Genomic DNA, 54,633 nt, shown 5'->3' with positions numbered 1-54,633 from the left:
TCTTGGTGGTTGCGTGCGGTGTTGGCGGCTGCGCGCGGTTTGCCGGTGCTCGCAATCGGCTGGCCCTCGCGGTCTTGGTGGTTGCGTGCGGTGTTGGCGGCTGCGCGCGGTTTGCCGGTTGCTGGCGATCGGCTGGCCCTCGCGGTCTTGGCAGTTGCGTGCGGTCTTGGCGGCTGCGCGCGGATTGCCGGTGCTCGCAATCGTGCTGGCCACAGCGGTCTGGCCGGCTGCTCGCGATCTTGCTCGCCGCCCCACCCTCCGGGCCAGCCGCGCATATCCGACATTTCCGGTGACTGGTGTGAGCTGGTCGGGCCGCTGGACCGCCGGGCTCAGCCAGTGACCCGCCGCGCTTCCATTCTGTGGGACTCGCGGCCGCATACTGAGACCGGCGACCACGTCCTGGACGCGGCATCCGCTATGTGGGACTCGCGTCCATTGTGGAGCACCTTTTTGCCCGGTAACTGGACTTTTGCGCGGTGGGTTTTCGGGGCCAGATGTGAACCTTGGAGAGTTATGGCTCGTATGTGGGCGCAACTCTCCAAGGTTCGCAGAAAGTCCATGATGTGGGCCGCGATGTCCACAGAGCGGGAAACGCGCTCCCTTCACAGGGATCGCCGCGCGACCGTGGCGATCTCCGCGGTCGCTAGCCCGCGCCGCCTAGGTAGCGGGCGACGGTCGCGACCAGCTCGGCTGCGGCGTAGGGCTTGTCGAGGAAGCCGTCGCAGCCGGCGTCGAGGGCGGCGGTCCGGTCCTGCGGCAGCACGCTCGCGGTCACCGCGACCACGGCGGGGCGGGGGCGGCCGTGGTCGGCGGCCAGTTCGCGGGCGAGGTCGAGGCCGTTGCCGTCGGGCAGGTTCATGTCGAGCAGGACCAGGTCGATGTCGCCGGCGCTGAGGTAGTCGCGGGCGACGGCGAGGGTCGGCGCGTCGAGCACCTGCGCCTCGCGGACCTCGGGGCTGTCGGCTCGCGTGAGGACGGCCTTGACCAGCGTGCGGTTGAGCGGCTCGTCCTCGACCAGCAGGATCCGGCTCATGGCGCGTCCTTCCGGGAAGCCCCCGACGTGGCCGGCTGGGAGTCCGGGCGCGCGGAGTCGGAACCGGGCCCGGTCCGGGAGGCGAGACCGGACCGCGCCGATCGGGTGGTGGCGGCGGTCGCGTCGCTGGAGCCGGCTCGGAGGCCGTCCGCACGCTGCTGTTCGGGCGAATCGGGGGCGGCGGGGAAATGCACGGTGAAGGTGCTTCCCTGGCCGGGCGCCGAGACCAGCGTGATCACGCCGCCGTGTGCCTCGACCAGGCGCTTGGTCAGGGCCAGCCCGAGACCGGTGCCGGCGCGCTGGCGCTCGCGGTCACCCACCTGCTGAAACTCTTCGAACACCCGCTCCTGATCGGCCACCGAGATCCCCACACCGGTATCGCGCACCGTGACGTATATATCGGAAATGTCCGAGTGGGGTGCGATGGCGGGAAGGAGATCGTGCGTCTGGGGCGTGGGCGCGGTGTGCCGAGGGAGAACATCCGGCTCGGGCGTAGCTAGCGCGGTGTGCGGAGGGGAGGTGTGCGGCTCCGGCGTGGTGGGCGCGGTGTGCGGAGGGGAGGTGTGCGGCTCCGGCGTGGTGGACGCGCTGTGCGGAGGGGAGGTGTGCGGCTCCGGCGTGGTGGGCGCGGGGCGTGGAGGGGAGGTGTGCGGCTGGGGGGTGGTGGGCGTGGCGAGTGGAGGGGAGGCCTCCGCCTGGGGCGTCGTGGGCGCGGTGTGTGAAAGGGAAGCGTGCGGCTCGGGCGAGGTGGACGCAGCGGGTGCAAGGGCGCCGTGGGGCTGGGACGCGGCGTGCGGCGACGGGGTGGCATGGGGGTCGGGCGTGGCATGGGGGTCGGGCGTGGCGTGCGGCGAGGCGGTGGCGTGTGGCGAGGCGGTGGCGTGCGGCGAGGCGGTGGCGTGTGGCGAGGCGGTGGCGTGCGGCGACGCCGTGGCGTGCGGCTCGGGGGCGGCGTGCGGTGCGGCCGGGGAGTGCGACGGCGTGGTGAGGGGAGCGGGAGCGGCCGCGGTCCCGAAGGCGGCGCCGGGAGCGGAGTCATCAGGGGCGGTCGGCGCGGCGCCCGCGGTCACCGTGATCGTGCCGCCCTCGGGGGTGAACTTGATGGCGTTGGAGAGCAGGTTCTCGACGATCTGGCGGAAGCGCACCCGGTCGGCGTGGGCCGTCACCGGAGGCAGGTCGGTGACCACGGTCAGCCGGTTCGTGCTGAACAGCGGCGACAAACCCGTCAGCAGCTCCTGCACCGCCGTGTCCACCCGCAGCGGCGCCGGGCGCAGGTCCAGCCGGCCCGCCTCGATCTTCGCCAGGTCCAGGATGTCGTTGATCAGGCCGAGCAGGTGGCGGCCGCTGGTGTGGATGTGTTCGACCCACTCGGCCGGGACGCGGCGGCGGTCGCCGTCCGGTTCCTCCATTCGCATCAGGTCGCTGAAGCCGATGATCGCGTTCAGCGGCGTGCGTAGTTCGTGGCTCATATTCGCCAAAAATGCGGTTTTGGCCTGACTAGCCTGGGTCAGCGCCGCCACCGACGCGCTCAACTCTCGCGCCACCGCCTGCCGCTCGGCCAGGATCGCGGCCTGGCCGCCGAGCGCCGCCAGCAGCCGGAGATCGTCGTCGCTGAACAGCGTGCGGTGCCGGTTGAACAACAGCACCGCGCCCTCGGTGTCCGGCGGCACCGGCATGCTCAGCACGGTGACGAAATCCTCGCCTAGATCGTCGCCGTAATGCGAAACCAGGCTGGGATCGCCTTCGCGCAGGCGGGCCGGCCGCCCGGCACGGATCAGCGCCGTCAGATCGTCCGCGGTGAGCTCCGACGGGGTCGGCGCCGGCGGCCCGGCGTACGCGGTCCGGGCCAGCACCCCGTCCGCGTGCGGCATCAGCACCGCCACCGCGTCCGCCCCGGTCTGCGCGCGCATGATCTCCGCGTACGTCTGCCAGACCTGCTCCGGCGAGTCGGCCCGGGCCCGCAGCAGTCGTTCGGTGATCTCCTGGGCGGCGGTGGCCGCGAACATCCGGCGCAGCGGCCGCGGCGGCAGGAACGCGACCAGGTAGCCGAGCCCGCTGGCCAGCGCCAGCACCCGGCTGATCGTCTGCAGCACCGGGTTGGCGCCGGGCATCGCGCCGAGGCCGATGAAAACGATCACCAGGCCGAAGGTGAGGGTGGCGCCGGCCGCGGTCATGAGCCGGGCCCGGTTCGCACCCGCCCGCCGCCGGGCCTTGTCGAAGAGCAGGCCCGCGGCGATGATCTCGCTGCTGAAGTACGCGATGACCATGGCGCTGAGCTGGGTGGGGGCGAGCGGGCGCGGCGCGATCACGATGGGCAGCGCGATCGCCACGTAGGCCACCAGCATGGTGCGGTCCAGCCAGCGCGGGACCTCGCGGAGGCGGCCGGCCAGGCGCACGGTCAGGTATGGCTGGGCGAGCAGCACGGCCGTGGCGGTGATCCCGATCCAGATCGGCAGGCCGCCGCTGAGCCGCCGCACCACGTCCACGCCGAAGACCAGCGTGCAGGGCAGGAAGACCAGCAGCACGTCGCGCTGCAGGGGGTCGCGCCGGTGCAGATAGCCACGGAGAGCGCGAACGAAGAGCACCGCGAAGGTCAGCTCCGCCGCGAGCAGGACGTGGACACTCCACTCGTTGCGCATATCGGTGCCAATCGTACCAATTTGGTCTATGACAGCGGGCCGATACGCTATTGAGATGCAGCGTTGGCGGGGATACGAGGCGGTGCCCGGTGGGTGGGGCCGGTCGGTGGTGACGATCGGCGTTTTCGACGGGGTGCACCGAGGGCATCAAGCGATCATCGGGCACACCGTGAAACGCGCGCGTGACCTGGGCCTTCAGTCGGTGGTGATCACGTTCGACCCGCATCCGTCGGAGGTGGTCCGGCCCGGTTCGCACCCGGCCGTGCTGACCGAACCGGTGCGCAAGGCCGAGTTGATCGAGCAGCTCGGGGTGGACGCGCTGTGCGTCATCCCGTTCACGCCCGAGTTCTCGCACAAGAGCCCGGACAACTTCGTGCACGACGTGCTGGTCGGCGCCCTGCACGCGGCGGCCGTGGTGGTGGGCGACAACTTCCGCTTCGGGCACAAGGCGGCCGGCGACGTGGCCCTGCTCGAGCGTCTGGGACGCCAGTTCGGGTTCACGGTCGAGGAGGCGCCGCTGGTCTCCGACGACGGAGACGACGGAGTGGTCTTCTCCTCGACGTACATCCGCAGTTGTGTGGACGCCGGTGACGTGCGCGCCGCCGCCTCGGCACTCGGCCGGCCGCATCGGCTGGCCGGCGTGGTGGTCCGCGGCGACCAGCGCGGGCGCGAGCTGGGCTTCCCCACGGCCAACCTGATGGTCCACCGCTACGCCGCGGTGCCGGCCGACGGCGTGTACGCGTGCTGGCTGATCCGGGGCGGGGAGAACGCCGGTCGATGGCCCGCGAGCGTGTCGATCGGCACAAATCCCACTTTTTCCGGACGAGAGCGCCGGGTCGAGGCGTACGTGCTGGACTTCGCTGGTGATCTTTATGGCGAACGGATCGCTCTGGACTTCGTGGGGCATTTGCGCGAGATGCGGACATATGACGGCATAGAGGCCCTTGTCGCCCAGATCCGGGAAGACGTGGAACAGACCCGCGTGATGCTGCAGTAACCGCCTGGTAGGGTTGACATGCAGTTGGACTAACCACTGGTGTTAATCAAACCCAGACCGGTTCCGCGTGCCTGCCCGACGCCGCGGGTGCGGAAACCGTTGCAATCGGCAACACAGAATTACGGAGAACATGGCGCTCGATCAAGAGACCAAGCACAAGATCATCGACGAGTACAAGGCGAAGGACAGCGACACCGGGTCGCCCGAGGTCCAGGTCGCGATGCTCACCAAGCGGATCGCCGACCTGACCGAGCACCTGAAGGTGCACAAGCACGACCACCACAGCCGGCGTGGTCTGCTTCTGCTGGTCGGCCGTCGCCGCCGCTTGCTCAACTACGTGCAGAAGAAGGACATCCAGCGTTACCGGTCGCTCATCGAGCGGCTCGGCCTGCGCCGATGACCTGACGGGGGAGTGGCCTGACAGCCGCTCCCCCGCCGCTCATCAAGGGCGGCACAGTTACCCCACGGACCCGCGCGGCTCTCGCAGAAAGCACCGGTCCTCGGTAGTGGTTCCCGAGCAATCCTCTCGGGCACTTCGATCGAAGACCGGCAAACCTGAGCAGACCGCCGGGTCCTCGACGAAGGAGTTCCACACTCACATGACAGAGCAGAACGCTCTCGGCACCGAATCGCGCACCGCCGTCATCGACAACGGTTCATTCGGCACCCGCGAGATCACTTTCTCCACCGGACGGCTGGCCAAGCAGGCCGCCGGCTCCGCGATCGTCCAGCTCGGCGAGACCGTCGTCCTGTCCGCGACCACGGCCAGCAAGCAGCCGAAGGAGCACTTCGACTTCTTCCCGCTGACCGTCGACGTCGAGGAGCGGATGTACGCCGCGGGCCGCATCCCCGGCTCGTTCTTCCGCCGCGAGGGCCGTCCCAGCGAGGACGCCATCCTCACCTGCCGACTGATCGACCGGCCGCTGCGCCCGTCGTTCACCAAGGGCCTGCGCAACGAGGTCCAGGTCGTCGAGACCGTCCTCGCGCTCGACCCGGCCCACCCGTACGACGTGGTCGCGATGAACGCCGCGTCGATGTCCACCCAGCTCTCCGGTCTGCCGTTCAGCGGCCCGATCGGCTCGACCCGGGTCGCCCGCGTCGACGACCAGTGGGTCGCGTTCCCGACCATCGAGGAGCTCGAGCGCGCCACCTTCGACATGGTGGTCGCCGGTCGCGTCCTGGAGGACGGCGACGTCGCGATCATGATGGTCGAGGCGGAGGCCACCCCGAACGCGGTCAAGCTGATCGCCGCCGGCGCCACCGCGCCGACCGAGGAGATCGTCGCCGGTGGCCTGGAGGCTGCCAAGCCGGCCATCCGCGAGCTCTGCCGCGCGCAGGGCGAGCTGGCCGAGGTCGCCTCGAAGCCGGGCGTCGAGTTCCCGGTCTTCCTCGACTACCAGGACGACGTCTACTCCGCCGTCAGCGAGGCCGTCCGCGACGAGACCGCCGAGGCTCTGAAGATCGCCGGCAAGCAGGAGCGCGAGGAGTCCCTCGACCTGATCAAGGCGAAGGCCCACGAGCTGCTCGACGAGCGCTTCGAGGGTCGCGAGAAGGAGATCAGCGCCGCCTTCCGGTCGGTCACCAAGACCGAGGTGCGCCAGCGGGTGCTGCGCGAGCAGGTCCGCATCGACGGCCGCGGCCCGCGCGACATCCGCCCGCTGACCGCGCAGGTCGGCGTGCTCCCGCGGGTGCACGGCTCGGCGCTGTTCGAGCGTGGCGAGACCCAGATCCTGGGCGTGAGCACGCTGAACATGCTGCGCATGGAGCAGGCGCTGGACACCCTCTCCCCGGAGAAGTCCAAGCGCTACATGCACAACTACAACTTCCCGCCGTACTCGACCGGTGAGACCGGCCGGGTCGGTTCGCCGAAGCGCCGCGAGATCGGTCACGGTGCTCTCGCCGAGCGCGCGCTGGTCCCGGTGCTTCCGTCGCGCGAGGAATTCCCGTACGCCATCCGTCAGGTGTCCGAGGCTCTCGGGTCCAACGGGTCCACGTCGATGGGCTCGGTCTGCGCCTCGACGCTGTCGCTGCTCTCCGCCGGTGTGCCGCTGAAGGCTCCGGTGGCCGGCATCGCGATGGGCCTGATCTCGGACGAGGTCGACGGCAAGACGCAGTACGTCGCGCTGACCGACATCCTGGGTGCCGAGGACGCGTTCGGCGACATGGACTTCAAGGTCGCCGGCACCAGCGAGTTCGTCACCGCCCTGCAGCTGGACACCAAGCTCGACGGCATCCCGTCGGACGTGCTGGCCGGCGCGCTGCAGCAGGCTCGTGAGGCCCGTACGACCATACTCGGCGTGATGGAGGCGGCGATCGCTGCTCCGGCCGCGATGAGCGAGTACGCCCCGCGGGTCACCACCGTGAAGATCCCGGTCGACAAGATCGGCATGGTGATCGGCCCCAAGGGCCAGACGATCAACGCGATCCAAGACGAGACCGGCGCCGACATCTCGATCGAGGACGACGGCACGATCTACGTCGGCGCGACCAACGGCCCGTCGGCCGAGGCCGCGGTCGAGCGGATCAACTCGATCGCCAACCCGACGCTGCCGAAGGTCGGCGACAAGTTCCTCGGCACGGTGGTGAAGACGGCCGCGTTCGGCGCGTTCATCTCGCTGCTGCCCGGCCGCGACGGCCTGCTGCACATCTCCAAGGTGGGCGACGGCAAGCGGGTCGACAAGGTCGAGGACTACCTGAACGTCGGCGACAAGGTCGAGGTGTCGATCGCGGACATCGACCAGCGCGGCAAGATCTACCTGGACAAGGTCCGCCCCGAGGGCGAGGAGGCCCCAGCCGCGGCCGAGTCCGCCGAGGGTGGCTCCCGCCCGCCGCGCGAGGACCGTGGTGGCGACCGTGGCGGCGAGCCCCGTCGTCGCCGCTCCCGCCCGAGCGGAGACCGTGGCGGCGACCGCGGTGGAGACCGCGGTGGGGACCGCGGCGCGCCGCGCGACTGACAGCACGAAGTAACCGCGGGCCGGCCGTCGGGCCGGCCCGCGTCGTCCCATCCACCCATCTCACCCCCCGTTGGCCGGATGAAAGCCCGAACCCAAGCCCTGCAGGACGGCGTGCGACGCACAGTCCTGCCCAGTGGCCTGCGCATCATCACCGAGGAGATCCCGACCACCCGCAGCGTCTCGCTGGGTGTGTGGGTCGGCATCGGCTCGCGTGACGAGACCCCGGCCATGTCCGGTGCCTCCCACTTCCTCGAGCACCTGCTGTTCAAGGGCACCCACAAACGCACCGCGATGCAGATCTCCGCGGAGATCGAGGCGGTCGGCGGGGAGACCAACGCCTTCACGACGAAGGAGTACACGTGCTACTACGCACGGGTACTCGACGCCGACCTGCCGCTGGCGATGGACGTCCTCTGCGACGCGGTGGCCGACTCGCTGCTGCAGCCGGCCGACGTGGAGACCGAGCGTGGCGTGATCCTCGAAGAGATCGCCATGCACGAGGACGAGCCCGGCGACGAGGTGCACGACGTCTTCACCGAGGCGATCTTCGGTGACCACCCGCTGGGCCGGCTGATCTCGGGCACCGAGGAATCGATCACCCCGATGACCCGGAGCCAGATCAACTCGTTCTACCGCAAGCGGTACACGCCGCCCAACATCGTGATCACCGCGGCCGGGAATCTGCAACACGCGGCGGTCGTGAAGCTGGTGCGCAAGGCACTGGCCGGCAGCGCGCTGGACGCCGGCTCGGCGGACCCGGCCGACCTGCGCCAGGCGACCAAGCGGGTCCGCACCCAGAAGCCGCACACGGTGGTACGCAACCGCGACACCGAACAGGCGCACGTCGTCGTCGGCGGGGTCGGCATCGGCCGCAACGACGACCGCCGGTTCGCCCTCGGCGTGCTGAACAACGTGCTCGGCGGCGGCATGTCCAGCCGCCTCTTCCAGGAGATCCGGGAGAAGCGCGGGCTGGCCTACTCGGTCTACTCCTACTCCAGCCAGTACGCCGACGCGGGCCTCATCGGGGTCTACGCGGGCTGCGCGCCGGGCAAGGTGGAGGAGGTGCTCGACCTCATCCGATCCGAGCTCGACCGGGTCGCGGTGACCGGGATCACCGCCGAGGAGATCGCCCGCGGCAAGGGCATGGTCAAGGGCTCGTACGTGCTCGGCCTGGAGGACACCGGCTCGCGGATGAGCCGGATCGCCAAATCCGAGCTGCTGTACGGCGAACTCATGTCCGTGGACGACCTGCTCGCCCGGGTCGACGCGGTGACCCCCGAGGAAGTCAACGCGGTCGCCGCCGACCTGCTGGCCCAGCGCATGTCGCTCGCGGTGGTGGGGCCGTTCGACGAGACCGCTTTCCCCGCCGGTTAACCTTGGAGCCCGTGACGACCCTTCAGACACCCCCCGAGACGCCTGCCGAACCGGTCACGATCAACCGGCGACGGCGGCGCATCGTGGGGATGCTGATCTGGGCCGCCGCGTTCGTGATCTTCGTGGCGCTGGTCGGTGTGCCGACCAGCGACCCGCTCACCGCGTTCGGCTGGTTGTTCCTGGCCACCATCGCGTGGCGCAACTATGTGCCCTGGCGGGAGCACCTGCTGTTCCTGCGCGACTGGTCACCGGTCGTGCTGCTGCTGGTCCTCTACAACGTGTCCCGGGGCGCGGCCGACAACCTGTTCGCGGCGCACTACTCGTTCATGATCCACGCGGACGAGGACATGTTCGGGTGGCTCACCGGCGGCCGCATTCCCACCATCTGGCTGCAGCAGCACCTCTACCACCCGGGCCAGGTGCAGTGGTGGGAAGTGGTGATCACCTTTGTCTACATCTCGCACTTCCTGACGGTGCCGACCGTCGCGGTGGTGCTCTGGCTGCGCAACCGCCAACTGTCCTATCGGTTCATGCGACGGTGGATTCCGCTGAGCCTCGCGGCCCTGGCCACGTACTTCCTGTACCCGGCCGCCCCGCCGTGGCTGGCGTGGCAGGACGGCTACCTCCACGAGCAGGTCTTCCGCATCTCGTCGAACGGCTTCACCGCGATCGGCCTGCACAGCGCCGGCAACACCCTGAACGCCTTACAGGCCGACCAATCGAATCCGGTCGCCGCGATGCCGTCACTCCATACCGCGTACGCGCTGATGGCCGTTGCCTTTTTCCTGCCGATGGTCCGGAAGCGATGGTGGCCGATCCTGCTGCTGTACCCGCTGGCGATGACCTTCACTTTGGTGTACTCCGGCGAGCACTACATCGCGGATGTGCTGGTCGGCTGGGCGTACGTGGGCCTCACGTTCATCGGCGCGCATTACGCCGAGCGCTGGTGGGCCCGCCGGCGAGCGAGTGCGTTAAGTTCTACGGGTGACTGACGAGGCTGTGCCGATCCGAGTCGGCGTCGTAGGGGCCAGGGGCCGCATGGGTCTCGAGGTGTGCAAGGCGGTCGACGCCGCCGACGACCTGGAACTGGTCGCGATGGTCGATCAGGGCGACTGGCTGTTCAACGCCTCGGACGCCGGCGCCCAGGTGCTCGTCGACTTCACCTCGCCCGACGTGGTGATGGACAACCTGCACTGGGCCGTCGACCAGGGCATCAGCATGGTCGTCGGCACCAGCGGCTTCACCGAGCAGCGCCTCGACCGGGTGCGCCGGTGGCTGTCCGAGAAGCCCGAGGTGGGCGTGCTGATCGCGCCGAACTTCGGGATCGGCGCCGTGCTGATGATGCAGTTCGCGGCCCGCGCCGCGCGCTACTTCGACTCGGTCGAGGTCATCGAGCAGCACCACCCCCGCAAGCTGGACGCGCCGAGCGGCACGGCCATGCACACCGCGCGGCTGATCGCGCATGCGCGTGCCGAGGCCGGCCTGGGCGCGATGCCGGACGCCACCAAGGAGGAGGTGCCCGGCGCCCGCGGTGCCGACATCGACGGCGTCCGGGTGCACGCGGTGCGGTCGGCCGGGCTGGTCGCGCATCAGGAGGTGCTGTTCGGCACCCAGGGCGAGACGCTGACCATCCGGCACGACTCACTCGACCGGGTGTCGTTCATGCCGGGCGTGCTGCTGGCGGTCCGTTCGATCCTCGACCGCCCCGGGCTGACCATCGGCATCGACTCACTGCTGGACTGAGCCTCGTCCCTCGGCGTCGGCGAGCGTCACCGAGACGCCGTCCGGCAGGCCGGTCAGCGTGCTGCCGTCGAAACTCACCGGCCGGCCCGCGATGCGCAGGCCGGTCACCGTGGGAGCGCCGGGCAGCGGTCGCAGGCGTACGCGTCCCGACGGCACGTCCGGTTCGATGCCCACCCAGGCCGCGAGCATCAGGATCGCGGCGGCGGCGGACCACGCCTGCGGGTGACAGGCCGCGGGGTAGGCGACGGGCCTGGTGAGGGTGTCGCGCGCGTCCCCGCCGTACAACTCGGGAAGCCGGAAGCCGAACGCCTCGGCCGCGGTGAGCAGGCCGTCGAACAGGTGCAGCGCCGTTTCTCCATGGCCGGCGCGGGCGAGGCCGGCCGCCACGATCGCCGTGTCGTGGGCCCAGACCGATCCGCAGTGATAGGACAGCGGGGCGAAGCCGCGATCGTCGGCGGACATCGTGCGCAGTCCATAAGCGCCGGACATGGCCGTACCGCCGAGCGCGCCGGCGACCCGGGACTCCTCCTCTTCGGACAGCATGCCGGTGCCCAGCAGGTGACCGATGTTGCTGGTCAGCGAGTCGACCGGGCGCTTGTTGCCGTCCAGCGCCAGCGCCGGGTAGGGGCCGACCCAGAACGCCTTCCGGAACCGGTCCGCCATCTCGTCCGCATATCGACGCCAACGATCACCCCCTTCCTTCCCGTACGCGTCGAGCAGCGCGGCGCCGTCCAAAGCTGCCCGGTAGGCGTACCCCTGGACCTCGGCCAGCGCGATCGGCCCGGTCGCGATCGTGCCGTCGTGGAAGCGGACCGCGTCGAACGAGTCCTTCCAGCCCTGATTGGCGAGGCCGCGGCCGGTGGTGTCGAGATACTCCAGGAAGCCGTCACCGTCGGCGTCCGCGTGCTCGGACAGCCAGCCCAGAGCCGACTCCAGCGCCGGGAGCAGGGCCTCGACCTCGTCCGGGTCGTGTCCCCAGCGCCAGGCGTCGTGCAGCAGGCTGATCCACAGCAGCGTCGCGTCGATCGTGCCGTAGTAGGCGGCCGGCAGCGTCCCCGGCACGTCGACGTCGGAGCGGCGCAGCTCATGCATGATCTTTCCGGGGGCCTCGCCGGTCTCCGGGTCGACCTTGACGCCCTGCCGGCGGGCCAGGACGCGCAGCGTGCTCATGGCGAGGTCGGTGCCGAGCGGGAGCATCATCCGGGCGGCCCAGAGGCTGTCCCGGCCGAAGAGCGTGAGATACCAGGGCACGCCGGCCCCGAGAAAAACGTCACCGTCGTCGTCCGGGGTGGTGAGCCGGAGGGCGGTGAGATCGTCGAGCGATTGGGCGACGAGCCGTTCCACGCGGCGGTCACCGGATCGAACGGCAGGTTTCCCGAAATTTCCGGATCCGGGCCACATGACCGCGTTGGGGTCGTCGACGGTGGCGGACCAGCGCAGCGAGACGGTCTGACCGGGCTCCAAGGTCACTGAGCGCGATAGACCCTCAACGCGAACGGAAATGTCGCCTCGCGGAGGAAATTTCGTTACATCGCCGGATTTGGTCGGGTCGGTGTCGGCCCTGCCGGATTTGACCAGCTCGATCGGGGCCAGGTCCGACGCCACCTCCACCGTTACCGTCGTGCTGACCGGGAACGACGCTGTCGAGATGAGACGGATCTCCTCCTCGAGAGTGCCCGGCCGCACCCGCCGGAGACGGTCCACTCTGATCGTCGGGTCGGGGATCGCGTCGCCGAGCCACCGTGCCACGCTGACGAACCGTGTCGCGCCCGGACCCGCCGCGGAATGCCCGATCGCTTCCGGTTCCCGCCCGTCCAGGCGCAAGATCGCTAGCGACACGATGCGCGCGTCGGCATGGAACACCCCCTGCACGCCGCGCGCCCGGATCTGACCGTCCGGTCCGGACAGTGCCGACGTGGGAGCGGCGAGGGTGGGAACGAGGTCGTGCAGCAACGGCTGGAGTGGCCGATCGTCGATCACGAGATGGCTCCTTCGTCTTGACAGGCAAGCCGGACAGAGGGACAGTGCGATTTGAACGATCCAATCCTGCCGTACGAGATTTGGATCGTTCAAGACTCAGAAAGGTACAGAATAAGGTGGAAAAGGTCACGATCGCCACAGTTGCCGACCGGGCCGGGGTTTCGCGGCAGACCGTGTCCAACGTGATCAACAGCCCGGACATGGTGCGTGAGGAGACCCGGGAGCGGGTCCGCGCCGCCATCGAGGAGCTGGGCTATCGCGTCAACCAGGCCGCCCGCCAGATGCGCACCGGGCGGTCCCGTCTCATCGCGGTGCGCATCGAGCCGGTCAGCGACGGGATCAAGGGCTCGGTGCTGGACCGCTTCCTGCACGGGCTGACCGACGCGGCCGCCCTGAAGGGATACCGCGTGATGCTCTACACGGCCGCGGACGACGCCGACGAGATCGCCACCTACGACAACCTGCTCTCCGCGTACGAATTGGACGCTTTCGTGCTGACCAGCACCCATCACGGCGACCCCCGGACGTCCTGGCTGGCCGAGCGGCAGGTGCCCTTCGTGACCTTCGGCCGGCCGTGGGGCGCGCCCGACACGCACGCCTGGGTCGATGTGGACAACGCGGCCGGCACCCGCGCCGCGACCGAGCACCTGCTGGCGAACGGCCACCGGCGCATCGGCTTCCTCGGCTGGCCGGCCGGTTCCGGGGTCGGCGACGCCCGGCGGGCCGGCTGGCGCGAGACCCTCGACGCGGCCGGCGCCGACGGCCCGGACGCCGCGGTGATCGACGGGGTGGAGGCGGGCGCGACGGCCGCCGCCGAATTGCTGACCGAGCCGGAGCCGCCGACCGCCCTGGTCTGCGCTAGTGACTCGCTGGCGCTGGGGGCGATGCGGATGCTGCGCACGGTGGTCGGCTTCGACGACACCGCCGTCGCGCGGGCCGTCGGGCTGACCAGCGTAAGCCAGCCGCTGCCCGAGGCCGCGGCCAGATGCATGGACCTTCTCGTGGAACTTCTCGACGGCCGGGCACCGGAGACACCGGCCCGGCTCCTCCTCACGCCGTCCTTGGTGTTGCGCCAGACAGCGTGATCCCCCGAAGGAGAGTTATTGATGATCAGCAGAAGATGGGCAGTCGCCGCCGTTGCCGCCGGCGCCCTGCTCGCGACCGGCGCTTGCGGCAGCGGCTTCGATGAAAACAAATCAACCCAGCAGAGCAGCGGCCCGGCCAGCCTCCAAATCATGATCGCCTCCTCCGGCGACGCCGAGACCACAGCGGTCAAGGACGCCGCCGCCATGTGGGCGAAGTCGAGCGGCAACACCGCGAACGTCATCCCGGCCCAGGACATCGTGCAGCAGCTCGGTCAGGGCCTGGCCGGCAGCAACCCGCCGGACGTGTTCTATGTGGACGCGGCCCGGTTCGCCGACTACGCGAGCGTCGGCGCGCTCGAACCCTACGCGCAGACCATGGCCGGCGCCGACGCGTTCGTCCCCGGTCTGAAGCAGTCGTTCACCTACAAGGACCAGCTCTACTGCGTGCCCAAGGACAGTTCCACGCTGGCCCTGGAGATCAATACCGATCTGTGGAGCAAGGCCGGGCTCACCGACGCGGACATCCCGACCACCTGGGACCAGCTCACCTCGGTGGCGCAGAAGATCAAGGCCAAGGGCATCACGCCGATGGCGATCGGGGACACCCGCGACCGGATCGGTGCCTTCCTGGTGCAGGCCGGCGGATGGTGGACGAGCCCGGACGGCACCAAGGCCACGGCGGACACCCCGCAGAACGAGCAAGCACTGGCGTACGTGCAAAGCCTCTTGAAGAACGGCCTGGCCAAATATCCGAAGGCGCTCGATGCCGGCTGGGCCGGCGAGGCGTTCGGCAAGGGCAAGGTGGCCATGACGATGGAGGGAAACTGGATCCGGGGTGCGATGAGCACCGACTTCCCGAACATCAAGTACACGGTCAAGGAACTCCCGGCCGGGCCGAAGGGCAAGGGCACGCTGTCCTTCACGCAGTGCTGGGGGATCGCCGCGAAGAGCAAGTTCAAGACGCAGGCGCAGCAGTTCGTGCAGGCCATGACCACTGCCGACCAGCAGCTCTCGTTCGCCAAGGCGTTCGGCGTGATGCCCTCGCGGCAGGACGCACAAGCCACCTACGAGCAGCAGAACCCGGACGACGCGCCGTTCGTCGAGGGTGCGAAGTACGGTCAGGGTCCGGTGAACGCGCCCAAGATGGACAGTGTGCTCGCCGACCTGGACGCGGGCCTGCAGGGCTTGCAGACCGGTGACCCGAAGGCGATTCTGCAGCGCTTCGACAAGAACGCCAAGACTGCCCTGGGTGGCTGACTCGATGAGCGCAAAAGGCATCCGGGGCAATGAGCGGACGGCGGGATGGATCTTCGTCGCGCCGGCGCTGATCATCCTCGGCCTGTTCTTCGTCCTGCCCATCCTGATGGCGTTGTGGGTGAGCCTGACCGGCTGGAACGGCCAGGGCAGCCCGTTCACGTCCCGGGTGCCGTTCGTCGGGTTGCACAATTACACCGCGCTGTTCGCCACGGACGATCTCGCCCGTCAGGACTTCATGACCAGCATCCGCAACAACGCGTACTACGTGTTGCTCGTGGTGCCATTGCAGACCGTGCTCGCCCTCGGTTTGGCGCTCGTGCTCAACAACCGCATTCTCAAGGGCAAGAGCTTTTTCCGTACGGCGTTCTTCTTCCCGTCCGTGACCAGCTCGGTGGCGATCAGCGTCGTCTTCCTGTTCATGTTCGCGAACGGCGGGGCGATCAACGCGCTGCTGTCGGCGGTCGGCATCAACGGTCCGCAGTGGTTCTCCGACCCGCGCGGCCTGATCCACATCGCCCTCGACCGGGTCGGGGTGCACAATGCCCCGGCGGCGCTGGCCGACCACGGCGTCCTCGGCCTGACCTGGTGGGACTGGCTGTCCGGGCCGAGCGTGGCGATGTGCGCGATCATCACGCTGGTCGTCTGGACGACGTCCGGCACGTTCATGGTGATGTTCCTGGCCGCGCTGCAGAACCTGCCGATCCAGCTCGACGAGGCCGGCATGGTCGACGGCGCGAACGCGTGGCAGCGCTTCTGGCGCATCACGCTGCCGCAGCTGCGCCCCACCATGTTCCTGGTGGTCACGCTGGGCCTGATCGGCACGTGGCAGGTTTTCGACCAGATCTACGTGATGAGCCAGGGCAATCCGGCGAAGACCACGCTCACCCCGGCCTTCCTGTCCTACCGGACCGCGTTCCGGGACTTCGACTACGGTTCCGGCGCGGCCATCTCGTTCGTGCTGTTCCTCATCATCGTGCTGTTCACGCTGCTGCAACGGTGGCTGCTGCGGGAGCGGAGAGGTCACTGATGCGCACCATTTTTTCCAGATTTTTCGGGTACGCGATTTTGGTCTTCTTCGGACTCGTATTCCTGTACCCGTTCGTCATCCAGATCTCGAGTTCGTTCAAGACCGAGTCGGACGCGGCGGCGAATCCGCTGTCGCCGATCCCGCATCCGTTCACCACCGACGCGATCGAACGGATCTTCGTCGGCACCGGGTTCCCGACCTGGCTGATGAACTCGGTGCTGGTCACCGTCATCGTGGTGCTGGCCCGGGTGCTGTTCTGCTCGATGGCCGGTTACGCGTTGTCGCGGCTGCGCTTCCGGGGCCGCCGGGTGCTGTTCGCCGGCCTGCTGGCCACCATGGCGGTGCCGCCGGTCGTGCTGCTGATCCCGAAGTTCCTGGTGCTCAACCAGCTCGGCATCTACGACAGCTACCCGGGCCTGATCGTGCCGCTGCTGGTCGACGCCACCGGGTGCTTCATCATGAAGCAGTTCTTCGACTCGGTGCCGGTCAGCGTCGAGGAGGCGGCCCGGATCGACGGCGCGGGGGTGTTCCGCACCTACTGGTCGGTGGTGCTGCCGATGGCCCGGCCGGCGCTGATCACGCTGACCATCCTGTCCTTCTCCGGTACGTGGAACGAGTTCCCGCACAGCCTGATCGCGGTGCAGAACCCCGCGCTGTTCACGCTGCCGCGCGGGCTGGCCGACCTGGTCAGCGGCTCGCTGGGGGCGGGCACGCAGTATCCGCTGAAGCTGGGCGCGGCGCTGCTCGCCACCATCCCGGTGGCGATCATCTTCGTGATCTTCCAGCGCTACTTCGTGCGGGGCGCGGCCGAGGGTGGCGAGCGGGGCTGAGTATCAGAGCGTCACGTGGAAGCGCATCTGCGGGACCAGCATGTCGTCGACGTCCAGGGCCCGGCCGGCGCCGTCCAGCTCCCAGCCGGCCGAGCCGAGGAACTTCTGCATGGCCTGGTCCTGCTCGTACACCCAGGCGACCGCACCGCCGAAACCGTCCTCGCGCCACAGGTCGACGGTGGCCGCGAGCAGCCGGCTGCCGTGGCCGCGCCGGTTCCACCGGGGCTCGATCAGGAACTCGGTGATCGCCGCGATGCCCTCCGGCAGTGGCGGCTCCTCGGGGGCGAGCGCCTCCTCGTCGGCCGGCCCGGCGGCGGCGAAACCGACCGCCTGGGTGGCGGCCTCGCCCTGCTCGATCGCGACGAGCACGTGGTGGCGCGCGGAGGGTGCCGCCTCGATGGCCTGCGACCAGCCACGGGTCAGGAAATCCTCGTCCAGGCTCGCCAGCACGTGCGGCGGGAATATCCGCCGGTACGACGAGCGCCAGGTGGCGAGCTGGATGCGAGCGATCTCCGAGGCGTCCTCGGGACGCGCGGGGCGGACGAAGCCGATTGCCATGCCGCGAGCCTAGTTCCGACGCCGCATGCGAAATTGTCGTACCCCTGTTTTACGGTGCTCTCGATGGCACTCCCCGATTCGCTTTCCGCAGCGCAGGCCCGCCGCGTCACGCTGGCCGCGCAGGGCTTCACCGACGCCAAGCCCGGTGGGGCCACCGACATGCGCCACTTACGCCGCGTGCTGCGCCGCCTGCACCTGATCCAGATGGACTCGGTGAACGTCCTGCAGCGCGCGCACTTCATGCCGCTGTACAGCCGCCTCGGCCCGTACCCGGTGGATCTGCTGGAGCGCGCGGCCTATCGCAAGCCGCGCGAGCTGTTCGAGTTCTGGGGCCACGAGGCGTCGCTGATCACCACCGATCTGCAGCCGCTGTTCCGATGGCGTATGTCGCGGGCCGCCGACTTCGCCTGGGGCAGCATGGTCCGGATCTCCCGGGAGCAGCCCGAGCTGATCGCCTGGGTGCTCGACGAGGTGCGCGGCCGCGGCCCGATCACGGCGGCCGAGATCGAGCACGACGCGCCCCGCCGCAAGGACCACTGGGGCTGGAACTGGTCGGTGGTCAAACAGGCGCTGGAGTGGCTGTTCTACACGGGCCAGGTGACCGCCGCCGAGCGCACCACGTCCTTCGCCCGGCGCTACGACGTGCCCGAGCGGGTTCTCCCGAGCGCCGTGCTGAACGCCCCGACCCCGCCGTTCGAGGACGCGTTGCGCGCGCTCGTCGAGCTCTCCGCGCGGGCGCTGGGGGTGGCCGCCGAGCGCGAGCTCCGCGATTATTTCCGCCTCCCGGTCGCGGGCTTCAAACAGGCCGTCGCCGAGCTGGTCGACGACAAGGTGCTGATCCCGGTGACGGTGGCCGGGTGGCGACCGGTGGCCTATCTGCATCACGAGGCCCGTCTGCCCCGGCGGGTTCAGGCGGCCACGCTGGTCAGCCCGTTCGACCCGCTGATCTGGGAGCGTGAGCGCACGGAGCGGCTGTTCGACCTGGCGTACCGGATCGAGATCTACGTGCCCGCGCCCAAGCGCCTCTGGGGTTACTACGTGCTCCCGTTCCTGCTGGGTGACCGGTTCGCCGCCCGGGTCGATCTCAAGGCCGACCGCAAGGCCGGTGAGCTGCAGATCCCCGCGGCATATCTGGAGCCCGCCGCGGACCAGGACGAGACCGCCGGGGCGCTGGCCACCGAGCTGCACCGGCTGGCCGGCTGGCTCGGCCTGGAAAGCGTCGCGCCGCCGGTCCGGGGCGACCTCGCGGGCCCGCTGACGGCCGCGCTGAAAGGTGTACTTTAGCGACCATGAGCGGCTTTCCGTGGCTGGCCGACCAGCCGGTGCAGGGCCCGCCGGTGCCGCCCGAGTGGCTGGCCTATTACCAGCCCAAGCCGGACATCCTGACCCGCACTGCGGAACGCGTCTGGGCCCGCTCCCCGATGTGGGCCGCCCCGCTCGCGTTACTGGCCTGCATGGGCGGCGCGGTGGGTTACACGCTGGCCACCCACCCGGCCGACGCGGGCGCCGGCGATCCGCCCACCTGCCTGCTCAAGCTCACCACCGGCTTCGTCTGCCCCGGCTGCGGCGGCACCCGCGCCGCCTGGTTCCTGCTGCACGGCAACATCCCGGAGGCGGCCCGGCACCACGCGATCTTCACGTTCGCGGTGCCGTTCCTGCTGTACATGTACGTGGCCTGGGCGCTCAACCGGGTCTTCCACACCAAGCTCCCGCAGCTGTCGATCAGTCCGCGCGTGATGATCGCCTTCGTCGCGGTCTGGGGCGTCTGGAGCGTCGCGCGCAACCTGCCCTGGGCCCCGTTCACCGCGCTCTACGTCTGAGCGGGCGGTCCGATAGGTTGTGGGGTATGACGCACGACCCGCGACCCTTCGGACGGCTGCTGACCGCGATGGTCACCCCGTTCGCCCCGGACGGCGCCCTCGACGTCGAGGGCGCGGCCAGACTCGCCACCTACCTCGTGGACGAGCAGCTCAACGACGCGCTCGTGATCAGCGGCACCACCGGCGAGTCCCCCACCACCACGGACGCCGAGAAGGAACGGCTGCTCCGCGCGGTGGTGGACGCGGTCGGCGACCGCGCCCGGGTCATCGCCGGGGTGGGCACCAACAACACCGCCCACACGATCGAGCTGGCGCAGTCCGCCGAGAAGGCGGGCGCGCACGGCCTGCTGGTCGTGACGCCGTATTACAACAAGCCGCCGCAGGAGGGTGTCGCCCGGCACTTCCTCTCGGTGGCCGAGGCCTCCGGCCTGCCGGTGGTCGTCTATGACATTCCGCACCGCACCGGGACACCGATCGCCACCGAGACCATGGTCCGCATCGCCGAGCACCCGCGGGTCGTCGCGGTCAAGGACGCCAAGGGCGACCTGACCGCCAGCTCCTGGGTGCTGGCCCGCACCGACCTCGCCTATTACTCCGGCGACGACGCCACCACGCTGCCGCTGCTCGCGATCGGCGGGGTCGGCGTGGTCGGTACGTCGACGCATTTCACCGGCCGGATCGCCAAGGAGATGATCGAGGCGTACGAGCGCGGCGACAACGCCGCCGCGCTGGCCGCTCATCGCCGGGCGATGCCGCTGTTCACCGGGATTTTCCGGGTGCCGGGGACGATGCTGGTGAAGGCTGGTCTGAGCGCTCAGGGCTTGCCCGCGGGCCCGGTGCGCCCGCCGCTCGTCGAGGCGAGCGGTGCGGAGCTGGATCAATTGCGCCAGGACGCGGCCGCGGCCGGCATCAGCATCTGAACGTTAGACAAGAAAGACGCGAATGAGCCAAGCGCACGCAGATCTCCCTCCGCCGCCGCCGCTGCCGGAAGGCGCCCTGCGCGTCATCCCTCTAGGTGGCCTCGGCGCCATCGGCCGCAACATGACCGTTCTGGAGTACGACGGCAAACTGCTCGTGATCGACTGCGGGGTGCTCTTCCCCGACGTCGAGCAGCCGGGCGTGGATCTGATCCTGCCCGACTTCACGCCGATCCTGGACCGTCTCGACGACATCCAGGCCATCGTCCTCACGCACGGTCACGAGGACCACATCGGCGCGGTGCCGTACCTGCTCGCTCACAAGGCGGACATTCCGCTGGTCGGGTCCGAGTTCACGCTCGCCCTGGTGGAGGCGAAGCTGGCCGAGCGCCGCCTCGACCCGTACACATTGACCGTGAAGGAAGGGCACAGCGAACGCCTGGGCCCGTTCGACTGCGAGTTCTTCGCGGTCAACCACTCCATCCCGGACGCGCTGGCGGTGGCCGTGCGCACCCCGGCCGGCCTGCTGCTGCACACCGGCGACTTCAAGATGGACCAGGTGCCGCTGGACGGCCGGATCACCGACCTGGCCGGCTTCGCGCGGCTCGGCGCCGAGGGTGTCGACCTGCTGCTCGCCGACTCGACAAACGCCGAGGTGCCCGGCTTCGTCTCCTCCGAGCGCGACATCGGCCCGGTGCTCAGCGCCATCTTCGGCAAGGCCCGCGGCCGCATCATCGTGGCCAGCTTCGCCTCCCACGTGCACCGGGTCCAGCAGGTGATGGACGCGGCCTGGGAGTACGACCGCAAGGTCGCGCTGATCGGCCGGTCCATGGTGCGCAACATGGGCATCGCCCGCGACCTCGGGCTGCTGCACATCCCCGAGGGGCTGCTGATCAGCGTCGACGAGGCCACGAACCGGCCGGCCGACGAGATCGTCTTCATGTCGACCGGGTCACAGGGCGAGCCGATGAGCGCGCTGGGCCGGATGTCCACCGGTGACCACCGGCACATCACCATCGAGCCGGGCGACACCGTCGTGCTGGCCAGCTCGCTGGTCCCGGGCAACGAGACCTCGGTCTACCGGGTCATCAACATGCTGTCCCGGGCCGGCGCCACGGTCGTGCACAAAGAGACGGCGAAGGTGCACGTCTCCGGCCACGCCCCGGCCGGTGAGCTGCTCTTCCTGCTCAACATCGTGCGGCCCAGCAACCTGATGCCGGTGCACGGCGAGTGGCGGCACCTGCGCGCGCACGCCCAGCTCGGCATCGAGTCCGGGGTCGCCGCCGACCGGGTGGTGCTCTGCGAGGACGGCGACGTCGTCGACCTGGTCGAGGGCCACGCGCGGCACGTCGGGCGAGTGGAGAACAGGTACGTCTACGTGGACGGCCTCGCGGTCGGCGACGTCAGCGAGTCGCTGCTCACCGAGCGGCGCATCCTCGGCGACGGCGGCTTCATCGCGGCCACCGTGGTGATCGACTCGGTCACCGGCAAGGTGGTGGGCGAGCCCAGCGTCTCGGCGAAGGGCTTCTCCGAGGACCCGGAGGCGTTCAGCCCGGTGATCCCGTTGCTGACCGCGGCGCTGCACCGGTCCGCGGAAGACGGCATCACCGACACCCACCAGCTACAACAGGTCGTACGCCGGACGGTCGGCCGCTGGGTGAACGACGCGTATCGACGCCGGCCGATGATCGTACCGACCGTCGTCGAAGTCTGAGCTGAACCTTCCGAGACTCCCCTCCGTACCTCTGGGCACGGCGCCGCCCCCACGGCGCCCGTGGCGAGGGGAGTTTCTCGATGCAGCGCAGACGGATCGCCGTGGCCGCGGTGGTCGTGACGGCGGTCGGAGCGGCGGTGGCGTTCACGCTGCCCTCGATGGCCGGGACCACGCCGGCCCCGAGCCGGTCCGGGGGTGACGAGTCCCCGGAGATCCGTGCCATGCAGCGGGACATGGGCCTGTCCGCCGGCCAGGCGCAGGCCCGGCTGCAGCGGTCGCGGTGGGCGAGCGGCGTCTCGGCCCAAATGCGCGCGCAGACCGGCGGCGACTTCGGTGGCGCCTGGCTGGCGTCCGACGGGCACACCTTGAAGATCGCGGTGACCGGCGCGGACGCCGCCAGCGCGGTGCAGAAGGCCGGCGCCGAGGCCGTCCTGGTCAAGCGCAGCGAGCAGACGCTCGACACGGCCAAGGAGAAACTGGACGCGGCGACGTCGGCGACCGGCCTCACCGGGTGGTATGTGGACGTACCCAGCAACAAGCTCGTCGTGGTCGCGAAGCCCGGCAAGACCGCCGCGGCCGCGAAGTGGGCCCGCAAGTCGGGTCTGCCCGGCGACGCGCTGCACGTGGTGACCAGCTCGGCCACGCCGAAGCCGCTGTTCGACGTGCGCGGCGCCGACCCGTACTTCATCGCGGTGGACGGCGGCACCGCCCGCTGCTCGATCGGCTTCTCGGTGGAGGGTGGCTTCGTGACGGCCGGCCACTGTGGTGCGGCCGGTGACCAGACCGCCGGATTCAACCAACAGGCGCAGGGCACCGTACGCGCGTCCGTCTTCCCCGGCGACGCGGACATGGGCGTCGTCGAGGTCAACGGCGACTGGACGCCGCGGCCGGTGGTCAACGACTTCGCGGGCGACGAGCTCCCGGTGGCCGGCAGCACCGAGGCCCCGGTCGGCGCGGCGGTCTGCCGGTCCGGTTCCACCACCGGCACGCACTGCGGGACGATCCTGGCCAAGAACCAGACCGTCGTCTACCCGGAGGGCGCGGTGACCGGGCTCACCCGTACCGACGTCTGCGCCGAGGGCGGCGACTCCGGCGGCCCGTGGCTCGCCGGTGACCAGGCCCAGGGCGTGACCTCCGGCGGCTCGGGCGACTGCACCGCCGGCGGCGAGACATTCTTCCAGCCGGTCAACGAGATCCTCGCGGCGAACGACCTGACGCTGGTGACGACCGAGGCTGACAGCGCGTCGGCGCCGCCGCCGGCCGAGTCGACGGCCGCGTGCGCGGACCAGGCCGTGCAGCGCGACGGCTCGCTGCCGCGCTCGGGCGTCGGCCAGGTCCAGCCGAACGGCGGCGCGTTCCGGGCCGGCGCCGGCACCCAGACCGCCTGCCTGCGCGGCCCGGACGGCGCCGACTTCGACCTCGTCCTGCAGCGGCTCACCCGCAACGGGTTCCGCACCGTGGCCCGATCCAAAGGCGACGAGCTGACCTTCACCGGCCGCTCCGGCACCTACCGCTACGTCGTCGTCGCCTCCTCCGGCTCCGGCGATTACACCATGGGGTTCACCACCCCGTAGCAAGCGATCCAGCGCCGGGTCCGACCTGCCCGGACCCGGCGCTGGATTACCTCTCAGATCGAGTCTTCCCGCAGGGCGCCGACGGCGTCGGCCAGCTGGCAGCCCGTCGCGATCCCGCAGATCACCACCTGATCGAGCTGCTCGGGCGTGACGCCCTTCTCCCAGTCGGCCACCACCTCGCCGATCACGGACACCGTGCCGTCGTCGCCGATGTGCACGTACGCCTTGGGCCAGAGGCGGTCGTGGTTCCACGAGTTACAGAACTCATACAGCCGGAGCACGTCCTCCATGCCGAACACGTGCTGGACCATCGCCCGGATCTGGATCATTTCCTTCTGATCACCGATCCGGAAGAAATAGATCAGGTTCCCTTGGAAATTGCCGGCGACGTCGCCATCGGCATCCACGAAGTAATTGAAGCCGCGCTCGTCGAGCGCGGACGTGATCATCTCGTTGGTCAACGACTGCACTGATCGATACTAGGCAGCCCAAAGTGAAACCATGTCACGGTGCGCCTACCAGTTCCCTGAGCGTCCGCGGGCTACGGTGGTGACCATGGCGGGCCGCACCTCTCCGGCGAGCCGGGGCCGAAGCGCGTCCACTTCGCGCGGCGCCGCGAACAACCGTGCCCGCCAACCGGCCCGTCGCCCCGCTCCGCGCAAGTCATCGGCCCGTCCGGCCGCCCGCCGGTCCGCGGCCCGCAGCCGGCCCAGCGTCGGCGCGGCCCTCGCGTCCGGCGTCGGCCGCGGCGTCGGCGCCCTCTGGATGGGGCTGGCGCACAGCGTCGGCTGGGCCGCCCGCGGCGTCGGCCGGCAGGCGGCCACCGCCCGCGACATCGATCCCGAGCATCGCCGCGACGGCGCCGGCCTGCTGCTTCTCGGTCTGTCCATCCTGATCGCGGTCGCCGTCTGGGCGGGCAGCGCGGGCCCGGTCGGCACCTGGCTGGCCGACTCGGTGCGCCTGTTCTTCGGCGGGCTCGCGGTGTTCCTGCCGTTGCTGCTGCTCTACAGCGCGATCCGGCTGATGCGTAAGCCGGCCGATCCGGAGCATCGCGGCCGCAGCCTGGTGGGCTGGACCGCGCTGGTCGTCGCCACGGCGTCGCTGCTGCACGTCAGCCGCCGCCCGACCGACAACCTCGCGCTGACCAAGGCCGGTGGCCTGCTCGGCTACGGGGTCGGCGAGCTGCTCGAACGAGCGGTCACGGCCTGGGTCGCGGTGCCGTTGCTGGTGCTGCTGTTCGTGTTCGGCTTCCTGGTGATCACCGCCACCCCGATCGCCAAGATCCCCGAGCGGGTGCTGCTGCTGGTCGACGTCATGCTGGGCCGTTCGACGAAGACACCCCCGCAGCCGGCACCGGAGGCGGCGGTCGAGGGCGAAGAGGCGCCGGCGAAGCGCCGCCGGCCGTCGCGGCGCCGCCAGGGCTCGCTCGCCGACATCGGCTTCGGCCCGGACGCGGACGGCGAACAAGCGCCGGCCGTCGACGAGGACGACCTGATCCTGCACGACACCGTCGTGGTGCCGAAGGTGCCGGGCAGCCGCCGCAAGCCGCCCGAACCGCCGGAGCATTCGCCCGAGCCGCCCACCCGGGCCGAGCAGCTCGAGATCAGCGCGGTGGCCGGCGACTACCGGCTGCCGCCACCCACGCTGCTGGGCAAGGGCTCCCCGGCGAAGGCGCGCAGCCGCGCCAACGACGAGATCATGAACGCGCTCACCGGCGTCTTCGAGCAGTTCAACGTCGACGCGGTGGTCACCGGCTTCACCCGCGGCCCGACGGTCACCCGCTACGAGGTCGAGGTCGGGCCGGGCGTCAAGGTCGAGCGGATCACCCAGCTGTCCCGCAACATCGCGTACTCGGTGAAGTCGCCCGACGTGCGCATCCTGAGCCCGATCCCGGGCAAGAGCGCGGTCGGCGTGGAGATCCCGAACACGGATCCGGAGAACGTGTCGCTCGGCGACGTGCTGCGCTCGCGCGCGGCCACCGGCGATCACCATCCGATGCTGGTCGCGCTGGGCAAGGACATCGAGGGCGGCTTCGTGACGGCCAACCTCGCGAAGATGCCGCACATCCTGATCGCGGGTGCCACCGGTGCGGGCAAGAGCTCCTGCCTCAACTCGCTGCTGGTGTCGATTCTCACACGATCCACCCCGGACGAGGTGCGTCTGCTGCTCGTCGACCCGAAGCGGGTGGAGCTCACGGCGTACGAGGGAATCCCGCATCTCGTCACGCCGATCGTGACGAACCCGAAGAAGGCCGCGGACGCGCTCGAGTGGGTCGTGCGCGAGATGGACATGCGCTACGACGACCTGGCGGCCAACGGGGTCCGGCACATCGACGACTTCAACCGCAAGGTCCGCAACGGCGAGATCACCACGCCGCCGGGCAGCGAGCGCGAGCTGAAGCCGTACCCGTACCTGCTGGTGATCGTCGACGAGCTGGCCGACCTGATGATGGTCGCGCCGCGCGACGTGGAGGACTCGGTCGTCCGGATCACCCAGCTGGCCCGGGCCGCCGGCATCCACCTGGTGCTGGCCACCCAGCGCCCGTCGGTCGACGTGGTCACCGGCCTGATCAAGGCGAACGTGCCGTCCCGGCTGGCGTTCGCCACGTCCTCGCTGGCCGACAGCCGGGTCATCCTGGACCAGCCGGGCGCGGAAAAGCTGCTGGGCCGCGGCGACGGGCTGTTCCTGCCGATGGGCGCGTCGAAGCCGACCCGGATCCAGGGCGCGTGGGTCGACGAGAAAGAGATCGCCGACGTCGTCAAGTTCTGCCGCGACCAGCGTGAGCCGGAGTTCCGCGAGGACGTGACGACGCCGCCGCCGGACAAGAAGAAGCAGATCGACGAGGAGATCGGCGACGACCTGGACGTCCTGATCCAGGCGATCGAGCTGGTGGTCAGCTCTCAGTTCGGCTCGACGTCGATGCTGCAGCGGAAACTTCGGGTCGGTTTCGCCAAGGCGGGTCGTCTGATGGACCTGATGGAGACGCGGGGGATCGTCGGGCCCTCGGAGGGTTCCAAGGCACGGGACGTTCTGGTGAAACCGGACGAGCTGGACGAGACGCTGGCGTCGCTGCGAGTGGACTGAACGCGTCCCGGAACAGCACGTACCCCACGGTCATCAGCGCGGCGAGCATCATCGCGGCCAGGATCGCCGGCGGCATCCGCTGCGACGTGGTGCCGAACAGGTACGGCAGGTAGGACAGCAGCGACGACGCCTGCACCAGCACCGGCACGAACCAGAGCCGCGGCCGGTAGACCGCCAGCACCACGGTCATCACGTCGGCCAGGAAGAAGTAGCGCTCGTGCATGCCGGGCAGCAGGAACGGCACCAGGATCGCGAACAGGGCGGCGACGGTGACGATGCGTTCCCGGGTGAGCTCCAGCATCCGGACGATCAGCACGTAGATCACCCCGATGATCACCGCGACCGCCAGGATCGTGCCGACCGTGCGCAGCGCGTCCAGCCGGCGCACGGCGGGAATGAAGGCCCAGACCGACGGCGCGTCGTACGTCAGCCGTTCCACGATGCGGCCCTGCCGGCCCAGCCCGTAGACGGTGAACAGCTCGATCGGATCGCGCCCCAGGATCAAGGCCGGAACATCGAGCAGCACGTACGCCACGGGGGCCGCCAGCAGCGTACGCCAGGGAATCCGGCCGGCCAGCGCGAGCAGCAGCAGCAGCGGGAAGATGAAGATGCCCTGTGGCTTGATCGCCAGCGAGACACCGCAGAGCGCGACCCCCCACCAGGGTTTCCCGCGCAGCAGGTAATAGACGCCGCCGAGCGCCGGGGCCGCCCACATCGCGTCGATCTGCCCGAGGAACGAGGCGTTCAGCACGACCGTCGGCAGCAGCACCACGACCAGCGCCGCGGCGATCGGGACCCGGCCGGACGGCCGGTGCAACGCGGCGATCCGATAGGTGAAGAACGCGAGGACGACGTCGGCGACGACGAAGACCGCCTTGATCTTCAGAATCAGCGGCCCGGGCAGGAAACCGACGACGGACATCAGGTACATGAACGGCGCGTTGTAGTTGCCGATCTCGGTGCCGAGACCCCGGAGCCGGCCCGCCCCGCTCAGCGTGTGATACCAGTGCATGAAGATGTTCATGTCGCCGGTCTGCTCCCGCCAGCCGGCCCAGCGCGCCGCGACGGCGAGCGCGATCAGCGCCGCGACGAGCAGGATCTCCACGTGGCGGGCGGGTTTGCGATCGTTCGTCATGGTGCCCCTGGGTACGGGCGAGGGCGGTGTCACGGTTCAACCAACCGTGTGGGGGAACAGCCGGTCCCCGGCGCCCGGTAACCTTGGCGGGTGTCGGTAACTCCTTCTTCTCGTCGTGTCGCTCTACTCACCCTCGGCTGTGCCCGTAACGAGGTCGACTCCGAGGAGTTGGCAGCACGGCTCGACGCGGGCGGCTGGCAGGTCAGCACCGACGCCAAGGGCGCCGACGTGGTCCTGGTCAACACGTGTGGCTTCGTGGAAAAGGCCAAGCAGGACTCGATCGAGACGCTGCTCGCCGCCGCCGACACCGGCGCCAAGGTGGTCGCGGCCGGCTGCATGGCCGAGCGGTACGGCAAGGAGCTCGCGGACAGCCTGCCCGAGGCGGCCGCGGTGCTCGGCTTCGACGACTACACGGACATCGCCGGCCGGCTGGACGGCGTGCTCGCCGGGGAGCGCTTCGACGCGCACACCCCGCGCGACCGCCGCGAGCTGCTGCCGATCACCCCGGTGCAGCGCCAGGCCGCGAAGGTGGTGGTGCCCGGCCACGCGACGGTCGACGAGCACACCCCGGCGCACCTGCGCCAGATCCTGCGCCACCGGCTCGACTCCGGCCCGGTCGCCAGCCTGAAGCTGGCCAGCGGGTGCGACCGCCGCTGCTCGTTCTGCGCGATCCCGGCGTTCCGCGGGGCGTTCGTCTCCCGCGACCCGCAGGAGCTGCTGGCCGAGGCTGAGTGGCTGGCCAAGTCGGGGGTGCGCGAGCTGGTGCTGGTGAGTGAGAACAGCACCTCGTACGGGAAAGATCTGGGTGATCCGCGCCTGCTGGAGAAGCTGTTGCCGCAGCTCGCCGCCGTCGACGGCATCGTCCGGGTCCGGGCCAGCTACCTGCAGCCCGCGGAGACGCGTCCCGGCCTGGTCGAGACGATCGCCACCACGCCCGGTGTCGCCGCCTACTACGACCTGTCGTTCCAGCACTCCAGCGAGCCGGTGCTGCGCCGGATGCGGCGTTTCGGCTCCACCGAGCGGTTCCTGGAGCTGCTCGACTCGGCCCGTAACCTGGCGCCGGCCGCCGGGGCTCGGAGCAACTTCATCGTCGGTTTCCCGGGCGAGACCCGCGAGGACTACGAAGAGCTGGTGCGCTTCCTGAACGAGGCCCGGCTCGACGCGATCGGCGTCTTCGACTACAGCGACGAGGACGGCACCGAGGCGGCCGGCATGGACGGCAAGGTCGGCGAGGACACCATCAAGCGGCGCTACGACCGGCTGGTCTCGCTCGCCGACGAGCTGGGCTCGCAGCGTGCCGAGGAGCGTCTCGGCTCCACCGTCGAGGTGCTGGTGGATTCGGTGGCCGACGGCGAGGTCGAGGGCCGCGCCGAGCATCAGGCACCCGAGGTGGACGGCTCCACCATGCTGGTGGCCGGCGACGTCGGCGTCGATCTGGCCGCGCTACGGCCGGGCGATCTGGTGCGCGCCCGGGTGACCGCGACCGAGGGCGTCGATCTGGTCGCCGTCCCGGTCGAGATGATCTCCGCGGCGCCGGTGCGCGGGCAGTGACCGACAAGCCGGTTCCGGTCTCGGCACCCAGGGTGGTGTCGCTGTACAACCCGGCGAACATTTTGACCGTCGTCCGGATCATTCTCGTTCCGGTCTTCCTGGTCCTGGTCGTCGCCACGGACTTAACCGGCACCGGCGCCCGGATCGTCACGTGCGTGGTCTTCTGCGTGGCTTCGGCCACCGACTTCGTGGACGGGTGGATCGCCCGGCGCTGGTCGCTGGTCACCTCGTTCGGCAAGGTCGCCGACCCGATCGCGGACAAGGCGCTGACCGGTACGGCGTTGGTACTGCTCTCCGCCTACGACCGGCTGCCGTGGTGGGTCACGATTCTCATCCTGGTACGCGAGTGGGGCGTCACCGCACTGCGTTTCTGGGTGATCCGGTACGGGATCATCCCGGCGTCGCGGGGCGGCAAACTGAAGACGATGCTCCAGATCGCCGCCATCGCGTGGTATCTGTGGCCCGTCCCGTCCCCGTTCGACGTGGTGGGCGCCTGGCTGATGGGCGCCGCGCTGATCGTGACCGTGGCGACCGGTGTCGACTATGTGATCCAGGCGCTGCGCCTGCGCCGCAACGCGCGAGGGGATTGACCCGGTGGACATTCACGCCGCGGCCGAGGCGGCGGTGCACCGGCTCGTCGAGCGCGGCGAGACGCTCGCCACCGCCGAGTCGCTCACCGGCGGTCTGATCGCCGCCACGATCGTCGAGATCCCCGGGGTCAGCGCGGTCTACCGCGGCGGCCTGGTCGTGTACGCCACCGACCTCAAGAACCGGCTGGCGGGCGTCTCCCGAGATCTGCTCGACGAGCGCGGCCCGGTCGATCCCGAGGTGGCGCTGGCGCTCGCCGCCGGCGCCCGGGAACGCTGCGGCGCCGACTGGGCCGTCGCCACCACCGGGGTGGCCGGACCGGACCCGCAGGACGGCAAACCGGTCGGCCTGGTCTACGTGTCCGTCGCCGGCCCGACCGGGGCCGTCGTGCGCGAGCTGAAGCTCGGCGGCAGCCGGGCCGAGATCCGCTCCGAAAGTGTGACGAGCGTTCTACGGCTGCTGTCGAACCGTCTCGCCGAGGCCTCCGCAACGCCCTGACCTGGGGAATGCCATACCAGGCAAGATTGTTGGAAAAACGGCCCGTCCCGCGTGGGTCCCGGAATTCGGCGGGGCGGGATGTCGGCCTCGCCGGCAACGGGTACGGTTGCGGGAAGCCTCCGGCGTGTGCCGGCGGCCCCGCCGCAGGAGGAGGTGCCATGGTCCTGCTACGCCGGGTTATCGGCGACGCACTTCGGGCGCGCCGGCAGGGGCAGCACCGCACGCTGCGCGAGGTGTCCACCGCCGCGAATGTCAGCCTGGGGTATCTGTCCGAGATCGAGCGCGGTCAAAAGGAAGCGTCCAGCGAGCTGCTAGCGGCCATTTGTGAGGCCTTGGGCGCACGCTTGTCCGAGATTCTCCGCGACGTCGGTGACACGATGTCGCTCGCCGAAGACATGGAAGGCGTGCTGGTACCGGTCGGCGACAACCCGGAGCCCGCCGTCCGCAAGCTGGCCCGCGACGGCGACGTCGCCGTCTCGGTGCGCCAGGAGTCGCCGCTCAAGGCGACCTTGCACGCCAAGCGTCCGCAGCAGCGCGACGTCGTGTACGCCGCCTGATTCGCAGCATCACCGACCTTGCCGGGCCATCCACACGGATGGCCCGGCTTGTCTGTTCCTGATTGCTTTCGCTCGCCGCATCCGGGATCGACCCTGAGCCGGTACTGCGCGTAGCCTCGAAGCCTGGGGGACACCCTGAGATCCCCCCGAAGTCACGTGACGCTGGTGGCGTCGAGCTGACACGATGGTGTTCGCGCCATCGCGGGCAGCTTTGCGATCAACGTCGGTGGCGCCGAAGACTGAGCGACTCTGAGGGGATACCGCGATATGGCGAACCCGTTCGTCAAGGGCTGGCGTTACATGATGGCGCTCTTCGGCGCGAAGATCGACGAGTACGCCGACCCCAAGGTCCAGATTCAGCAGGCCATCGAGGATGCCCAGCGGCAGCACCAGGCGCTCGTCCAGCAGGCGGCGGCGGTCATCGGCAACCAGCGCCAGCTGGAGATGAAGCTGTCCCGCCAGATGTCCGAGGTCGAGAAGCTGCAGGGCATGGCCCGCCAGGCGATCACCCTGGCCGACCGCGCCCGCGGCGGCGGGGACGAGGCTGAGGCACAGAAGTACGAGTCGACAGCGCAGACGCTGGCCACCCAGCTGGTCGCCGGCGAGCAGTCGATGGAAGACCTCAAGACGCTGCACGACCAGGCGCTCTCGGCGGCCGGGCAGGCGCGCAAGGCGGTGGAGAACAACGCGATGGTGCTGCAGCAGCGCATCGCCGAGCGCTCTCGCCTGCTCAGCCAGCTCGAGCAGGCCAAGATGCAGGAGACCGTGGCCCGGTCGCTGGAGTCGATGTCGTCGCTCGCCGCGCCCGGCAACACACCGTCGCTGGACGAGGTGCGCGACAAGATCGAGCAGCGGTACGCGAACGCGATGGGCCGGGCCGAGCTCGCGTCCAACTCCGTCGAGGGCCGGATGCTCGAGGTGCAGAAGTCGAGCCTCGACATGGCCGGCGCCTCCCGTCTCGAGCAGATCCGGGCCAGCATGGCCGGCGAGAAGCTCGGCGGCGCCGCGACGCAGCCCGCCGTGGAGCAGGGCGAGGCCGCCGCGCCGGCCGCCGACCCGGCCAGCGTCGCCCGCCTCGACGAGATCCGGGCCAGCATGAACCAGAAGCGGGGCGACACCACCGCGGCCGGCTAGTACGACGCGACGGGGAGGACGACGGTGGACGAGCGAACGCGGTATTTCCGCCGGCTCAAGCGGCTGCGCGGTTCGGCGCGGCGCTGGAGTGTGCTCGGTGGCGGCTTAGCCGCGGCCACCGCCGTCCTCACGCCGTACGCGGGCATCGGCGCCGTCGACGCGATCTGGGCCGGCGCCGCCGGGGCGTCGATGGCGCTGGCCTGGTGGCGCTGGAGCGATCACCGGGCGCTGGCCGCCACGCCCGCCCCGGCACCGCCCGACCCGGCGCTGGCCGGGCAGCGGCTGGCGGCGGCGATCGAGCGGTTCCCGGCCGGGCGCACGGTCATGAACGAGGTGCGCCGGCAGAAGAGCCGGTATCAACTGCGCGGCTCGGCGATCACGCAGGCGTGGGACCGTCTCGACCGGGCGTCGGCCACGCTGGTCGCGCTGGCCGGCCGGCTGACCGGTCCGGGTGAGGAAGCGCTGCTGGAGGCCGCCGCGGCGGAGAGCTGGCTGCGTGATCTCGGCCAGCGGGTGGCGAGCGTGGAGCGCGCGCTGCCGCTGACTGCGCCAGCCCAAAACGTCGGGCTCGCCGAGTCGCATGCCGGGCTGGTCGCCCAGTTCACCGAGGGTGTCGAGGCGTACGAGCGGCTGGTGGCGGCGGCCGCGAGCTATGTCGCCGAGGATGGCCACCCGGTCGCCGACCTCAAGCATCCGGCGTTCGCCGGCCTGGTCGACGCGACCGATCGTCTGCGCGGGCTGGCCGAGGGCCTGTCCGAGCTGAAGCGCCCGCCGTTCAAGTTTTCGACTGGCAGCGCGGGCACCAGTACGTGACGCGTTCGTCCTGCTCGGCCTTGCTGATCGCGGTGCCGCAGCGGCGGCACGGTTGCGCCCGCCGGCCGTAGACATAGTTCGTCTCGCCCCGGCGCAGTGAGCCGGTGGTGGTCTGCGTCCAGCGGCCCCGGTTCGACGCGACCAGCTTCTGCGCGAGCTCGACGACCTTTGTCAGGTCGTGCACCTGGGCGACCGGGGTCCACGGCCACAGTCCGCGCAGGAAGAGCGTCTCCGACTTGTAGAGGTTGCCCACGCCGGCCAGGTTGCGCTGGTCGAGCAGGGCGGCCGCGATGGTTTCGTCCGGGTGCTCCGCGATCCGGCGGGTCGCCTCGGCCGGGTCCCAGTCGTCGCCGAGCAGGTCCGGGCCGAGGTAACTAAGGAACGATTTTTCATCATTTGTCGGGATAAGGGTGACGTCGTGCAGGTGGTAGCCGACGGCGACGCTTTTCGCGGTCCGCAGGACGACGCGGATCAGGTGTGCGGGGCGGCCCGCCCAGCGTTCGCCGGCCTGGAACGTCCGCCACGCGCCGTCCATCCGCAGGTGCGAGTGCAGCGTCAGCGGCTTGGCGTCGTCCTTCGTGAGGCGCAGCAGCAGGTGCTTGCCGCGGCTCGCCGACTCGGCCACGGTCCAGCCGGTCAGGTCGGTGGTGGCCAGGCGCGGCACCCGGAAGTCGGACCCGGTCAGCACCTCACCGGCGAGCGCGCGTTCGAGCGTGCGGGCCGTGTTCCAGACGGTGTCCCCCTCGGGCATACCGTCAATCCTGCCCCAGCAGCCCCGTGAGCGCTGACTCGTCGAGCTCGGCCGCGTCCCGCTCGGCAGCCGTCAGGTCGATGTGGGACAAAGCGGATGAAAGGGCTTTGGCGCGCACCGGGTCGGCTACGTCCGGATCGAGGCCGCGGCGCCGGCAGAAGCGACGAACCGCGGCGAGCAGCGTGGCGCCGTCGGTGACACGGCCGTCGAGCACCAGCGCGTAGGCGCCGGTGTGCAGACCGGCCAGCACGTTGCCGATGTCGTCCTCCTCGGCGAAGCGGTCCAGCGCCCGCCGCAGCACGCTCAGCGCCTCGCCCGGCCGCGGGTCGTCGGTCAGCAGGGCGCGGGCCAACATCAGCTCGCTCATCGCGGTGATCCAGTTCTGCTGGATGCTCGCCGCCTGCTCGGCGGCCCGGGTCAGCACCGTGCGGCCCTCGGCGACCCGGCCGGCGCCGACCAGGGCCGGGCCCAGCGACATGGTGGCGGCCGGTACGATCCAGCCCTCACCAAGGTCGCGGGCTAGGTCCATCGACTGCCGGGCCCAGCCGGCCGCCCGCTCGAACTCGTTGTTGGTCCACCAGAACAGCGCGGCGTAGTAGCAGGCTTGGGCCTTCAGGATGTGCTCCTCGTGGCCGGCCGGCTCGTCGATCAGGTCGAGCCCCGCCTCGAGGTCCCGCAGCGCGGCGCCCTGGTCGCCGGCCAGGTACGACAGCGTCGCCGCGCAGATCAACGCCCGCGCCCGGTCCTCCCGCGGCGCGCCCGGGGCCTTGGCCAGCGCGTCGTGCAGCAGCGGCAGACCCTCACCGACCAGGCCGCCGCGGAACCAGAACCATTCCAGCAGACCGGCCGTACGCAACGCCGTGCGCGGCGCCGTCGTCAGGTCGTGCGTGATGGCGGCGCGCAGGTTCGGTCGTTCCCGGTTGAGCACCCGGATCGCGTGCGCCGAGTGCTCCGCGCGCAACAGCGGGGCCTGCTGCTCGACCAGCCGGCGCACCCACGCGGCGTGCGCTTCGCGGCTCGCCGCCGGGTCCGGGTCGTGCTTGCGGCAGTACGCCCGGACGATCTCCAGCAGCCGGTACCGGGCCGGCGTGACGCTCGTGTCGGCGACGACCACCGAGCGGGCCACGAGCGCGGAGAGTCCGTCCAGGTCGTTGTCCAGCGCGGCCAGCGGGAACCCGCCCTCGAACGACCACAACCGCAGGAGCAGCGCGCGGTCGCTCGCGGAGAGCAGGTCGACACTCCAGGCGACCGCGGCTTCCAGGGTCTGGTGCGGAGCGAGGGCGCCGCGCGGGACCGGGCCCAGCGCGGGGAAGCGGTCGTGCAGCATGTCGAGCAGCTCGCCGAGGCCCAGGACGCGGGCGCGGGCGGCGGCCAGTTCCAGGGCGAGGGGGATGCCGTCGAGGGCGTCGGCGAGCCGGGTCAGCTGGTCGGATTCGGCGGTGGTGGGGCGCCAGCCGGGGCGTACGGCCTGGATCCGGTCGGTCAGCAGGGCGACGGCGTCGGTGGGCGGCAGGGGAGCGACGGGGAGGAGGCGCTCGCCGTCGACCCCTAGGGGTTCGCGGCTGGTGGCCAGGATGGTGAGACCCGGGCATCGGGACAGGAGGGCCAGGGCGAGGTCGGCGGCCGCGGTGACGACGTGTTCGCAGTTGTCGAGCAGCAGGAGGCCGGGCTGGCGGCCGAGGGCGACGGCGATCGAGTCGACGGTGGTGCCGCGAACTCCGACGGCGGCGGCGACGGCGGCCGGGACTTCAGCGGGGTCAGCGACGTCGGCGAGGCGGACGAACCACGGCTCCGTGCTTTGCCGGTCGCGTGCGGACGCGAACTCGACCGCCAAGCGTGTCTTGCCGGCTCCGCCCGGGCCGACGAGCGTGACCAGGCGGTGCGCGGCCACCAGGCGGTCCACTTCCGATATTTCATCTTTTCTGCCGAAGAAGTGCGACAACGGGCGTACGGCATGGGTGGGCCGGGACGGCAACAGCAGGCGCGGGTCCTGGGCCAGCAGGCGGCCCTCCAGCTCCTGCAGCGCCGGGCCGGGATCGATGCCGAGGTCGTCCGCCAGCCGCGCGCGGACCCGGCGCAGCGCGGCGAGCGCGTCGGCCTGCCGGCCACTGCGATACAGGGCGAGGATCAAAAGCTCCCAACGGCGTTCCCGGTACGGCTCGGCACGCACCGCCGCGTCCAGATCGCCGACGACTCCGGGGGCATCGCCGGTCGCCAGCCGGGCTGCCAGACGTTCCTCCGCGGCCACGTCGCGCAGTTCCGCCAGGTGCGGACGCGCATACGACTCGGGCAGATCCGCGAACGCCTCACCGCGCCACCGGGAGAGCGCCGTGTCGAAGGCGCGCACCGCCTCGCCGGGCCGTTCGTCGTCGAGCAGCTCCCGCCCGCGCGCGACATCGGCCGCGAACCGCGCCACGTCCGTGTCGTCCACCGCGATCCGATAGCCGTCCCCGGCCCGCACCAGCGCGTCGCGTCCGAGGATCCGGCGCAGCCGCGACACGTACGCCTGCAGCGACGCGGTCGGATTGGCCGGCACCTCGGCGCCCCAGATCGCGGCGGCGAGCGCGTCCTCGGAGACCGCCCGGCCCTCGGCCGCGAGCAGCGCCGCGACCAGCCGCCGGGGCAGCGGACCGCCGAGATCGACCGGAACCCCGTCCGCCTCGACCTCGGTCCCCCCGAGCACGTGCCCGACCAACACGGCCGAAGCATACGAGCGGTTTGCGGACCGGTGCATGTCGGTTGCAGGTCGGGTGCAAGTCGGCCGGGCCAATCTGGCGGCATGACGACGAGTACTGCCACACGCACCGACACCTGGGACATGATCATGGTGCACCGGGTGTTCCGCCGCGAGTTCCGGATCCTGCCCGGCCTCGTCCGCGCGGCCCGCCCCGGCGACCTCGCGCGCGCCGAGGTCCTGGGCGAGCACCTCGGTCACGTGGCCGGCGCCCTCGAGCACCACCACCTCGCCGAGGACGAGATGGTCTGGCCGCTGATGCTGTCGCGGGCCACGCTGCACGCCGAACTGATCAACCGGATGGAGGCCCAGCACGCCCGCCTGCACGAACCGCTGGCCGGCATCGAGGAGGTGCTGCCCCGCTGGCGGGCCACCGCGTCGGCCGCCGACCGCGACCTGCTGGCGGATCTGATCGCCCAGGCGTCGGTTGCTCTCGACGAGCACCTCACCGACGAGGAGCGCGACGTCTGCCCGTTGATCGAGAAGCACCTCACGCCCGCCGAGTGGCACGCGGTCGGTGAGCGCGGCCGTCAGTCCATCCCGAACGGCAAGCTGGCACTGGTCTTCGTGGGCGCGATCCTCGAGGAGGCGTCACCGGACGAGAAGCTGCGCTTCCTGGCCGAGCTGCCGGCGGCGGCCCGGGTGCTGTGGCGCCTGGCCGGCGAGCGGGTGTACGCCAAGGCCCGCGATCGCATCCGCCGCGGCTGACCCCGCGCCGGGTGGATGATCTGTTGCCCGCACAACAGCGCGGGCCGGATATACGCCGCCGCGGATATGATCCCCGCGTGGAGAACCAGGAACACGGCAAGGGCGTTTCGGGCTGGGTGGAGCGGATCCGCGAGCACGAGCACGCCGCGCGGACTGCCGAAGAGGTCGAGGAGTCGGTTGAGGCCGACCTTCCGCCGACCGAGCTGTCGGTCGAAGAGGACGCGGCGCGCGAGAGCCGGGGTTGAAGCCTGGCGGGGCAAGGGCCGGAAGGTCGGTATGGCCTTGAGTTGCCGCCTGGCCGGCCGTAAAACCTAGGGGACTCGTCGCGCGCCGTACCGGGGAAAGCTTTTCAGCGTTCGGAAATGCGGATGGTGTCGCCCGGGCGGACGCTCAGGACGACGACCGCGCGGCCGTTGTTGACGGCGATGGCGGCCTGGCCGGCGGAGTCCTCGAAGACGAGCAGGTCGCCGGGGTCGACGTCGGCGAACGTGGCGCCGCGGCGGGCTCGGACGTTGCCGTTGACGACCAGGTCGGGGCCCAGGCCGGCGAGCAGGCCGCCGACCGCCGCGAGTTGCACGTTGCCGAAGCGGTCGATGGTGGCGACCTCGGACTCCAGCCAGCCGTCGCCGACCGTGACGACCGGGTCGGGCAGGCGCACCAGGGTGTCCGCGTCGAGCGCGGGGCCGGCGTCGTGCAGCGGGGTGCCGAGCGCGATGCGTGCCGCGGCGGGGGAGAAGAGGTCGCGGCCGTGGAAGGTGCGCGACACGTCGCCGAGGAACCAGTCCTTGTTGGCCAGTTCGTGGACCGCCTCGATGCCGCCGAGGGCCTCGGCCGTCCAGATCAGCACGCCGTTGTCCGGGCCGACCAGCACACCGTTCGGGGTGGCGATCGCGATGCCGCGGCGGGCGGTGCCGACACCCGGATCGACCACGGCGACGTGCACCGAGGGCGGCAGATGCGGCGCGGTCTGGGCAAGCACGAACGCTCCGCGCGCGACGTCGGCCGGCGGCACGTGGTGTGTCACGTCGATGACGCGGACGTCCGGCGCGATCCGCGCGATCGAGCCGTGACAGGCCGCGACAAAACCGTCGAACGTTCCATAGTCGGTGGTGAGGCTGATCCATCCATACCCGGGCATGGTGAGAAACGTTACTGTCTCCGCACGGTTCGTGTGCGCCGGGCCTGGTCGGGCGCGCCGGGCCTGGTCTGGCAGGGTTGATGCATGCGTCTCGTGATCTTCACAGAGCCCCAGAACGGGGCTAGCTACGACGACCAGCGCCGGGTCGCCCAGACCGCCGAAGCTGCCGGTTTCGATGGTTACTTCCGTGCTGACCATTTGCTCGCCATGCGCGGCGACGGACTTCCCGGCCCGACCGATTCCTGGGTCACCCTGGGCGGTCTGGCGCTGGAGACTTCCCGCTTACGCCTCGGCACGCTGGTCAGCTCGGCCACGTTCCGGATGCCCGGCCCGCTGGCCATCGCGGTCGCCCAGGTGGACGCGATGAGCAACGGTCGCGTCGAGTTCGGTTTAGGCGCCGGCTGGTTCGCCGAGGAGCATTCCGCGTACGGGATTCCGTTCGCGCCCGTCTCGGAGCGCTTCGATCACCTCGAGGAGCAGCTCGAGATCATCACCGGGTTATGGGAGACGCCGGTGGGGCAGCGGTTCGACTTCGCCGGCAAGCACTACCAGGTGACGAACTCGCCCGGGCTGCCGAAGCCGGTGCAGAGCCCGCGCCCGCCGGTGATCGTGGGCGGGGCCGGCCCGCGGCGCACGCCCGAGTTGGCGGCGCGGTTCGCCGATGAGTACAACACGTCGTTCGTGCCGATCTCCAAGGTCGCGGGGTTGTACCAGCGGGTTCGGGAGGCGAGCGCGGCGATCGGGCGGACCGCGCTGCCGGTGTTCTCGGCGCCGGCGGTCATGTGCGTCGGCCGCGATGACGCCGAGGTGCGCCGCCGGGCCGAGGTGCTCGGGCGTGACGTGGACGAGATGCGCGCGGGCGGCGGCATCGTCGGGACGGTCGCGGAGGCGGTCGACACGATCGGCCAGTACGCGGCGGCGGGCACCGAGCGGCTGTTCCTGCAGACGAACGACATGAGCGATCTCGACCAGATCGAGTTGGTGGCGGCTGAGGTGGCGCCGCAGCTCTGATCCGTGGCCTTGTTTCCGGGTCGCGGCGTCGTCGGCGCTGCGGCCCGTGTCGCGCTTGAGCCCCCTCTTCTCCTTCTCGGCGGGCCTATCCTTGGGGGAAATATCAGGATATTTCGGGGTGAGGCTTGTGGCGGGACGGCTTTATGTGGCGCGGGATGCGCACGTCACCGTCGTCTCCCGGGGGCGCGTGCGGATGGGCGGTGCCGAGCGCGTGGATCGCCCGTGGGCGGCGCTGGTGGAATGGGTGTCGGCGGGCACCGCTGAACCTCGTCGTGCTCGCGCTTCCGTTATCGACGCGGCGTTCGTCGTCGTGCCGCCCGTCGTCGCCGGGTCGATCACGGCGGCGTACGCGCCGGTCGAGGCCGCCTACGCGGTCGGCGGTGGCCTGCTGCTCGCGACCTCCACCCTGGTCCAGCCCCTGCGGCGCCGGCTGCGGTCCCGAGGGTTGAGCGTCGCCGGGTCCGAAAAGTACACGTTGACCTCGGAGCGCGCCGCCTTCCACCGCGCGGTTGCCCTGGCCGATCGGATCAGCGAGACCTGGCCCGCCCTGGGGTCCTTGGTGGACGTACCCGAGGCCGAGCAGATGCTGGCCGACGCGCTGTGGGAGACGGCCGGCCTGCTGTCCCGCCGGCAGACCCTGATCGGCGTCCTGGCCGAGCTCAGCCGCCCGGAGTTCACCGCGTCCGACGACCTGAACGCCCAGCTGCGCGCCACGAAGGAAGCCTTGTCCGACTTGGATATCGACCTGGCCCGCCGCGAAGCCGGCCTGCGCCGGGCGGACGAGGCCGGCCGCGACTTCATCCGCGAACAGGACATGCGCCAGGCGATCAGGTCGGCCGAGGCGGAACTCTCGGCGACCACGACGCTCCCCGATGCCGGCACCCGGCTGGCCGAGCAGACCCGTTCGGTTCTGGCGGCCTACCAAGAGCTGATCAACTAAAGCCGCACAGCGGCTTGGCTAAGCCCGCAAACGCAACCCCCTTGGCGTAGCCCGGAACCCGGCCGCCGTCAGCGCCTCCCGCAGCGGCGACGTCTGCACCGACTCGCCGTCCGCCTTCTCGACCGACATCACGCCGAGCGCCCCCGACTTCACCGCCGCGCCGAGAGCCCGGCCGGCCGCGATCAGCGACTCCGGGTCGTCGGTGAAGGACAGCAGCGTGCGGCCACCGCGCTCCACATACAGCACCAGCTCACCCCCCACCAGCAGCACCAGCGCCCCGGCCTTGCGACCGGCCCGGTGACCGGCTTTCGGGACCGGTTCGCCGTCGCCGCTGTCGATCACCCGCTCGGGCCAGGGCAACGCGGCGCCGTACGGGTTGGCCGGGTCCGTGGACGCGAGCACGACCGCCCCCGCCGCGGTCCGTTTAGCCAGCTCGGCCGGCTCGGCCAACCCGCGCAACCGATCCACGGCTCCCGGCACCGCGAACTGCGCCGCCCCCAGCCCCTCGACGAAGTAACCGCGGCGCGCGGCACCCCGCTCCTCGAGCGCGCCCAGCACCGGATAGACCGCGGCGAACCCGCCGGTCACCCCCTCGGCCATCACGGCACCGCGGGTGACCACGCCGTGCCGCTCCAGCAACAGATCGGCCAGTGCCGCCGCGCGCCGGGTCGGGTCGAGATCGCGGTCGGGCAGGCGGGACCAGCGGCCCGCCATGTTCGGCGGACCGCCCCGCGCCGGCATGACCGGACGACCGGGCCGGCGGTACCGCGTACGAGCGGGCACCGCCTTGGCTCGATGCGCCCCGCTGCCGCCGAGCAGGGCCCGTAACGGCGCGAACGTGTCGTTCGTCAGATAGCCCGCCCAGACCAGATCCCACACGACCGCGGCCAGCGCCGCGTCGTCGGTCGCGCCCACCCGGTCGGACAGCGACCGGAAGAACAGCGCCTGCCCGTCGGCGAGGGCGTCGATGACGGACTGATGCGTCGGTGTGAGCGCCATCTCCTCGTCGGGCGGGGGCAGCAGCAGCGGGGCGCTGTCCGCGTACGCCAGCGTGACCCACCCGTCATTACTCCCGATCCCGCCGGACCCCGCCCACAGCACCTCACCGCCGCCGCTCAACTCGTCGAGCATCGGCGGGGCATAGTCGGCCACCCGGGTCGGCAGCACCAGCCGCTCCCACGCCGAGGCCGGCACCGCGATGCCCTGCAACTGCTCGATCGAGGCCGCCAGCGCGTCCACCCCGCGCGCGTTGCCGCCGATCTGATGCCAGCGCGGCAGGAAGGCGGCCAGTATCCGCGGCGGGACCGGCTCGATCTCGCGGCGCAGCGCGGCCAGCGAACGACGCCGCAGCATGCGCAACACCTCGGCGTCGCACCACTCGGTCCCGGCGCCGCTGGGGGAGAACTCGCCCGAGCCGACCCGCCCGGTCGCGCTCAGCCGTTTCAGCGCCTGCTCGACCACGAACACGCCGAGGCCGAACCGTGCCGCGCAGGTCGCCGCCGCGAACGGGCCGTGCGTGCGCGCATACCGCGCGACCAGGTCGCCGAGCGGGTCGTTCAGCGGTTCCAGGTAGGCCTCGGGGAGCCCGACCGGCAGCGCCACGCCGAGCGCGTCGCGATATCGCCCGGCGTCGTCGATGCCGATCCAGCGTTCCTCGCCCGCGACCCGGATCCGGATCGCCCGCCGCGCCGCCTCCAGCGACGAGATCCACGCCGGCTCCACGCCACGCGCCGCCAACTCCATATCGGACAGGTCGCCCAGCAGCCGGAGCAGCTCCGCGGTGTCCTCGGCGTCGCGTGGCTGGCGCCGCGTGGACAGCCACTGCAGCTGCGCCTCGGTCTCCGCGACCACCTCCGGGTCGAGCAGCTCACGCAGGTCGACGCGGCCGAGCAACTCGCCCAGCAGCGTCGAGTCGAGAGCCAGCGCGGCCGCCCGGCGCTCGGCCAGCGGCGCGTCGCCCTCGTAGAGGAAGGCCCCCACGTATCCGAACAGCAGGGAACGCGCGAACGGCGACGGGCGCGGCGTCTCCACCTCGACCACCCGGACCTTGCGGCCGGCCACCTCGCGCATGAGCCCGACCAGGCCGGGCACGTCGAACACGTCCTGCAGGCATTCCCGGGCCGCCTCCAGCGTGACCGGGAAGTCGGCGAACTCGCGCGCCACGTCCAGCAGCTGGGCGGACCGCTGGCGTTGCTGCCAGAGCGGTTGCCGGCGGCGCGGATCGCGGCGGGGCAGCAGCAGCGATCGCGCCGCGCACTCGCGGAACCGGGAGGCGAACAATGCCGACGTACCGACCGACTCCTCGACGATCTGGGCGATCTCCTCGGGGTCGAACGCCACCAGATCGGCCCCGGGCGGCTCCTCGGCCGTGTCCGGCAGACGCACCACGATGCCGTCGTCGGACGGCATCACCTGGCCGTCCACGCCGTACCGCTCGGACAGGCGCCGCGCGATCGCCAGCGACCAGGGCGCGTTGACCCGCGCCCCGAGCACACAGTGGACGGTCATCCGCCAGTCGCCGATCTCGTCGCGGAACCGCTCGACCACGATGGTCCGGTCGTCCGGCAGGTTGCGGGTGGCCTCGCGCTGCTCCGTCAGATACGCCACCAGGTTGTTCGCGGCCCACTCGTCGAGCCCGGCGTCGCGCAGTGTCGCGATCGCCTTGTCCTCGTCCGCGCGGACCAGCGAGCGCAGCTGCGCGCCGATCGCCCGGCCCAGCTCGATCGGACGGCCGAGCGCGTCGCCCTTCCAGAACGGCATCCGGGCCGGGGCGCCGGGCGCGGGGGAGACCAGCACCCGGTCGGGCGTGATGTCCTCGATCCGCCAGGACGTCGACCCCAGCAGGAAGACGTCGCCGACCCGCGACTCGTACACCATCTCCTCGTCGAGCTCGCCGACCCGCGACGCGCGCTCGCTGCCGGCCAGGAACACGCCGAACATGCCCCGGTCCGGAATCGTGCCGCCGCTGGTCACCGCCAGCCGCTGCGCCCCGGGCCGGCCGGTCAGCTCGTCGGTGCCGCGGTCCCACACCAGCCGCGGGCGCAACTCGGCGAACGCGGTCGACGGATAGCGGCCGGACAGCATGTCGAGCACCGCGTGCAGCGCCGACTCGGGCAGCTCGGCGAACGGCGCCGCCCGCCGCACCAACGCCGCCAGCTCGTCCACCTGCCAAGGGTCCAGCGCGACCATCGCGACGATCTGCTGGGCCAGCACGTCGAGCGGATTACGCGGATAACGCAGCTCCTCGATCGCGCCGACCGCCATCCGGTCGGCCACCACCGCGCAGGAGACCAGGTCGCCCCGATGTTTCGGGAAGACCACGCCACGCGACACCGCGCCCACCTGGTGCCCGGCCCGGCCGATGCGCTGCAGGCCCGCCGACACCGACGGCGGCGCCTCGATCTGCACGACCAGATCGACAGCGCCCATGTCGATGCCGAGCTCGAGACTGGAGGTGGCGACCACCGCGGGCAGCCGGCCGGTCTTCAGCGCTTCCTCGATCTGTTTACGCTCCTCGCGCGAGACGCTGCCGTGATGCGCCCGGGCGACCACCGGCGGTGCGCCACCGGCCTGCCCCGCCTGCGCCATGATCTCGGCCGGCGGCCGGGCCGGCACCGGCAGCACCTCGCCGGCCCGCTCGGCGGCGAGCTCGTTGATGCGGGCGCAGAGCCGCTCGGCCCCGCGCCGCGAATTCGTGAAGACGATCGTCGAGCGATGCGCCTGGATCAGGTCGAGAACGCGCTCCTCGACGGCGGGCCAGATCGACGGCGTGTGCCGGCCGCCGCCCCCCTCGTCGGGGTCGACCTCGGGCACCTCGTCGAGGCGCGTCATGTCCTCCACCGGCACCTCGACGGTGACCTCGATGGTCTTGGCGGCCGGCGGCTGGACGATCTCGACGTCGTGCGCGCCGCCGAGGAACCGGGCGGTCTCGTCGATCGGCCGGACCGTCGCGGACAATCCGATCCGCTGCGCCGGGCGGCCGATCAACGCGTCCAGCCGCTCCAGCGACAGCGCCAGGTGGGCGCCGCGCTTGGTGGCCGCGACCGCGTGCACCTCGTCGATGATCACCGTTTCCACGCCGCGCAACGAGTCACGCGCCGCCGAGGTGAGCAACAGATACAGCGACTCGGGCGTGGTGATCAGGATGTCCGGAGGCGTACGGGCGAAAAGGCGTCGCTCGTCGGCCGGTGTGTCACCGGTGCGCATCGCGACGGTGATGTCGGGCGGCGGCACGCCGAGCCGGCCGGACGCCTGCCGGATGCCGGTGAGCGGCGCCCGCAGATTGCGCTCGACGTCGACGGCCAGCGCCTTGAGCGGGCTCACATAGAGCACGCGGCAGCGTTTCCGCGGATCCTCCGGCATGGCCTCGTGCGCCAGCCGGTCGAGCGACCAGAGGAACGCGGCCAGCGTCTTGCCGGAGCCGGTCGGCGCGACCACGAGCGCGTTGCGACCGGCGCCGATCGCCCGCCACGCCCCGGACTGGGCCGCGGTGGGATCGGCGAACGCCTGCCGGAACCACTCCCTGGTGGCCGGCCCGAATTGCTCCAGCACCTCTGTCATGGGCCCATCTTCCCTCCGGGGTATGACAAAAACTTGCCGCTACGGACCATGTGCGATCAGATACAGGGCGGATATAAACGGTCACCACTTGAAGCGGCTACCACGCAGGGGGCCCCGTGTTCATCCGTGCAACAGCGGCTTTGGCCGCCTTCGCCGCCATCACTCTCTACGCGACACCGGCACACGCGGCCGGCGACGGCTATGTCCGTCTCGCCCACCTTTCGCCCGACACTCCGGCGGTGGACGTCTATCTCAAGGCCGAGTCCGGCTCGGCGAAGGAACAAGTCTTCCACGGCGTCGGATATGGGGCCATGTCCCAATATCTCCGGCTGCCCAGCGGCAACTACCAGGTCGCGATGCGTAAAGAGGGCGCGCCGGCGAGCGAAAAACCGGTGATCACCACCGAGGTCGGGGTGAGCGACGGCGGCGCGTATACGGTCGCCGGCGTCGGGCGCTTCGCCGACCTGGGGTTACGCGTGCTCAAGGACGACCTGAAACTGCCCGACGCCGGAAAGTCCAAGGTGCGGATCATCCAGGCGTCGGTCCAGGCACCGGTCCTGAACGTCGAGGGCAAGAACGGCACCAAGATCGCCGACAACGTCGCGTTCGCCACGACGACCGCGTACCGCGAGGTCAACCCCGGCAAATGGAGCGTCGAGGTGCAACCGTCCGGCGGCGGCAAGTCCAGCACGCTGCCGTGCACACTCGGTGCGGGCAGCGTGTATTCGCTGGTCGTGCTCGACGACGGCAAGGGCGGCCTGAAACCCGAGCTGCACGTCGACGCCAAGCGCCAGGGCACGGTCCCGCTGGGCGGCGTGGCCACCGGCGACGGCGGCACGCAGCCCGGATCCCGCGTGCCGACCGCGATTCTGATCGCCTCCATCGCGGCGATTCTGGCCGGTGGTCTGGCTTTCGTCGTCCGGCGCCGGCGCCAAACCGCTTGAGAGGTACGCCGTGCCGGCCGACCTTCCAACACCAGGCCCCAGGGGTACGCCGTGACGGCCGACCCACCCGAGGCCAGCGCCGTGGCAGCGGGCCCGTCCGAGGGCGCCGTGGCGGCCGACCCACCCGAGGGCAGCGCTGTGGCAGCGGGCCCGTCCGAGGGCGCCGTGGCGGCCGACCCACCCGAGGGCAGCGCCGTGGCAGCGGGCCCGTCCGAGGGCGCCGTGGCGGCGGACCCGTCCGTTGGCTATGCCGTCGCGGCGGCGCGGTCCGACGGTGACGCCGCCGCGGCCGAACCGTTGGACCGTCCCGCTCGCGGCGTGGCCAAGGTGGTCAAACCCCCTGGTGTCCGCGCGTTCGCGTCGGTCCCCGGGGCACTGCGCATGCCCCGGCAACCGTCGCGACGCTGGCCCCGGCTCGCCTCTCGCTCGATCGCCTTCCCGCGCCGGGTACGGCCCGTCCTCAAGACCCCACAGCCCGCGGAAATTCCACCGTTGAGAGCGGCCGCGCCCGGCACCCCCGATCCGGTTCCGCTCATGCCGGCCGACGGTGCTCCCGACGTACGGGAAATGGCTGTTGGCGGTGCTCCGGGCGTACCGGAAATCGCTGTTGACGGTGCTCCCGGCGTACCGCGAAAGGATGTTGAGGCCGCACCGCACACGCCGGCCGCTGCCGTGCGCGACAAACCCAAGCGCGGCCTCCTCCTCCCGGCCCTGGCCGGCGCCGTCGCGGCGGTCCTGGCCGGCGGCGGATATCTCGCCGCGACCCACCACCAGGCCGACCGCGAAGATCTCGGCCGATGGGCCGTCGCGCCACCCGCCGCAAGCGACCCGGCCAGGCCTTCCGGAGATCCTTTCGCGACCGTCGCCGCGGCCCCCCAAGGACCACCCACCCGGGTGCGGATCGCCGCGATCAACCTGGACACCACGCTGGAAAGTCTCCGCCTCGGCCGCGACGGCGCCCTTCAGCCGCCCAAGAGTTTCGGCCGGGCCGGCTGGTACGCGGACGGCACCGCCCCGGGCGACACCGGACCGGCCGTGATCGCCGGTCACGTCGACTCCAAATCCGGTCCGGCGATCTTCTATCGGCTGCGCGAACTGACCGTCGGTGATCACATCGACGTCACCCGCGGCGGCACGATAGTGCGTTTCACCGTCACCGCAACGGCGTGGTATCCGAAGACGAAATTCCCGGCGTCGTGGGTTTACGGGCCGACCCCGGACCGGCAGCTACGGCTGATCACCTGCGGCGGGGTTTTTGATCATTCGCTGCGGTCATATAAGGACAATCTTGTGGTCTACGCGGTGTCCGGGTGATCGACATTCCTTCCGAGGGCTCCGCTTGATTATTCTGACAAACGGTGAGGCTTATTCACGGCGATGGCGTGTGGGGGCGGAATGGCGGTCAGACGCATGCTCGTCGCCGGCCGGTACCGCTTGCACGAAGTGGTGGGAACCGGTGGCATGGGCCGGGTCTGGCTGGCCCGCGACGAAATGCTGGACCGGGACGTCGCGGTCAAGGAGTTCGTGCCGCCGGAGTGGATGACCGACGCGGAGAAGGAACGGCTGCGCGACCGTACGCTGCGTGAGGCCCGCAGTGCCGGCCGGCTCAACCATCCGCACGTCGTGCGGGTCTTCGACGTCGTCCACGAGGACAACCAACCGTGGATAGTGATGGAGTACGTTCCGTCGCGGTCGCTGCACCAGGTGATCCACGATGACGGACCGTATTCGCCGGCCGCCGCCGCCCGCATCGGCCTGGCCGTCCTGGACGCGCTGACCGCCGCGCACCGGGCAGGCGTGCTGCACCGCGACATCAAACCGCACAACGTGCTGATCGGGCACGACGGCCGGGTGGTGCTGACCGACTTCGGGCTGGCCACGTTCGTGGACGATGGGTCGGTGACCGGGCCGGGCCTGGTGGTGGGCTCGCCGCAGTACGTGTCGCCGGAACGCGCGCGCGACGGTGCGTCCACGGTGGAGTCCGATCTCTGGTCGTTCGGCGCCACGCTGTACGCGGCCGTGGAGGGCCGATCGCCGTACGCGCGGGAGACCGCGATGGCCACGCTGATGGCGCTGGCCACCGAGCCGCCGGATCCGCCGGAGAAGGCGGGTCTCCTCGGGCCGGTGCTGACCGGGCTGCTGCGGCACGACCCGCACGTGCGGCTGACCGCGAGCGAGGTGGACCGCCGGCTGCGGATGATCGTGGCCGCCACGCCCGGGGTGGTGACGATTCCGGCTCAGCGTCGGGGCGGTTCCTCGGTCGTGGCGGTTGCCACCCCGCCGCCGCCCCCGCCCGGGCCGCCGCCGCCCCCGGACGACCCGCCGCCGCCGTTGCATCACCGGCCGAGGGTCGTCGTGGCCAGCCTGGCGACCGTTGCCGTGCTCGGCGCAGGCGGCGTTCTGGCGGGATATTTGGCGAAATCTGGTGGTGAACCGACCGCAGATAAACCCACGTCGCGCGCCACCATGATCACCGCTGGCTTCTCGCCCGCGACCTGCGACGGGCCGGGTCCGTCCCTCGCCCCGCGCCTGCCGCAGCGTGATGCCGCGCGCGGCGTCAACGGGTGGGAGCTGATCCGCGGCTGGTCGTACTTCGCCGACGGGACCGGCTTCCACATCCCGGTGCCGGACGGCTGGACGTGGCAGAAGATCGGCTCCACCTACTGCTTCCGCGATCCGGCCGGCGGGCGGGTGCTCAGCCTGGACACCGGCCGCGACCCGAAGGGCGATCCCGTCACGGCCTGCGAGCGCGAGGAGAAACGCCTGGTCGCGGCCGGTGCGCTGCCGCAATACCAGCGCATCGGGATCGAGGCGAAGCCGCTGCTGGAGAAGGCCGCCGACTGGGATTACTCGTACGCCGACGCGTCCGGGCTGGGGCTGCGCGCGCGGACGAGATGGTTCGCGATGAACGGCAAGGCGTACGCGCTGAGCTGGGCCACCCGCGACATCGACTGGCCCAGCGACCTCGCGAAGATCAGCATGGTGCTGAGCAGCTTCTACACCGATTCCGTCCGGCCCACTCACAGCTAGTCTTCAGCCGCCGTTGGTAACGTCTCGCCGGTGAGCGGCAGTAGTCGGCCGGGCTCGGCCCGGCTTCAAGTCATCCGATCCGACCAGCCATGTTGATCGTCATCGGTCTCCTGCTGGTCCTCCTCGTCACGGCCGTGACCGGTTATTTCGTCGCCCAGGAATTCGGGTTCGTCGCCGCCGACCGTGGCCGCCTGCGCCGTGACGCCGCGCAGGGCGACAAGGCTGCCGCGCGGGCTCTGCAGGTCACCGAGCGCCTGTCGTTCGTGCTGTCCGGCGCCCAGCTCGGCATCACCGTGACCGCGCTGATCGTCGGCTACGTGGCCGAGCCGTTCCTGGGGTCGGGTTTCGCCTCGCTGTTCGGCGGCGGCATGCTCGCGCAGGTCGTCTCGGTCGCGCTCGCGCTGATCATCGCGACCGTCGTGCAGATGGTGCTCGGCGAGCTCGCGCCCAAGAACCTCGCGATCGCCCGCGCCGAAAAGCTGGCCAAGGCCCTCAGCCGGTCGACGCTGATCTATCTGGCGGTGCTCGGCCCGATCATCCGGCTCTTCGACCGGGCGGCGGCCGGCCTGCTGCGCCGGATCGGCATCGAACCGATCGAGGAGTTGCCCGAGGGCGTCACCGAGGAAGACCTCGAGAAGATCATCGAGGAGTCGCGCGCCGACGGTCAGCTCGATCCGGAGCTGTCCACGCTGCTCGATCGCGGTCTCGACTTCCGGGGCCGGACGGCGGCCGAGGCGATGGTGCCCCGCGTCGACGTGGTGACCGTGCCGTCCTCGGCCGTGGCCGCCGACGTGGTCGAGCTGATGTCGACCGGGCGCTCCCGATTCCCCGTACGCGGCTCGTCCCTGGATGAGATCGTCGGCGTGGTCGGCGTGACAGACGTCTTGGCTGTCCCATCCGCCGCACGGTTTTCGACCGACATTTCCGACATTTCGGTTGATCCCCTTTTTGTGCCCGCGTCCCTCCGGCTCCCCGGGGTCCTTGCGTCGGCCCGATCCACGACGAGGACGATCTCCCCGAGCCCGCGCCGGAACGCCAGGACGACGGCTCCTGGCTGGTCCCGGCCCGCTGGCGGATCGACGAGATCACCGATGCCACCGGCGTCACGCTGCCCACCGGTGACGACTACGACACCCTCTCCGGCCTGGTGCTGGCTCGCCTCGGGCGGGTGGTCGAGGCCGGCGACTCGCTCACTCTCGATTCCCTTTCGGTACGCGTCGAGACCGTCGACCGCCACGTACCGCAGACCGTGCGGATCTCCCGATGAACGCCCTCTGGGTTGTTCTGCTGCTGGCCGGCAACGCGTTCTTCGTCGCGGCCGAGTTCGCGCTGGTCGCGAGCAAGCGGCACCGTCTGGAGCAGATGAGCGGCCGGGGCGCTTCGGCAGCGCTCGCCGGCACCCGTCAGCTGTCGGTGATGCTGGCCGGCGCCCAGCTCGGCATCACGCTGTGCTCACTGGGTCTGGGCGCGCTGGCCGAGCCGGCGCTGGAGCATCTGCTGGCCCCGCTGCTGCACGGTTTCCTGCCGTCGGTGGCCAGCCACGTGATCGCGTTCCTGCTCGCGCTGGTCGTCGTCACGTTCCTGCACCTGGTGATCGGCGAGATGATGCCGAAGTCGTGGGCGATCACCCACCCGGAACGCTCGGCGTCGCTGCTGGCCGTGCCGTTCGTGGCCTTCACCCGACTCGCCCGCCCGGCGCTGCGCGTGCTGAACGCCCTGGCCAACGTCGCGCTGCGACCGTTCGGCGTGCACCCGCAGGATCAGCTCGCCGTCGCGCACGGTCCCGCCGAGATGCGGATCCTGCTCGACCGGTCGGCGGTCGAGGGCTCCATCGCGGCCGAGCAGACCCAGCTGCTGACCAGCATGCTCGAGCTCAATTCCCTCCGCGTACGCGACCTCGCCGCCCCCGTGCACGCCCTGGTCACCGTGCCGCCGACCGCCGACGCCACCGCGATCGAGCGGGCGTCGCTGACCAGCGGCCGGTCGCGACTGGCCGTGTCCGCGAACGACGGCCGCATCGTCGGCGTGGTGCACGTCCGGGACGCGGTCCGGGCCGCCACGGCCGATCACCCGGTGACCGCGGCCGAGCTGATGGACCCGCCCTTCGTGCTGGACGCCGAGTCCAGCGTGGTCGAGGCGGTGACCGCGATGCGGGCCGGCCGCGCCCAGCTCGCTCTGGTGGGCCCGGGCGCCGGCTTCGTCGCCCTGGAGGACTTGCTGGAACAGGTGATCGGCCGTTTCGACGACGAGACGGACCAGGTCCCCGCCTGAAATTTAGCCACCCCGTTTGTTCAAGGAGGAATGACCCGGTGGTTTTCAAAAAGATGATGCGCGCCTTCGGTGTCGGCGGACCGTCCGTCGACACCGTGCTGGCCAACCCGAACACCCGCCCCGGCCTGGCCCTTGACGGCCAGGTCCGGATCGTCGGCGGCGACCACGACGTGACCATCGAGCAGATCGTGCTGGGCCTGGTCACCCGCGTGGAGTCGGAGCACGGCGAGAACCTCGTCGAGTTCCACCGCCAGCAAGTCGCCGGCATGTTCCAGCTGCGCAAGGGTGAGCAGCGCGACCTGCCGTTCCAATTCCCGGTTCCCTGGGAAACCCCGATCACCGACATGTACGGCCAGCGCCTGCGCGGCATGACCATGGGGTTGCGCACCGAGCTGTCCGTGGCGAAGGCCGTCGACAAGGGCGACCTCGACCAGGTCTTCGTGCATCCGCTCCCGGCCCAGGAGCGGATCCTGGAGGCGCTCGGCCGGCTCGGCTTCCAGTTCAAGGGCGCCGACCTGGAACACGGCCGGATCTACGGCGTCGACCACCAGCTGCCGTTCTACCAGGAGATCGAGTATTACCCGGCAGCCCAGTACGCGCACGGCATCAACGAGGTCGAGGTGACCTTCGTGGCCGATCCGGCCGGCGTCGAGGTGATCCTCGAGTTCGACAAGCGCGGCGGGTTCCTGCAGCCCGGCCACGACACGTACGGCCGCTTCCGGGTGTCGCACGCCGAGGCCGACACCATGGACTGGGCGTCGGTCGTGGACTCGTGGGTGCGTGAGGCCACCGGTCGATACGAGGGTCTGCGCGGTTCGTACGGGGGCGCGGGTCATGGTTTCGGCGGCGGTGGCTATCACGGGCACGTGCGTCATCGAGGCCACGGTCCCGGCATGGGCGGCATGGTGGCCGGCGTCGCGGGTGGTGTCGTCGGTGGCATGATCCTCGGCGAGGCCATGGACGAGGTCTTCGAGGACGACGGCGGCGACGAGTGACCGTCTAGGCTTGGTGGCGCCGCTCGTCGCGCGGCGCCACCATGCTGTCTGTCCAGCCACCGCGTGGCAGGCCCGAGTGTGAGCACCCCACTCCCCGCGCCGATCAGCTGATCCCGGGCCGGCTCCAGGGCAGCGCGTGCGCGCGCGACGACGTCCCGATCGCCGACCACCACGCCCGCGGTCTGGTGGATCCGGCGGCTCGCGGCTTCTGCGGCTTCTGCGGCTCGCGCGGGTCTTGCAGCTCGCGGATCTCGCGGCTCATGCGGTCGGCGCAGTGGCCGCGAAACGCCGTGCTCCCTCCGCCCACCCTCCGCATATCCGACATTTCCGGTTACCGGTCGGGCTCGATTGAACCATTGGCGGCCTGACTCGACGGATGGCACGCGGCGTTTCCATTATGTGGGACCAGCGGCCGCCTACTGAGACGGGCGACCACGCCCTGGACTCGGCATCCGCAATGTGGGATTACGGTCCATTGTGGAGTGTATTTTTGCCCAATAATGCGGCTTTTGCCCACGGGGATTCTCCCGCCAGATGTGAACCTTGGAGAGTTATTTGTGCCCTGAACGGTGAAGGAGCTTGGTTGTAGGCAGAGTTCTGGAATTGATGCTGTACGGGAGATGAAGGATTTGGCCCTTCGGAGTCGCCCGTTCGGGGGGAGGCTTCAAACCGCCACATGCTGCGTTGGCTGAAGACCGTCGTGGTGAGCGATGTGGAAAAGGCACACGTGATGTGTCAGGTGGGGATCAGGAAGACGATCGTTGTTGAGGTGTCGTTATCCAATGAAGTGGCATCAAAACCGGGGGGTCGTAACTTCTTCCGGGGTGAGTCTGGCGGGTGCCCGATTTATTGGCCAGGCGGTGTCCGGCATGCATGGCGACGTGAGCCTGGTCTGCTGCTCTCGTATGGAACAGGGGAAGGCACGCCCGGATATGTTCGCCTGTGTTTCAGGTGGTGAGAGGGAGTGTCTCAAGCGGCTCATACCCGTGAGAGATTGAGTACCGTGGCCGGGCGTGCTGGCGGACCGACTCGTAGTAGTGATGAAGGCCGCTGTAATGGTGGTTGAGCGAAGGGGTCGGGTCGTTCGTGGTCTTTCGTCTGATCAACCGGTTCATCCGGGAGGAGTCATGTGGAAGGGCAGAAGTCATCAGCGGGTAAGCCGTTTGATATTGGTAAGCGGGAGGTGTGGGACGCCTATCAGCAGGTGAAGGCGAAGAAGGGCGGTCCGGGGGTGGACGGCATAAGTGTCGAGGGCTTCGAGGAGGATCTGAAGAACAATTTGTACAAGATCTGGAATCGGATGTCGTCAGGTACTTATTTTCCGCCCCCGGTGAAAGCTGTCGAGATCGCGAAGACGCATGGTGGGGGCACTCGTATGTTGGGGGTTCCCACGATCGCGGATAGGGTGGCGCAGACGGTCGTGGCCCACCGGTTGGAGGTGAAGGTCGAACCGATCTTCCACCCCGACTCGTATGGGTATCGGCCGGGTCGCTCGGCGCTGGACGCGGTCAGCGTGTGCAGGCGGCGCTGCTGGGAGTACGACTGGGTGATCGATTTGGACATTCAGAAGTTCTTCGACAGCGTCGATCACGGCTTGCTGGTCAAGGCGGTCGAGAGGCATGCTGATGTTCCGTGGATTGTGTTGTATGTCAAACGGTGGCTTGTTGCGCCGGTGCAACTGATGGACGGCACGATACGGCCACGGGATCGGGGGACACCGCAGGGTTCGGCGGTGTCGCCTGTGCTGGCGAACCTGTTCATGCACTATGCGTTCGACATGTGGATGGTCCGGGAGTTCCCGGGGAATCCGTTCGAACGGTACGCTGACGATGCGGTGGTGCATTGTGAGAGCCGCGCTCAAGCCGAACATCTGGTGCAGGCTATTGCTGCCCGGATGGAGCAGGTGGGGCTACGGCTTCATCCCGAGAAGACGCGGATCGTGTATTGCAGAGACGGGAAGCGGCGGGCAACATATGAGCACACCGCTTTCACGTTTCTGGGATACACGTTTCGTTCTCGGGGGGCACGAAATGAGAGGGAACAGGTAACGTTCACCGGTTTCACGCCGGCGATCAGCAACGACGCTCTGAAGAAGATCAGCGAGACGGTCCGCCGGTGGCGGCTGGATCGCGGGTCGGGTCTGACTCTGGCTGATATCGCACGGTGGATCAATCCGATCGTGCGGGGCTGGATGCAGTACTACGGGCGGTATAACCGGTCTGTGATGTATCCATTCCTGCAACGCATCAACGCCTACCTCGTGCGTTTCCTGCGGAACAAATTCAAACGGATCCGGACCTTCAAGAAGGCGAAAGCGGGATGGCAACGCATCACCAGCCAATACCCGAGGGCCTTCGCGCACTGGGCCTGGATCACTGCTTTCTGGTGATCAGAACGACAAGAGCCGTATGACGGGAGACTGTCACGTACGGATCTGTGAGGGCCGGAGGGTGAGATTCCCTCCGGCTACTCGGCGGCTCGTATGTGGGCGCAAGTATCCAAGGTTCACAAAAATCCACGATGTGGCCGCGGTGTCCACATAGCGGGAGCACTCACCCACGAGCGGGTTGCGGCGTGAGCGGGTCGCCGTGCGAGCGGGTCGCCCCACGAGCGCGTCGCCGCAGGAGCGGGTCGCCCCACGAGCGGATCGTCGTTTGAGCGGATCGTCGCGTGAGCGGGTCGCCCCACG

42 protein-coding genes and 2 pseudogenes are annotated in these 54,633 nt (G+C 70.3%); 33 read left to right on the top strand and 11 right to left on the bottom strand.

Features of this window, described 5'->3' with window-relative positions:
* Positions 1-643: 643 nt before the first annotated feature.
* Together HH310_RS40605 and HH310_RS44565 are read right to left on the bottom strand one after the other, a co-directional pair.
* On the bottom strand, positions 644-1,033 hold the full coding sequence (locus HH310_RS40605; RefSeq protein ID WP_169181094.1) for a response regulator: 390 nt from the start codon (positions 1,031-1,033) through the stop codon (positions 644-646).
* Entirely contained in the window at positions 1,030-3,672 is a 2,643-nt protein-coding gene (locus tag HH310_RS44565; RefSeq protein ID WP_248294898.1) for a sensor histidine kinase, read from the bottom strand. Before HH310_RS44565 ends, HH310_RS40605 begins: the two co-directional genes overlap by 4 nt.
* A 55-nt stretch (positions 3,673-3,727) precedes the next feature.
* Here HH310_RS44565 and HH310_RS40590 point away from each other — a divergent pair, with 55 nt between their 5' ends.
* The 6 genes from HH310_RS40590 (at position 3,728) to dapB (ending at position 10,740) form a co-directional block, all read left to right on the top strand.
* Positions 3,728-4,669, top strand: a complete 942-nt coding sequence (locus HH310_RS40590) for a bifunctional riboflavin kinase/FAD synthetase (RefSeq protein WP_169181093.1) — start codon at positions 3,728-3,730, stop codon at positions 4,667-4,669.
* 130 nt (positions 4,670-4,799) lie between these two features.
* Complete coding sequence (rpsO, locus tag HH310_RS40585; RefSeq protein WP_169181092.1) at positions 4,800-5,069, top strand: 30S ribosomal protein S15; 270 nt, start codon at positions 4,800-4,802, stop codon at positions 5,067-5,069.
* A gap of 199 nt (positions 5,070-5,268) precedes the next feature.
* Positions 5,269-7,623, top strand: a complete 2,355-nt coding sequence (locus HH310_RS40580; protein ID WP_169181091.1) for a polyribonucleotide nucleotidyltransferase — start codon at positions 5,269-5,271, stop codon at positions 7,621-7,623.
* A gap of 78 nt (positions 7,624-7,701) precedes the next feature.
* Positions 7,702-8,997 carry a pitrilysin family protein gene (locus HH310_RS40575; RefSeq protein WP_169181090.1) on the top strand — a complete coding sequence of 432 codons (1,296 nt, stop codon included), beginning with the start codon at positions 7,702-7,704 and terminating at the stop codon, positions 8,995-8,997.
* Positions 8,998-9,086: 89 nt separating this feature from the next.
* Entirely contained in the window at positions 9,087-9,989 is a 903-nt protein-coding gene (locus HH310_RS40570) for a phosphatase PAP2 family protein (protein ID WP_248294901.1), read from the top strand.
* Positions 9,982-10,740 carry a 4-hydroxy-tetrahydrodipicolinate reductase gene (gene dapB / locus HH310_RS40565; protein ID WP_169181088.1) on the top strand — a complete coding sequence of 253 codons (759 nt, stop codon included), beginning with the start codon at positions 9,982-9,984 and terminating at the stop codon, positions 10,738-10,740. The genes HH310_RS40570 and dapB overlap by 8 nt, the downstream gene beginning before the upstream one ends.
* Here dapB and HH310_RS40560 read toward each other — a convergent pair.
* A complete protein-coding gene (locus tag HH310_RS40560) occupies positions 10,726-12,720 on the bottom strand; it encodes a glycogen debranching N-terminal domain-containing protein (RefSeq protein ID WP_312034648.1) in 1,995 nt (664 codons plus the stop codon). The two genes, dapB and HH310_RS40560, sit on opposite strands and share 15 nt — an antisense overlap.
* A 116-nt stretch (positions 12,721-12,836) precedes the next feature.
* Between HH310_RS40560 and HH310_RS40555 the strand changes: the two genes are divergently transcribed.
* The 4 genes from HH310_RS40555 to HH310_RS40540 are packed head-to-tail and all read left to right on the top strand — an operon-like array spanning position 12,837 to position 16,919.
* Positions 12,837-13,805, top strand: coding sequence for a LacI family DNA-binding transcriptional regulator (locus tag HH310_RS40555; protein WP_169181087.1), 969 nt, complete (start codon positions 12,837-12,839; stop codon positions 13,803-13,805).
* A 21-nt stretch (positions 13,806-13,826) separates the two neighbouring features.
* The gene (locus tag HH310_RS40550; RefSeq protein ID WP_169181086.1) at positions 13,827-15,062 is read left to right on the top strand and encodes an extracellular solute-binding protein; all 1,236 of its coding nucleotides are present in this window, start codon (positions 13,827-13,829) and stop codon (positions 15,060-15,062) included.
* Positions 15,055-16,089, top strand: coding sequence for a sugar ABC transporter permease (locus HH310_RS40545; protein WP_312034646.1), 1,035 nt, complete (start codon positions 15,055-15,057; stop codon positions 16,087-16,089). Before HH310_RS40550 ends, HH310_RS40545 begins: the two co-directional genes overlap by 8 nt.
* A complete protein-coding gene (locus tag HH310_RS40540) occupies positions 16,089-16,919 on the top strand; it encodes a carbohydrate ABC transporter permease (RefSeq protein WP_169181085.1) in 831 nt (276 codons plus the stop codon). Before HH310_RS40545 ends, HH310_RS40540 begins: the two co-directional genes overlap by 1 nt.
* 3 nt (positions 16,920-16,922) lie before the next feature.
* Here HH310_RS40540 and HH310_RS40535 read toward each other — a convergent pair whose 3' ends face one another.
* A complete protein-coding gene (locus tag HH310_RS40535; protein WP_169181084.1) occupies positions 16,923-17,477 on the bottom strand; it encodes a GNAT family N-acetyltransferase in 555 nt (184 codons plus the stop codon).
* Positions 17,478-17,540: 63 nt separating this feature from the next.
* Between HH310_RS40535 and HH310_RS40530 the strand changes: the two genes are divergently transcribed.
* The 5 genes from HH310_RS40530 (at position 17,541) to HH310_RS40510 (ending at position 23,502) form a co-directional block, all read left to right on the top strand.
* On the top strand, positions 17,541-18,761 hold the full coding sequence (locus HH310_RS40530; protein WP_169181083.1) for a winged helix-turn-helix domain-containing protein: 1,221 nt from the start codon (positions 17,541-17,543) through the stop codon (positions 18,759-18,761).
* Positions 18,762-18,766: 5 nt separating this feature from the next.
* Positions 18,767-19,297, top strand: a complete 531-nt coding sequence (locus tag HH310_RS40525) for a DUF2752 domain-containing protein (RefSeq protein WP_169181082.1) — start codon at positions 18,767-18,769, stop codon at positions 19,295-19,297.
* Positions 19,298-19,323: 26 nt separating this feature from the next.
* Positions 19,324-20,217 carry a 4-hydroxy-tetrahydrodipicolinate synthase gene (gene dapA / locus HH310_RS40520; RefSeq protein ID WP_169181081.1) on the top strand — a complete coding sequence of 298 codons (894 nt, stop codon included), beginning with the start codon at positions 19,324-19,326 and terminating at the stop codon, positions 20,215-20,217.
* 22 nt (positions 20,218-20,239) lie between these two features.
* The gene (locus HH310_RS40515; protein WP_169181080.1) at positions 20,240-21,928 is read left to right on the top strand and encodes a ribonuclease J; all 1,689 of its coding nucleotides are present in this window, start codon (positions 20,240-20,242) and stop codon (positions 21,926-21,928) included.
* 80 nt (positions 21,929-22,008) lie between these two features.
* Positions 22,009-23,502 carry a S1 family peptidase gene (locus HH310_RS40510; RefSeq protein ID WP_169181079.1) on the top strand — a complete coding sequence of 498 codons (1,494 nt, stop codon included), beginning with the start codon at positions 22,009-22,011 and terminating at the stop codon, positions 23,500-23,502.
* A 53-nt stretch (positions 23,503-23,555) separates the two neighbouring features.
* On the opposite strand, the gene HH310_RS40505 is transcribed toward HH310_RS40510, so the two are convergent.
* Positions 23,556-23,972, bottom strand: a complete 417-nt coding sequence (locus tag HH310_RS40505; protein ID WP_312034644.1) for a YbjN domain-containing protein — start codon at positions 23,970-23,972, stop codon at positions 23,556-23,558.
* Positions 23,973-24,057: 85 nt separating this feature from the next.
* Between HH310_RS40505 and HH310_RS40500 the strand changes: the two genes are divergently transcribed.
* Positions 24,058-26,586, top strand: coding sequence for a DNA translocase FtsK (locus HH310_RS40500; protein ID WP_169181078.1), 2,529 nt, complete (start codon positions 24,058-24,060; stop codon positions 26,584-26,586).
* A gap of 253 nt (positions 26,587-26,839) precedes the next feature.
* Here the strand turns inward: HH310_RS40500 and HH310_RS44560 are convergent.
* Positions 26,840-27,598: pseudogene (locus HH310_RS44560) on the bottom strand (glycosyltransferase 87 family protein); the annotation flags it as partial.
* Between the two features lie 213 nt (positions 27,599-27,811).
* On the opposite strand from HH310_RS44560, the gene rimO reads away from it, so the two are divergent.
* The 6 genes from rimO to HH310_RS40470 all read left to right on the top strand — a co-directional run bounded on the left by rimO (position 27,812) and on the right by HH310_RS40470 (position 32,862).
* The gene (gene rimO, locus HH310_RS40495; RefSeq protein ID WP_169181077.1) at positions 27,812-29,272 is read left to right on the top strand and encodes a 30S ribosomal protein S12 methylthiotransferase RimO; all 1,461 of its coding nucleotides are present in this window, start codon (positions 27,812-27,814) and stop codon (positions 29,270-29,272) included.
* The gene (pgsA, locus tag HH310_RS40490) at positions 29,269-29,862 is read left to right on the top strand and encodes a CDP-diacylglycerol--glycerol-3-phosphate 3-phosphatidyltransferase (RefSeq protein WP_169181076.1); all 594 of its coding nucleotides are present in this window, start codon (positions 29,269-29,271) and stop codon (positions 29,860-29,862) included. Before rimO ends, pgsA begins: the two co-directional genes overlap by 4 nt.
* Before the next feature lie 4 nt (positions 29,863-29,866).
* Entirely contained in the window at positions 29,867-30,358 is a 492-nt protein-coding gene (locus HH310_RS40485) for a CinA family protein (protein ID WP_169181075.1), read from the top strand.
* 158 nt (positions 30,359-30,516) lie between these two features.
* Positions 30,517-30,915 (top strand): helix-turn-helix domain-containing protein, encoded by a 399-nt coding sequence (locus HH310_RS40480; RefSeq protein WP_169181074.1) that lies wholly within the window; start codon positions 30,517-30,519, stop codon positions 30,913-30,915.
* A 267-nt stretch (positions 30,916-31,182) separates the two neighbouring features.
* Positions 31,183-32,049 (top strand): PspA/IM30 family protein, encoded by an 867-nt coding sequence (locus tag HH310_RS40475; protein WP_169181073.1) that lies wholly within the window; start codon positions 31,183-31,185, stop codon positions 32,047-32,049.
* Positions 32,050-32,073: 24 nt separating this feature from the next.
* Complete coding sequence (locus tag HH310_RS40470) at positions 32,074-32,862, top strand: phage shock envelope stress response protein PspM (protein ID WP_169181072.1); 789 nt, start codon at positions 32,074-32,076, stop codon at positions 32,860-32,862.
* On the opposite strand, the gene HH310_RS40465 is transcribed toward HH310_RS40470, so the two are convergent.
* Both HH310_RS40465 and HH310_RS40460 read right to left on the bottom strand, forming a co-directional pair.
* On the bottom strand, positions 32,825-33,613 hold the full coding sequence (locus tag HH310_RS40465; RefSeq protein WP_169181071.1) for an Fpg/Nei family DNA glycosylase: 789 nt from the start codon (positions 33,611-33,613) through the stop codon (positions 32,825-32,827). The genes HH310_RS40470 and HH310_RS40465 overlap by 38 nt on opposite strands.
* 4 nt (positions 33,614-33,617) lie before the next feature.
* Positions 33,618-36,311, bottom strand: coding sequence for a BTAD domain-containing putative transcriptional regulator (locus HH310_RS40460; protein WP_169181070.1), 2,694 nt, complete (start codon positions 36,309-36,311; stop codon positions 33,618-33,620).
* 81 nt (positions 36,312-36,392) lie between these two features.
* Between HH310_RS40460 and HH310_RS40455 the strand changes: the two genes are divergently transcribed.
* Entirely contained in the window at positions 36,393-37,055 is a 663-nt protein-coding gene (locus tag HH310_RS40455) for a hemerythrin domain-containing protein (RefSeq protein WP_169181069.1), read from the top strand.
* Between the two features lie 77 nt (positions 37,056-37,132).
* Positions 37,133-37,300: a hypothetical protein gene (locus HH310_RS40450; protein WP_169181068.1), complete on the top strand. Its 168-nt coding sequence runs from the start codon at positions 37,133-37,135 to the stop codon at positions 37,298-37,300.
* A 104-nt stretch (positions 37,301-37,404) separates the two neighbouring features.
* Here HH310_RS40450 and HH310_RS40445 read toward each other — a convergent pair whose 3' ends face one another.
* Entirely contained in the window at positions 37,405-38,193 is a 789-nt protein-coding gene (locus tag HH310_RS40445; protein WP_169181067.1) for an S-adenosyl-l-methionine hydroxide adenosyltransferase family protein, read from the bottom strand.
* A gap of 84 nt (positions 38,194-38,277) precedes the next feature.
* On the opposite strand from HH310_RS40445, the gene HH310_RS40440 reads away from it, so the two are divergent.
* Positions 38,278-39,204 (top strand): LLM class F420-dependent oxidoreductase, encoded by a 927-nt coding sequence (locus tag HH310_RS40440; protein ID WP_169181066.1) that lies wholly within the window; start codon positions 38,278-38,280, stop codon positions 39,202-39,204.
* Between the two features lie 127 nt (positions 39,205-39,331).
* Positions 39,332-40,144 (top strand): hypothetical protein, encoded by an 813-nt coding sequence (locus tag HH310_RS40435; RefSeq protein ID WP_169181065.1) that lies wholly within the window; start codon positions 39,332-39,334, stop codon positions 40,142-40,144.
* An 18-nt stretch (positions 40,145-40,162) separates the two neighbouring features.
* Here HH310_RS40435 and HH310_RS40430 read toward each other — a convergent pair whose 3' ends face one another.
* The gene (locus HH310_RS40430; RefSeq protein ID WP_169181064.1) at positions 40,163-44,704 is read right to left on the bottom strand and encodes an ATP-dependent helicase; all 4,542 of its coding nucleotides are present in this window, start codon (positions 44,702-44,704) and stop codon (positions 40,163-40,165) included.
* 116 nt (positions 44,705-44,820) lie between these two features.
* On the opposite strand from HH310_RS40430, the gene HH310_RS40425 reads away from it, so the two are divergent.
* The 6 genes and pseudogenes from HH310_RS40425 (at position 44,821) to HH310_RS40400 (ending at position 51,944) form a co-directional block, all read left to right on the top strand.
* Entirely contained in the window at positions 44,821-45,648 is an 828-nt protein-coding gene (locus HH310_RS40425; protein ID WP_169181063.1) for a DUF4397 domain-containing protein, read from the top strand.
* Positions 45,649-45,699: 51 nt separating this feature from the next.
* On the top strand, positions 45,700-46,962 hold the full coding sequence (locus HH310_RS45670; RefSeq protein ID WP_211193258.1) for a class F sortase: 1,263 nt from the start codon (positions 45,700-45,702) through the stop codon (positions 46,960-46,962).
* Between the two features lie 81 nt (positions 46,963-47,043).
* On the top strand, positions 47,044-48,678 hold the full coding sequence (locus HH310_RS40415) for a serine/threonine-protein kinase (protein ID WP_169181062.1): 1,635 nt from the start codon (positions 47,044-47,046) through the stop codon (positions 48,676-48,678).
* Positions 48,679-48,767: 89 nt separating this feature from the next.
* Positions 48,768-49,945, top strand: a pseudogene (locus HH310_RS40410) (hemolysin family protein).
* Positions 49,942-50,949 (top strand): hemolysin family protein, encoded by a 1,008-nt coding sequence (locus HH310_RS40405; protein ID WP_169181061.1) that lies wholly within the window; start codon positions 49,942-49,944, stop codon positions 50,947-50,949. Before HH310_RS40410 ends, HH310_RS40405 begins: the two are co-directional and overlap by 4 nt.
* Before the next feature lie 38 nt (positions 50,950-50,987).
* Positions 50,988-51,944 (top strand): sporulation protein, encoded by a 957-nt coding sequence (locus HH310_RS40400; protein ID WP_169181060.1) that lies wholly within the window; start codon positions 50,988-50,990, stop codon positions 51,942-51,944.
* Positions 51,945-52,047: 103 nt separating this feature from the next.
* Here the strand turns inward: HH310_RS40400 and HH310_RS40395 are convergent, their stop codons facing one another.
* Positions 52,048-52,206 (bottom strand): hypothetical protein, encoded by a 159-nt coding sequence (locus HH310_RS40395; protein ID WP_169181059.1) that lies wholly within the window; start codon positions 52,204-52,206, stop codon positions 52,048-52,050.
* Positions 52,207-53,073: 867 nt separating this feature from the next.
* Between HH310_RS40395 and ltrA the strand changes: the two genes are divergently transcribed.
* Complete coding sequence (gene ltrA, locus HH310_RS40390; RefSeq protein ID WP_169181058.1) at positions 53,074-54,333, top strand: group II intron reverse transcriptase/maturase; 1,260 nt, start codon at positions 53,074-53,076, stop codon at positions 54,331-54,333.
* The last annotated feature ends 300 nt before the right edge of the window (positions 54,334-54,633 follow it).

Source organism: Actinoplanes sp. TBRC 11911, assembly GCF_012933445.1.
Classification (GTDB): domain Bacteria; phylum Actinomycetota; class Actinomycetes; order Mycobacteriales; family Micromonosporaceae; genus Actinoplanes.
Note: the sequence above shows the minus strand (reverse complement) of the source record. Positions and strands in the feature narration are given on the sequence as shown.

Bases quoted from the DNA above. Each gene is read 5' to 3' on its own strand.
- HH310_RS40605 (WP_169181094.1), bottom strand. From the start codon at position 1,033: ATGAGCCGGATCCTGCTGGTCGAGGACGAGCCGCTCAACCGCACGCTG.
- HH310_RS44565 (WP_248294898.1), bottom strand. From the start codon at position 3,672: ATGCGCAACGAGTGGAGTGTCCACGTCCTGCTCGCGGCGGAGCTGACC.
- HH310_RS40590 (WP_169181093.1), top strand. From the start codon at position 3,728: ATGCAGCGTTGGCGGGGATACGAGGCGGTGCCCGGTGGGTGGGGCCGG.
- rpsO (WP_169181092.1), top strand. From the start codon at position 4,800: ATGGCGCTCGATCAAGAGACCAAGCACAAGATCATCGACGAGTACAAG.
- HH310_RS40580 (WP_169181091.1), top strand. From the start codon at position 5,269: ATGACAGAGCAGAACGCTCTCGGCACCGAATCGCGCACCGCCGTCATC.
- HH310_RS40575 (WP_169181090.1), top strand. From the start codon at position 7,702: ATGAAAGCCCGAACCCAAGCCCTGCAGGACGGCGTGCGACGCACAGTC.
- HH310_RS40570 (WP_248294901.1), top strand. From the start codon at position 9,087: ATGCTGATCTGGGCCGCCGCGTTCGTGATCTTCGTGGCGCTGGTCGGT.
- HH310_RS40550 (WP_169181086.1), top strand. From the start codon at position 13,827: ATGATCAGCAGAAGATGGGCAGTCGCCGCCGTTGCCGCCGGCGCCCTG.
- HH310_RS40540 (WP_169181085.1), top strand. From the start codon at position 16,089: ATGCGCACCATTTTTTCCAGATTTTTCGGGTACGCGATTTTGGTCTTC.
- HH310_RS40535 (WP_169181084.1), bottom strand. From the start codon at position 17,477: ATGGCAATCGGCTTCGTCCGCCCCGCGCGTCCCGAGGACGCCTCGGAG.
- HH310_RS40530 (WP_169181083.1), top strand. From the start codon at position 17,541: ATGGCACTCCCCGATTCGCTTTCCGCAGCGCAGGCCCGCCGCGTCACG.
- HH310_RS40525 (WP_169181082.1), top strand. From the start codon at position 18,767: ATGAGCGGCTTTCCGTGGCTGGCCGACCAGCCGGTGCAGGGCCCGCCG.
- dapA (WP_169181081.1), top strand. From the start codon at position 19,324: ATGACGCACGACCCGCGACCCTTCGGACGGCTGCTGACCGCGATGGTC.
- HH310_RS40515 (WP_169181080.1), top strand. From the start codon at position 20,240: ATGAGCCAAGCGCACGCAGATCTCCCTCCGCCGCCGCCGCTGCCGGAA.
- HH310_RS40510 (WP_169181079.1), top strand. From the start codon at position 22,009: ATGCAGCGCAGACGGATCGCCGTGGCCGCGGTGGTCGTGACGGCGGTC.
- HH310_RS40500 (WP_169181078.1), top strand. From the start codon at position 24,058: ATGGCGGGCCGCACCTCTCCGGCGAGCCGGGGCCGAAGCGCGTCCACT.
- HH310_RS40480 (WP_169181074.1), top strand. From the start codon at position 30,517: ATGGTCCTGCTACGCCGGGTTATCGGCGACGCACTTCGGGCGCGCCGG.
- HH310_RS40475 (WP_169181073.1), top strand. From the start codon at position 31,183: ATGGCGAACCCGTTCGTCAAGGGCTGGCGTTACATGATGGCGCTCTTC.
- HH310_RS40465 (WP_169181071.1), bottom strand. From the start codon at position 33,613: ATGCCCGAGGGGGACACCGTCTGGAACACGGCCCGCACGCTCGAACGC.
- HH310_RS40455 (WP_169181069.1), top strand. From the start codon at position 36,393: ATGACGACGAGTACTGCCACACGCACCGACACCTGGGACATGATCATG.
- HH310_RS40445 (WP_169181067.1), bottom strand. From the start codon at position 38,193: ATGCCCGGGTATGGATGGATCAGCCTCACCACCGACTATGGAACGTTC.
- HH310_RS40440 (WP_169181066.1), top strand. From the start codon at position 38,278: ATGCGTCTCGTGATCTTCACAGAGCCCCAGAACGGGGCTAGCTACGAC.
- HH310_RS40430 (WP_169181064.1), bottom strand. From the start codon at position 44,704: ATGACAGAGGTGCTGGAGCAATTCGGGCCGGCCACCAGGGAGTGGTTC.
- HH310_RS40415 (WP_169181062.1), top strand. From the start codon at position 47,044: ATGGCGGTCAGACGCATGCTCGTCGCCGGCCGGTACCGCTTGCACGAA.
- HH310_RS40405 (WP_169181061.1), top strand. From the start codon at position 49,942: ATGAACGCCCTCTGGGTTGTTCTGCTGCTGGCCGGCAACGCGTTCTTC.
- HH310_RS40395 (WP_169181059.1), bottom strand. From the start codon at position 52,206: ATGAGCCGCGAGATCCGCGAGCTGCAAGACCCGCGCGAGCCGCAGAAG.